The 56313-nt window shown below is 63.6% G+C and carries 55 protein-coding genes (2 of these 55 running past the window's edge); 33 read left to right on the top strand and 22 right to left on the bottom strand.

All coding sequences use genetic code 11. The annotated features are described in order from the left end of the window. The 3 genes in view from xdhB to uraH are tightly spaced (at most 1 nt apart) and all read right to left on the bottom strand, a layout consistent with a single transcriptional unit that may run on beyond the window. Positions 1–2325: the 5' portion of a xanthine dehydrogenase molybdopterin binding subunit gene (gene xdhB, locus NKJ32_RS03555; protein ID WP_352826808.1), read on the bottom strand. It extends 27 nt beyond the left edge of the window; the window shows 2325 of its 2352 coding nt (coding positions 1–2325); the start codon lies at positions 2323–2325; the stop codon falls past the left edge of the window. Then, positions 2325–3806 (bottom strand): xanthine dehydrogenase small subunit, encoded by a 1482-nt coding sequence (gene xdhA, locus NKJ32_RS03550; RefSeq protein WP_352634922.1) that lies wholly within the window; start codon positions 3804–3806, stop codon positions 2325–2327. The genes xdhB and xdhA overlap by 1 nt, the downstream gene beginning before the upstream one ends. Before the next feature lies 1 nt (position 3807). Continuing rightward, positions 3808–4182 carry a hydroxyisourate hydrolase gene (gene uraH / locus NKJ32_RS03545; protein WP_352620696.1) on the bottom strand — a complete coding sequence of 125 codons (375 nt, stop codon included), beginning with the start codon at positions 4180–4182 and terminating at the stop codon, positions 3808–3810. 172 nt (positions 4183–4354) lie between these two features. Between uraH and puuE the strand changes: the two genes are divergently transcribed. The 13 genes from puuE to NKJ32_RS03480 all read left to right on the top strand — a co-directional run bounded on the left by puuE (position 4355) and on the right by NKJ32_RS03480 (position 18825). Continuing rightward, positions 4355–5788: an allantoinase PuuE gene (gene puuE / locus NKJ32_RS03540; protein ID WP_352783854.1), complete on the top strand. Its 1434-nt coding sequence runs from the start codon at positions 4355–4357 to the stop codon at positions 5786–5788. 63 nt (positions 5789–5851) lie between these two features. Beyond that, the gene (locus NKJ32_RS03535; RefSeq protein WP_023676221.1) at positions 5852–6700 is read left to right on the top strand and encodes a bifunctional allantoicase/(S)-ureidoglycine aminohydrolase; all 849 of its coding nucleotides are present in this window, start codon (positions 5852–5854) and stop codon (positions 6698–6700) included. Then, positions 6697–7200, top strand: a complete 504-nt coding sequence (locus NKJ32_RS03530) for an ureidoglycolate lyase (RefSeq protein ID WP_023676220.1) — start codon at positions 6697–6699, stop codon at positions 7198–7200. The genes NKJ32_RS03535 and NKJ32_RS03530 overlap by 4 nt, the downstream gene beginning before the upstream one ends. Then, positions 7200–7793 carry a nucleoside deaminase gene (locus tag NKJ32_RS03525; RefSeq protein ID WP_031211650.1) on the top strand — a complete coding sequence of 198 codons (594 nt, stop codon included), beginning with the start codon at positions 7200–7202 and terminating at the stop codon, positions 7791–7793. Before NKJ32_RS03530 ends, NKJ32_RS03525 begins: the two co-directional genes overlap by 1 nt. Positions 7794–7878: 85 nt before the next feature. Then, positions 7879–9861 (top strand): CocE/NonD family hydrolase, encoded by a 1983-nt coding sequence (locus tag NKJ32_RS03520; RefSeq protein WP_352826796.1) that lies wholly within the window; start codon positions 7879–7881, stop codon positions 9859–9861. 154 nt (positions 9862–10015) lie between these two features. Further along, on the top strand, positions 10016–11602 hold the full coding sequence (locus tag NKJ32_RS03515) for an ABC transporter substrate-binding protein (protein WP_352701670.1): 1587 nt from the start codon (positions 10016–10018) through the stop codon (positions 11600–11602). A gap of 16 nt (positions 11603–11618) precedes the next feature. Then, positions 11619–12578: an ABC transporter permease gene (locus NKJ32_RS03510; protein WP_023676218.1), complete on the top strand. Its 960-nt coding sequence runs from the start codon at positions 11619–11621 to the stop codon at positions 12576–12578. Between the two features lie 11 nt (positions 12579–12589). Beyond that, positions 12590–13417, top strand: a complete 828-nt coding sequence (locus NKJ32_RS03505; protein ID WP_023676217.1) for an ABC transporter permease — start codon at positions 12590–12592, stop codon at positions 13415–13417. Continuing rightward, complete coding sequence (locus tag NKJ32_RS03500; protein WP_023676216.1) at positions 13417–15102, top strand: ABC transporter ATP-binding protein; 1686 nt, start codon at positions 13417–13419, stop codon at positions 15100–15102. Before NKJ32_RS03505 ends, NKJ32_RS03500 begins: the two co-directional genes overlap by 1 nt. Positions 15103–15194: 92 nt before the next feature. Then, positions 15195–16034, top strand: coding sequence for an alkaline phosphatase family protein (locus NKJ32_RS03495; RefSeq protein WP_084641081.1), 840 nt, complete (start codon positions 15195–15197; stop codon positions 16032–16034). A 133-nt stretch (positions 16035–16167) separates the two neighbouring features. After that, positions 16168–16731, top strand: a complete 564-nt coding sequence (locus NKJ32_RS03490) for a sigma-70 family RNA polymerase sigma factor (protein ID WP_352452243.1) — start codon at positions 16168–16170, stop codon at positions 16729–16731. Continuing rightward, positions 16728–17396: an anti-sigma factor gene (locus NKJ32_RS03485; protein ID WP_352826795.1), complete on the top strand. Its 669-nt coding sequence runs from the start codon at positions 16728–16730 to the stop codon at positions 17394–17396. The genes NKJ32_RS03490 and NKJ32_RS03485 overlap by 4 nt, the downstream gene beginning before the upstream one ends. Next, positions 17386–18825 carry a S8 family serine peptidase gene (locus NKJ32_RS03480; RefSeq protein WP_352826794.1) on the top strand — a complete coding sequence of 480 codons (1440 nt, stop codon included), beginning with the start codon at positions 17386–17388 and terminating at the stop codon, positions 18823–18825. The genes NKJ32_RS03485 and NKJ32_RS03480 overlap by 11 nt, the downstream gene beginning before the upstream one ends. Positions 18826–18830: 5 nt before the next feature. Here the strand turns inward: NKJ32_RS03480 and NKJ32_RS03475 are convergent, their stop codons facing one another. Next, positions 18831–19325, bottom strand: a complete 495-nt coding sequence (locus NKJ32_RS03475; RefSeq protein WP_352701673.1) for a DUF8737 domain-containing protein — start codon at positions 19323–19325, stop codon at positions 18831–18833. Between the two features lie 81 nt (positions 19326–19406). Between NKJ32_RS03475 and NKJ32_RS03470 the strand changes: the two genes are divergently transcribed. Beyond that, positions 19407–20315 carry a LysR family transcriptional regulator gene (locus tag NKJ32_RS03470; RefSeq protein WP_352826792.1) on the top strand — a complete coding sequence of 303 codons (909 nt, stop codon included), beginning with the start codon at positions 19407–19409 and terminating at the stop codon, positions 20313–20315. Between the two features lie 72 nt (positions 20316–20387). Here NKJ32_RS03470 and NKJ32_RS03465 read toward each other — a convergent pair whose 3' ends face one another. After that, positions 20388–21410, bottom strand: a complete 1023-nt coding sequence (locus NKJ32_RS03465) for a substrate-binding domain-containing protein (protein ID WP_031213013.1) — start codon at positions 21408–21410, stop codon at positions 20388–20390. 362 nt (positions 21411–21772) lie between these two features. Here NKJ32_RS03465 and NKJ32_RS03460 point away from each other — a divergent pair, with 362 nt between their 5' ends. The 5 genes from NKJ32_RS03460 (at position 21773) to NKJ32_RS03440 (ending at position 28334) form a co-directional block, all read left to right on the top strand. Further along, on the top strand, positions 21773–23128 hold the full coding sequence (locus NKJ32_RS03460) for an ABC transporter substrate-binding protein (RefSeq protein WP_352452249.1): 1356 nt from the start codon (positions 21773–21775) through the stop codon (positions 23126–23128). Positions 23129–23355: 227 nt separating this feature from the next. After that, entirely contained in the window at positions 23356–24369 is a 1014-nt protein-coding gene (locus tag NKJ32_RS03455) for a carbohydrate ABC transporter permease (protein WP_023680221.1), read from the top strand. 1 nt (position 24370) lies between these two features. After that, positions 24371–25525 carry a carbohydrate ABC transporter permease gene (locus NKJ32_RS03450; RefSeq protein ID WP_352701678.1) on the top strand — a complete coding sequence of 385 codons (1155 nt, stop codon included), beginning with the start codon at positions 24371–24373 and terminating at the stop codon, positions 25523–25525. A 4-nt stretch (positions 25526–25529) separates the two neighbouring features. Continuing rightward, positions 25530–27194 (top strand): beta-galactosidase BglA, encoded by a 1665-nt coding sequence (gene bglA / locus NKJ32_RS03445; RefSeq protein WP_352697178.1) that lies wholly within the window; start codon positions 25530–25532, stop codon positions 27192–27194. Positions 27195–27221: 27 nt separating this feature from the next. Further along, on the top strand, positions 27222–28334 hold the full coding sequence (locus tag NKJ32_RS03440; protein WP_023680224.1) for an ABC transporter ATP-binding protein: 1113 nt from the start codon (positions 27222–27224) through the stop codon (positions 28332–28334). Positions 28335–28514: 180 nt separating this feature from the next. On the opposite strand, the gene NKJ32_RS03435 is transcribed toward NKJ32_RS03440, so the two are convergent. From NKJ32_RS03435 to NKJ32_RS03390, 10 genes are all read right to left on the bottom strand, one after another. Beyond that, entirely contained in the window at positions 28515–28754 is a 240-nt protein-coding gene (locus NKJ32_RS03435; RefSeq protein WP_023680225.1) for a DUF680 domain-containing protein, read from the bottom strand. A gap of 68 nt (positions 28755–28822) precedes the next feature. Then, a complete protein-coding gene (locus tag NKJ32_RS03430; protein ID WP_023680226.1) occupies positions 28823–29029 on the bottom strand; it encodes a DUF680 domain-containing protein in 207 nt (68 codons plus the stop codon). Positions 29030–29100: 71 nt separating this feature from the next. Next, positions 29101–29304: a DUF680 domain-containing protein gene (locus NKJ32_RS03425; RefSeq protein ID WP_023680227.1), complete on the bottom strand. Its 204-nt coding sequence runs from the start codon at positions 29302–29304 to the stop codon at positions 29101–29103. Positions 29305–29746: 442 nt separating this feature from the next. Beyond that, on the bottom strand, positions 29747–30493 hold the full coding sequence (locus NKJ32_RS03420; protein WP_023680228.1) for an FAD-binding oxidoreductase: 747 nt from the start codon (positions 30491–30493) through the stop codon (positions 29747–29749). Then, positions 30490–31101, bottom strand: a complete 612-nt coding sequence (locus NKJ32_RS03415) for a molybdopterin-dependent oxidoreductase (protein ID WP_023680229.1) — start codon at positions 31099–31101, stop codon at positions 30490–30492. The genes NKJ32_RS03420 and NKJ32_RS03415 overlap by 4 nt, the downstream gene beginning before the upstream one ends. 133 nt (positions 31102–31234) lie before the next feature. Then, positions 31235–32773, bottom strand: a complete 1539-nt coding sequence (locus NKJ32_RS03410) for a DegQ family serine endoprotease (RefSeq protein WP_023680230.1) — start codon at positions 32771–32773, stop codon at positions 31235–31237. Between the two features lie 357 nt (positions 32774–33130). Beyond that, positions 33131–33856 (bottom strand): MBL fold metallo-hydrolase, encoded by a 726-nt coding sequence (locus tag NKJ32_RS03405; RefSeq protein WP_352590860.1) that lies wholly within the window; start codon positions 33854–33856, stop codon positions 33131–33133. 16 nt (positions 33857–33872) lie between these two features. Next, positions 33873–35039: a diphosphate--fructose-6-phosphate 1-phosphotransferase gene (locus NKJ32_RS03400; protein WP_023680232.1), complete on the bottom strand. Its 1167-nt coding sequence runs from the start codon at positions 35037–35039 to the stop codon at positions 33873–33875. Positions 35040–35118: 79 nt separating this feature from the next. Further along, complete coding sequence (locus NKJ32_RS03395; protein WP_023680233.1) at positions 35119–35439, bottom strand: putative quinol monooxygenase; 321 nt, start codon at positions 35437–35439, stop codon at positions 35119–35121. A 218-nt stretch (positions 35440–35657) separates the two neighbouring features. Then, positions 35658–36422 carry a L,D-transpeptidase gene (locus NKJ32_RS03390; RefSeq protein WP_352701680.1) on the bottom strand — a complete coding sequence of 255 codons (765 nt, stop codon included), beginning with the start codon at positions 36420–36422 and terminating at the stop codon, positions 35658–35660. Positions 36423–36609: 187 nt separating this feature from the next. On the opposite strand from NKJ32_RS03390, the gene NKJ32_RS03385 reads away from it, so the two are divergent. From NKJ32_RS03385 to xylB, 3 genes are all read left to right on the top strand, one after another. Beyond that, positions 36610–37233, top strand: a complete 624-nt coding sequence (locus NKJ32_RS03385) for a LysE family translocator (RefSeq protein ID WP_352568431.1) — start codon at positions 36610–36612, stop codon at positions 37231–37233. 9 nt (positions 37234–37242) lie between these two features. Beyond that, a complete protein-coding gene (locus NKJ32_RS03380) occupies positions 37243–38568 on the top strand; it encodes a tetratricopeptide repeat protein (protein ID WP_352568433.1) in 1326 nt (441 codons plus the stop codon). A gap of 191 nt (positions 38569–38759) precedes the next feature. Beyond that, a complete protein-coding gene (gene xylB, locus NKJ32_RS03375) occupies positions 38760–40214 on the top strand; it encodes a xylulokinase (RefSeq protein WP_352568569.1) in 1455 nt (484 codons plus the stop codon). A 38-nt stretch (positions 40215–40252) separates the two neighbouring features. On the opposite strand, the gene NKJ32_RS03370 is transcribed toward xylB, so the two are convergent. Next, on the bottom strand, positions 40253–40615 hold the full coding sequence (locus NKJ32_RS03370) for a nuclear transport factor 2 family protein (RefSeq protein ID WP_352568435.1): 363 nt from the start codon (positions 40613–40615) through the stop codon (positions 40253–40255). 110 nt (positions 40616–40725) lie between these two features. On the opposite strand from NKJ32_RS03370, the gene xylA reads away from it, so the two are divergent. After that, complete coding sequence (xylA, locus tag NKJ32_RS03365; protein ID WP_352826791.1) at positions 40726–42051, top strand: xylose isomerase; 1326 nt, start codon at positions 40726–40728, stop codon at positions 42049–42051. A 132-nt stretch (positions 42052–42183) separates the two neighbouring features. Here the strand turns inward: xylA and NKJ32_RS03360 are convergent, their stop codons facing one another. Beyond that, entirely contained in the window at positions 42184–42816 is a 633-nt protein-coding gene (locus NKJ32_RS03360) for a TetR/AcrR family transcriptional regulator (protein WP_352634890.1), read from the bottom strand. Between the two features lie 93 nt (positions 42817–42909). Between NKJ32_RS03360 and NKJ32_RS03355 the strand changes: the two genes are divergently transcribed. Both NKJ32_RS03355 and NKJ32_RS03350 read left to right on the top strand, forming a co-directional pair. Then, a complete protein-coding gene (locus tag NKJ32_RS03355; protein WP_352701686.1) occupies positions 42910–43566 on the top strand; it encodes an O-methyltransferase in 657 nt (218 codons plus the stop codon). A gap of 166 nt (positions 43567–43732) precedes the next feature. Continuing rightward, positions 43733–43942 carry a hypothetical protein gene (locus NKJ32_RS03350; RefSeq protein ID WP_023680243.1) on the top strand — a complete coding sequence of 70 codons (210 nt, stop codon included), beginning with the start codon at positions 43733–43735 and terminating at the stop codon, positions 43940–43942. Between the two features lie 62 nt (positions 43943–44004). On the opposite strand, the gene NKJ32_RS03345 is transcribed toward NKJ32_RS03350, so the two are convergent. Further along, positions 44005–44985: a GlxA family transcriptional regulator gene (locus NKJ32_RS03345; protein ID WP_352634886.1), complete on the bottom strand. Its 981-nt coding sequence runs from the start codon at positions 44983–44985 to the stop codon at positions 44005–44007. A 76-nt stretch (positions 44986–45061) separates the two neighbouring features. Between NKJ32_RS03345 and bcoG the strand changes: the two genes are divergently transcribed. From bcoG to NKJ32_RS03310, 7 genes are all read left to right on the top strand, one after another. Then, the gene (gene bcoG / locus NKJ32_RS03340) at positions 45062–45973 is read left to right on the top strand and encodes a 3-dehydrocarnitine:acetyl-CoA trimethylamine transferase BcoG (protein ID WP_352451615.1); all 912 of its coding nucleotides are present in this window, start codon (positions 45062–45064) and stop codon (positions 45971–45973) included. 31 nt (positions 45974–46004) lie between these two features. Then, positions 46005–46634 carry an HD domain-containing protein gene (locus NKJ32_RS03335; protein WP_352620667.1) on the top strand — a complete coding sequence of 210 codons (630 nt, stop codon included), beginning with the start codon at positions 46005–46007 and terminating at the stop codon, positions 46632–46634. Next, positions 46631–47704, top strand: coding sequence for a 3-hydroxyacyl-CoA dehydrogenase NAD-binding domain-containing protein (locus NKJ32_RS03330; RefSeq protein WP_352701688.1), 1074 nt, complete (start codon positions 46631–46633; stop codon positions 47702–47704). The genes NKJ32_RS03335 and NKJ32_RS03330 overlap by 4 nt, the downstream gene beginning before the upstream one ends. Positions 47705–47708: 4 nt before the next feature. Next, a complete protein-coding gene (locus tag NKJ32_RS03325; protein WP_352701691.1) occupies positions 47709–48872 on the top strand; it encodes an acyl-CoA dehydrogenase family protein in 1164 nt (387 codons plus the stop codon). Positions 48873–49073: 201 nt separating this feature from the next. After that, complete coding sequence (locus NKJ32_RS03320; RefSeq protein ID WP_352620661.1) at positions 49074–51152, top strand: acetate--CoA ligase family protein; 2079 nt, start codon at positions 49074–49076, stop codon at positions 51150–51152. Further along, on the top strand, positions 51145–51927 hold the full coding sequence (locus tag NKJ32_RS03315; protein WP_352451620.1) for a carnitinyl-CoA dehydratase: 783 nt from the start codon (positions 51145–51147) through the stop codon (positions 51925–51927). The genes NKJ32_RS03320 and NKJ32_RS03315 overlap by 8 nt, the downstream gene beginning before the upstream one ends. 216 nt (positions 51928–52143) lie before the next feature. Beyond that, on the top strand, positions 52144–53082 hold the full coding sequence (locus NKJ32_RS03310) for an alpha/beta hydrolase (RefSeq protein ID WP_352590827.1): 939 nt from the start codon (positions 52144–52146) through the stop codon (positions 53080–53082). A 46-nt stretch (positions 53083–53128) separates the two neighbouring features. Here the strand turns inward: NKJ32_RS03310 and NKJ32_RS03305 are convergent, their stop codons facing one another. From NKJ32_RS03305 to NKJ32_RS03295, 3 genes are all read right to left on the bottom strand, one after another. After that, positions 53129–53395 (bottom strand): hypothetical protein, encoded by a 267-nt coding sequence (locus tag NKJ32_RS03305; protein WP_352826789.1) that lies wholly within the window; start codon positions 53393–53395, stop codon positions 53129–53131. Positions 53396–53489: 94 nt separating this feature from the next. Then, positions 53490–54275 carry a DUF899 domain-containing protein gene (locus tag NKJ32_RS03300; protein ID WP_023677589.1) on the bottom strand — a complete coding sequence of 262 codons (786 nt, stop codon included), beginning with the start codon at positions 54273–54275 and terminating at the stop codon, positions 53490–53492. A gap of 159 nt (positions 54276–54434) precedes the next feature. Beyond that, complete coding sequence (locus NKJ32_RS03295) at positions 54435–54989, bottom strand: autotransporter (protein WP_352701696.1); 555 nt, start codon at positions 54987–54989, stop codon at positions 54435–54437. A 99-nt stretch (positions 54990–55088) separates the two neighbouring features. On the opposite strand from NKJ32_RS03295, the gene NKJ32_RS03290 reads away from it, so the two are divergent. After that, positions 55089–55835 carry a GntR family transcriptional regulator gene (locus NKJ32_RS03290; RefSeq protein WP_023677587.1) on the top strand — a complete coding sequence of 249 codons (747 nt, stop codon included), beginning with the start codon at positions 55089–55091 and terminating at the stop codon, positions 55833–55835. A gap of 164 nt (positions 55836–55999) precedes the next feature. On the opposite strand, the gene NKJ32_RS03285 is transcribed toward NKJ32_RS03290, so the two are convergent. Then, positions 56000–56313 carry the final stretch of an FAD-binding dehydrogenase gene (locus NKJ32_RS03285; protein WP_352634875.1) on the bottom strand. Its footprint extends 1345 nt past the window's final position, so only the last 314 of its 1659 coding nucleotides appear in the window; its start codon lies off the right edge, out of view; it ends in the stop codon at positions 56000–56002.

The raw sequence follows: 56313 nt of genomic DNA, 5'->3' as shown, positions 1-56313 counted from the left end.
CAGCCGTTCGATCGCCAGCAGCACACGCTCCGGCGTGGCCGGCGGGTCGAGGCGCGGGCAGATCTTGTGGCTGGCAACGCTCGCAACTGCGTCCGACAGCGCATGCAGCACCGACATTGCGAGCGGAAAGGGCGGCTCGCCGACCGCCTTGGAGCGGTGCACCGTCGGCTCGCCTGCTTGCGCCCAGTCGGCCAAAGTCACATTAAAAATCTTCGGCCGGTCCGACGCGAGCGGGATCTTGTAGGTCGATGGCGCATGGGTACGCAGCCGCCCCTTGTCGTCCCACCACAGTTCCTCCGTCGTCAGCCAGCCCATGCCCTGGATGAAGCCGCCCTCGATCTGGCCGAGGTCGATGGCGCGGTTCAGCGAGCGGCCGGTTTCGTGCAGGATGTCGGTGCGCTCGACGACATATTCGCCGGTCAGTGTATCGACCGAGACTTCCGAGCACGCGGCGCCATAGGCGAAATAGTAGAAGGGATGGCCCTCGCCCTTGTCGCGGTCCCAATGGATTTTCGGCGTCTTGTAGAAACCCGCCGCCGAAAGCTGGATGCGCGCCATATAGGCCTGCCTGACGAGATCGGCGAAGGCGATCTCCTGGTTGCCGATGCGCACGCGGTTGGGCAAGAACAGCACCTGGTCGCGCGGCACCTGGTATCTCTCGACGGCGAAATTGATCAACCGGTCCTTGATCTGGCGGGCGGCATTCTGCGCCGCCATGCCGTTGAGATCGGAGCCGGAAGACGCGGCGGTGGCCGAGGTGTTCGGCACCTTGCCGGTCGTCGTCGCGGTGATCTTGACCTGATCGAGGTCGATCTGGAACTCTTCCGCCACGACCTGCGCCACCTTGACATAGAGGCCCTGCCCCATCTCGGTGCCGCCGTGGTTCAGATGCACCGAACCATCGGTATAGACATGCACCAGCGCGCCGGCCTGGTTGTAATGGGTGGCGGTGAACGAGATGCCGAACTTGACCGGCGTCAGCGCCAGTCCGCGCTTGATGAAGCGGCTGTTGGCATTGAAAGCATCGATGGTGCGGCGGCGCCTCGCATAGTCGGAACTCGCCTCCAGCTCGGCGACGATGCGGTGGATGACGTTGTCCTCGACCGTCTGGTGATAGGGCGTGATGTTGCGGTCGCTGGTGCCGTAGAAATTCTTCTTGCGGATTTCGAGCGGGTCCTTGCCGACGGCAAACGCGACTTCGTCGATGACGCGCTCGGCGCCGACCATGCCTTGCGGGCCGCCGAAGCCGCGAAAGGCGGTGTTCGATACCGTGTTGGTGTAGAGCGGCGCCGATTGCGCGTGCACCGCCGGCCAGAAATAGGTGTTGTCGCAATGGAACAGCGCGCGGTCAGTGACCGGGCCGGAGAGGTCGGCCGAGAAGCCGCAGCGCGCCGCGAACATGAAATCTACGCCCAGAATATTGCCCTCGTCGTCGAAGCCGACCTCGTAGTCGACGAGGAAATCGTGGCGTTTGCCGGTGGCGATCATGTCGTCGTCGCGGTCGGGCCGGATTTTCACGGCCCGATGATGTTTCTTCGCGGCGATAGCGGCCAATGCCGCAAACTGATTGCCTTGCGTTTCCTTGCCGCCGAAAGCGCCGCCCATCCGGCGGATTTCCACCGTCACCGCGTGGCTCGGAACACCGAGCGCGTGGCTGACCATGTGCTGGATTTCGCTCGGGTGCTGGGTCGAGGAATAGATGGTGACGTCGTGGTCCTCGCCAGGAATGGCCAAGGCGATATGGCCTTCGAGATAGAAATGCTCCTGGCCGCCGATGCGCATCTTTCCCTTCAGCCGGCGCGGCGCCGCCTTGATCGCAGCCGCTGCATCACCGCGCTTCAGCGTCAGCGGCGGCGTGACCAGCTTATCCATCCGTGGATCGAGCTCACCGACATCGGCGACGAACGGCAATTCCTTGTATTCGACCTTGGCCAGCCTCGTTGCACGGCGCGCCTGCTCGCGGGTTTCGGCAATGACGCAGAAGATCGGCTGGCCAAAGAATTGTACCTTGCCGTCGGCCAGCACCGGCTCGTCGTGACGGCCGGTCGGCGAAATGTCGTTCTCGCCTGGCACGTCGCTCGCCGTCAGCACGTCGATGACGCCGGGTGCGGCGCGCACCGCCGACAGGTCCATGCTGGTGATGGTGGCATGCGTCGCCGTCGAAAGCCCAAGGCAGCCGTGCAGCGTGCCGGCCGGTTCCGGCATGTCGTCGATATAGACGGCCGTGCCACTGACATGCTTGTGCGCGGAATCATGGCGCTGGTCGGTGGCGACGCCGCCGGCGATTTTTTGCGCCTTCAGGTTTGGGGTGGCGTGCTTGTTCATCATGCCGCCTCGTGCCGTGATACCTGGATCGGCGCCCGGGTGCCGGTGGTTTCGGCAAAGAAGCGCAGCAGCAGGTTGCGCGCCGCCAGCGCCCGGTATTCGGCGCTTGCCCGCATGTCGGTCAGCGGCGTGAAATCGCCGGCGTACGCGGCCATCGCCGCCTCGACCGTCGCTTCCGTCCACGGCTTGCCAAGCAATGCCTTTTCCACGCCAAAGGCTCGCTTCGGCGTTGCCGCCATGCCGCCGTAGGCGATGCGCACATCCGCCACCGTGTCATCCGCGGCGAGCTTCAGGGTAAACGCCCCTAGCGCTGCTGTGATGTCTTCGTCGCGGCGCTTGGTGATCTTGTAGACGGCAAATTTCGTCTCGCTACCTGGCACCGGGACATGCACGGCCTCGACGAATTCGCCGGGCTGCCGGTCCTGTCGGCCATAGGCGATGAAAAACTCCTCGAGCGGGATCGTCCGCCGCTTGTCGCCGCGGCGCAGCGTCAGGCGGGCACCGAGTGCGATCAGCGGCGGCGGCGTGTCGCCGATCGGCGAACCGTTGGCGATATTGCCGCCGATGGTGCCCATGTTGCGCACCTGATCGCCGCCGATGCGATCGAACAGCGGGCCGAGCGCCGGGATGCGTTTCGCCAGCGTCGAGAAGGCTTCGCTATAGGTGACACCGGCGCCGATCGAGATGACGCCCTTGTTCTCGGAAATCCCGCACAGACCATCGAGATTGCCGATGAAAATCGCCGGCGCGATATCGCGCATGTGCTTGGTCACCCAAAGGCCGACATCGGTCGAACCCGCGACGATAGTGGCGCCCGGCTCCTTGACCAGCACGCTGGCCAGATCGTCGGCATTGGCCGGCACGATCAGCCGCTTGTTGCCGGAGCCGATCTCGATGCGCGAACCGTCCTTCATCGCTTCGAGCTTGGTCGTGACTGCCTTGCGCTCCGCCGCCAACGGATCCTTTGCCGCCGAGCCGTAGCTGGAGATGGCACGTGCGGCGCGCATGATCGCCTCGTAGCCGGTGCAGCGGCAGAGATTGCCTTGCAGCGCCTTTTCGATGGCGGCGTCCGACGGCTCCGGCGCCCGCATCCACAGAGCATAAAGCGACATGACGAAACCCGGTGTGCAGAAGCCGCATTGCGAGCCGTGGAAATCGACCATCGCCTGCTGCACGGGATGCAGTTTTCCTGCGTCGCCGCGCAGATGCTCGACGGTCACGACATGCGTGCCGTCTAGCGAGCCAAGGAAGCGGATGCAGGCATTGACGCTTTCATAGACCAGTGTTCCACCGGAGAGCCTGCCGACCAGCACCGTGCAGGCGCCACAGTCGCCCTCGGCGCAACCTTCCTTGGTGCCGCGCAGCGAGCGGTCGAGCCGCAGCCAGTCGAGCAGTGTCTGGTCGGGCGCGACCGTGCCGAGCGCGACGTCCTCGCCATTGAGGATGAACCGGATTTCGTTGCGTGTCTTGATCCCGGCCATCTCAGCTTCCCCGGTAAGTCGAATAGCCGTAAGGCGACATGAGCAGCGGCACATGATAGTGCACCGGCTCGGCCATACCGAAGCGGATCGGCACATGGTCGAGGAAGGCCGGTTCCGGCAGTTTTGTCCCTTGCCGGCGCAGATAATCGCCAGCCGCAAAGACCAGCTCGTATTCGCCGGTACGGAATTCCGCGCCGGCAAGCAGCGGAGCATCGCAACGGCCGTCATCATTGGTGACGACCGTTTTCAGATGCGTCCGGGCCTGACCGTCAAGATGATAGAGCTCGATCGACAGACCGGCCGCCGGTTTGCCGGCTGCAGTGTCGAGGACGTGGGTCGTCAGGCGCCCGCCTTCGGCTTTCGACGTTTCCGCCACTGGCTGCTCCATTCCCTGCACAGTCGAACACTATTCATGAATTGTGCGCCAATTAAAGGCGATGCATAAGTCCCGGTCGAGCGGAGCGCGACAAAAACACTTTCAAAAATTTCGGGGGAATGCGCAGGCACTCCTTTCGACTATCCTGATCACAATTCCGGCAGGAGCGAGAATGCGTTACGAACGAGACATGCGGGGCTATGGAGCCAATCCGCCGGATCCGAAATGGCCCGGCGGGGCGCATGTCGCCGTGCAGTTCGTCGTCAATTACGAAGAGGGCGGCGAGAATTGCGTCCTCCACGGCGACAAGGCTTCGGAGGCTTTCCTGTCGGAGATCGTCGGCGCCGCGCCCTGGCCCGGCCAGCGCCACTGGAACATGGAATCGATCTACGAATACGGCGCCCGTTCCGGCTTCTGGCGATTGCTGCGCCTGTTCAGCGCGGCGCAAGTGCCGGTCACCTGCTACGGCGTCGCCACGGCCCTGGCGCGTTCGCCCGATCAGGTTGCGGCGATGCAGGAGGCCGGCTGGGAGATCGCCTCGCACGGGCTGAAATGGATCGACTACCGCGACCATGCGCCAGAAGACGAGCGCCGCGACATGGAAGCGGCGATCCGGCTGCATTATGAGGTCACAGGCGCGCGGCCGACCGGCTGGTACACCGGGCGCACCTCGATCAACACGGTGCGGCTGGCGGCGGAAGAGGGCGGCTTCGACTATGTGTCGGACACCTATGACGACGAACTGCCCTACTGGTTCGAGCACGTGGCGCCGGATGGCACGGCGAAACCGCAGCTGATCATCCCCTACACGCTCGACGCCAACGACATGCGCTTTGCCACGCCGCAAGGCTTCAACTCGGGCGACCAGTTCTTTGCCTATCTCAGGGATAGTTTCGATACGCTCTATGCCGAGGGCAAGGCAGGACGGCCGCGCATGATGAACATCGGCCTGCACTGCCGCCTCGTCGGCCGGCCGGGCCGGGTCGCGGCACTGAAGCGCTTCATCGACTACGTCAAATCACACGACAAGGTCTGGCTGGCACGGCGCATCGACATCGCAAAACATTGGCAGGAGACGCATCCGTTCCGGTTGCCGGCGCTGCGCCCGTCGAAAATGGAATTCGAGGCCTTCGTCCATACATTTGGCGGCGTGTTCGAGCATTCGCCGTGGATTGCCGAGCGCGCTTATGAGCTGGAGCTCGGCCCGGCGCATGAAAGTGCCGGCGGCCTGCACAATGCGCTCTGCCGCGTCTTTCGCGCGGCAAGCGAGGCCGATCGGCTTTCCGTGCTCAATGCGCATCCCGACCTTGCCGGAAAACTGGCGCAGGCCAAGCGGCTGACGGCGGAATCGTCGAGGGAACAGGCTTCGGCCGGCCTCGACGCGCTCACCGACAAGGAGCGCGAGCTGTTCGCAAAACTCAATGCCGCCTACGTCACCAGTTTCGGTTTCCCCTTCATTATTGCGGTGAAAGGCAAGACCAAGGGGGAGATCCTGGCCGAGTTCGAGGCGCGTATTGGCAACAGCCACGATGTCGAATTCGAAACCGCCTGCAGACAGGTCGAGCGCATCGCGCTGCTTCGTCTCAAGGACATGCTTCCGCAATAGGCTTTGGCTGCCGCGATAGGCCTTGGCGTCCGCAACAGGCTTGAATTTATGGATATGATGAAAATGGCCGAGCGAACCTATTATGCGCCGCAGGGCGGACATCCCGGCCAGAGCGAATTGCTGACCGGCCGCGCTGTGTTCACACAGGCCTATGCCGTCATCCCCAAGGGCGTGATGCAGGACATCGTCACCAGCGCCTTGCCGTTCTGGGATGGGACACGCGTCTGGGTGCTGTCGCGGCCGCTGTCGGGTTTTGCCGAGACGTTTTCGCAATACATCGTCGAGCTCGCGCCTGGCGGCGGCAGCGACCACCCTGAGCTTGACGCCGCCGCCGAAGGTGCGCTGTTCGTGGTCGAAGGCGAGCTAAGCGTTTCGCTTGCCGGCAAGAAACATAGCTTAAGGCCGGGCGGCTTTGCCTTCCTGCCGCCGGCGAGTGGGTGGACGGTGCACAATGAAAGCGGCGCCGCCGTCCGCTTCCACTGGATCCGCAAGACTTATGATGCAGTCGACGGCATCGAGCCGCCGCAAGCGTTCTTTGTCAACGAACAGGACATCGCGCCGACGCCGATGCCGGGTACCGAAGGCCGATGGGCGACCACGCGCTTCGTCGATCCGGCCGACATGCGCCACGACATGCATGTCACCATCGTCACGCTCGAGCCGGGCGCGGTCATTCCTTTCGCCGAGACGCATGTCATGGAGCACGGGCTCTATGTGCTGGAGGGCAAGGCGGTCTATCGTCTCAACCAGGACTGGGTCGAGGTCGAGGCTGGCGATTATATGTGGCTGCGCGCCTTCTGCCCGCAGGCTTGTTATGCCGGCGGGCCAGGCAAATTCCGCTATCTCCTCTACAAGGACGTCAACCGCCACGCCAAGCTTGGCAGCGCCGGCGTCGCGAGACCTACACCATGACCCGCATCGTCGCGCGGCCGCTGACCCGCGAGAATTTCGCCGAATTCGGCGACGTCATCGATATGGGCGGCGACAACCATTATCCGATCAATGGCGGCAAGGCCGAGCGCTACCATGACCTCGCCACCGCGGAAGCACGAGGGCCGAATGCGCGCGTGCTGATCTCGATGGTGCGTGGCACGCACTATGAGCTGCCGTTGAAGCTTACCATGGTGGAGCGCCATCCGTTTGGCAGCCAGGCCTTCATCCCGCTGTCACCACGGCCGTTCCTGGTCGTCGTCTGCCATGACGGCGAGGAGGGCCCGGGCGAGCCGCATGCCTTCATCACCGCGCCCGGGCAAGGCATCAACTATCCGCGCAATTTGTGGCACGGCGTGCTGACGCCGATCGGCGAGCCGCAGGACTTCCTGGTCGTCGACCGTGGCGGCGACGACTCCAATCTCGAAGAGTGCCATTTCTCGCACGCCTACGAGATACATCTTCCCGATGGGAGCCGGTGATGACCGACATTTCGCTGATCGACCGCCTGCTCGATGTCATAGAGCACGACATCGTGCCGAAGACGGCCGAGGGCGTCGCGCATGGCAACAAGTTGTTCGGCGCGGCGATCCTGCGCAAGGACGACCGCTCGCTGGTGCTTGCCGAAACCAATAACGAGACCGAAAACCCGCTCTGGCACGGCGAGGTGCACTGCCTGAAGCGCTTCTACGAACTGCCGAAAGCCGAGCGCGTCGACACCAGGGAGGCTATCTTCCTCGCCACCCACGAGCCCTGCTCGCTCTGTCTGTCGGCGATCACCTGGACCGGCTTCGACAATTTCTTCTATCTGTTCAGCCACGAGGACTCGCGCGACAGCTTCGACATCCCGCACGATTTGAAGATCCTGAAAGAGGTCTTCACCCTCGATCCCGGCGGCTACAATGCCGAGAATGCCTATTGGAAGAGCTTTTCGATCCGCAAATTGGTGCGCTCGCTGCCGGACCCCGAGCGCGGTCGGCTGGAAGCGCGCATCCACACAATATCAACGCGCTATGACGAATTGTCCGGCGCCTATCAGGCCGGCAAGGACGAAAACGACATTCCGCTGAATTGACGCGGATTGACCAGCCGAATTCGTTGACTGGCCCATGACGCGCTCTCACGGGCTCCATCATCTGGCGCTCCTGGAGTTCGCCCGCATGAAAATCGTCACTGAATTCCCCCGAAAGATCGTCGAATTTCCGGATATGGGGATCATCATGCCGGACGGCTGCCGGCTGTCGGCGCGGGTGTGGATGCCGGCCGATGCTGCCGACGACCCAGTGCCGGCAATCCTCGAACACCTGCCCTATCGCAAGCGCGACGGCACGATCTATCGTGATCAGCTGACGCATCCCTATTTTGCCGGCCACGGCTACGCCTCGATCCGCGTCGACATGCGCGGCAATGGCGATTCCGAAGGGCTGATGGACGACGAATATTCCGAGCAGGAATTGCAGGACGCTTGCGACGTCATCGCCTGGGCGGCGGACCAGCCCTGGTGCAACGGCAATGTCGGCATGATGGGCATTTCGTGGGGCGGCTTCAACTGCCTGCAGGTGGCGTCTAAGCAGCCGCCGGCGCTGAAGGCGGTCATCAGTCTCTGTTCGACGGTCGACCGCTATGCCGACGACATCCACTACAAGGGCGGCTGCCTGCTGATCGAGAATTTCGGCTGGGCCTCGACCATGCTGTCCTATTCGTCAAGGCCGCCGGATCCGTTGCTGGCCGGCGACAACAGATGGCGCGACCTGTGGCTGACCAGGCTGGAGAACCAGCCCTTCCTGGCACCGCTGTGGCTGAAGCACCAGCATCGCGATGCCTATTGGAAGCGCGGCTCGATCGGCGAGGACTATTCCGCCATCCATGCCGCGGTGCTGTCGATCGGCGGCTGGCATGATGGCTATCGCAATACGATTTCCCATCTCGCCGTCAATATCGAGGCGCCGGTCAAGGGCATCGTCGGCCCGTGGATCCACAAATACCCGCATTACGCCGCGCCCGAACCGCGCATCGGCTTCCTGCAGGAGGCCTTGCGCTGGTGGGACCGCTGGCTGAAGGACATCGACACCGGCGTCGAGGCCGACCCCGCCTACCGCGCCTATGTCATGGACAGCGTGCGTCCGGCGCGCTGGCATCCCGAGCGGCCGGGCCGCTGGGTCGCTGAATCGGAATGGCCGTCACCTAACATCAAGACGCAAGAGGTTGAGCTTATCGCTGAAGGCAACCACGCTATCGTCGCTTCGCCGCAAAGCTGCGGCCTCGCCGGCGGCGAATATTTCCCCTTCACCTTCGGCCCGGAACTGCCGGGTGACCAGCGCCCCGACGATGCGCTGTCGGTGTGCTTCGACCAGCCGGTGCTGACCGAAACGGTCGACATTGTCGGTGCTCCCGAAGTTGTGGTCAGGGTCTCGTCGGACCGGCGCCAGGCGAACATCGCGGTCCGGCTGTGCGACGTCCATCCGGACGGAGCATCGGAGCTGATTTCCTACGGCGTGCTCAACCTGACGCATCGCAACTCGCACGAATTTCCCGAAGCGCTGGTGCCCGGCGAGACCGTCAGCGCCCGGGTGGTGCTCGACCAATGCGCCTATCGCGTGCCGGCCGGCCATCGCTTGCGCGTTGCCGTTTCGAACGCCTACTGGCCGATGATCTGGCCGTCGCCGGAGCCGGTCCGGCTGGAATTGTCGGCCGCGACATTGATGCTGCCGGTACGCCCGCCGGCGACAGGCGACGAGGTCACCTTCCCCGCTCCCGAAGGTGCTGCGCCCTGGGCAACGGAGACGCTTCGGCCCGCCAATTCCGAGCGTCATGTCGATCGCGACGAAAAGACCGGAATGATCACGCTTTCCATCGTGGACGATTTCGGTGAGGTGCGCGACCTGGAGCATGGCCTCGCCAATGGCAGCGTCGCCAGAGAGACATGGGCGATCCATCCCGACAATCCGCTGTCAGCCTCTGGCAAGACGCATTGGACCCAGACGCTGTCGCGAAATGGATGGTCGGTGCGCACCGAAACCTTCGCCGAAATGCGCTCCGACGCGCAAAGCTTCATAGTTAGCGCCAGAATTGAAGCCTATGAAGGCGAGAAACTGGTCTTCGGGCGCAACTTCGAGGAGAAAATCCCGCGCGCACTGCTTTGAGCGCTTATAGCGATTGGTCCAATTGCGACGCACGATTTACGCCACGGCATGTCGCATTCGGTCTTGCTTACCGCTTTCCCTTACGGTCATTATTCTCCCGATAGAAATGAGAAAAACGACCATAAGGTCAGACCAACAGAGTGAGGAACTCAACATGTCAAACGAACTGGAATTTCTCAGCCGGCGCGTTGCGTCCGGCAAGCTGAGCCGTCGCGATTTTCTCGGCCGGGCAGCAGCGCTTGGCGTCACCGCAACTTTCGCCAACTCGCTGCTATCCAGCGCTTCCCGCGCGGCGGGTCCGGTCAAGGGCGGCACGCTCAAGGCTGGCCTGGTCGGTGGCGAGTCCACCAACAGCCTCGATCCGGCGCTGTTTATGACGCAGGTGCCGTTCGCCTTCGGCAAGATGTGGGGCGAACTGATCGTCGAACTGTCTCCCGAAGGCAAGCTCGAGAACCGCATCGCCGAGGAGATCGGCTCGTCGGACGACGCCAAGACCTGGACGCTGAAGATCCGCGATGGCGTCGAGTTCCACAACGGCAAGAAGGTGACCGCAGAGGACGTGGCCGCCACCCTCGAACGCCATTCGGACGAGAAGTCAAAGTCCGGTGCGCTCGGTTATATGAAAGGCATCGAGAGCATCAAGGCCAGCGGCAAGGAAGTGGTGCTGACGCTGAAGGAGCCGAATGCCGACCTGCCCTACCTGCTTAGCGACTATCACCTGATCATTCAGCCGAATGGCGGCAAGGACAAGGCCGATGCCGGCATCTCGGCGGGTCCTTACAAGGTCACCACCAACGAGCCCGGCGTGCGCCATGGCGGCGAGCGCTTCGCCAATTATTGGCAGGGCGACAAGATGGGCCATGCCGACCAGATAGAGATCATCGTCATCAACGACGCCACGGCGCGCACGGCCGCCCTGCAGGGCGGCCAGGTCCACATGATCAACCGCGTCGAGCCGAAGATCGTCGATCTGATCAAGCGCGTGCCCGGCGTCACCATCCGCAACCATTCGGGACCCGGCCACTACGTCTTCATCATGCACTGCAACACCGCGCCGTTCGACAACAACGATTTGCGGATGGCGTTGAAGCTGGCGATCGACCGCGAGGAGATGCTGAACAAGGTGCTGCGTGGCTATGGCTCGCTCGGCAACGACTTCCCGATCAATGCATCGTACCCGCTATTCACCGAAATCGAGCAGCGCAAATACGATCCCGACAAGGCCAAGTTCCACTACAAGAAGTCGGGCCATGACGGTGCCGTCCTGCTCCGGACGTCGGACGTCGCCTTCCCCGGTGCCGTCGATGCTGCACAGCTGTTCCAGCAGAGTGCTGCCAAGGCCGGCATCACGCTGGAGATCAAGCGCGAACCGGGCGACGGCTATTGGTCGGAAGTCTGGAACAAGCAGCCCTTCTGCGCCTCCTACTGGGGCGGACGCTCGACGCAGGACCAGATGTACTCGACTGCCTATCTGTCGACGGCCGACTGGAACGACACACGGTTCAAGCGTCCGGATTTCGACAAGATGGTGCTGGCGGCTCGCGCCGAGCTCGACGAGGCCAAGCGCAAGGCAATGTACCACGACATGGCTGTGATGGTGCGCGACGAGGGCGGCCTAATCCTGCCGATGTTCAATCAGTTTATCGACGCGACGGGCGCCAAGGTTGCCGGGTGGGTGGATGATCCGCATCAGGAGTTGATGAACGGATATGCTCTGGCGAAGTGCTGGCTCGAAGCCTGAGCCCGGCCTTGCGGATATGTCCTCACCCATCGTGAAACTGGTGGCCCAGCGCATTGCGCTGGGCATTCTGCTGCTGTTGGCCGTTTCGGTCCTGATCTTCGCCGGCACCCAGATCCTGCCCGGCGACGTCGCGCAAGCCATCCTCGGACAATCGGCGACACCGGAGTCGCTCGCCAATCTGCGCGAGCAGCTCGGCCTCAATGATCCCGCTTACATCCGTTATTTTCGCTGGCTCGGCGGCATTCTGACCGGTGATCTCGGCACGGCTATGTCGAGCGGTCAGGATATCGCAACCTCTATCAAGGGAAGGCTGTGGAACACGCTGTTCCTCGCCTTCTGGGCGGCGGTCGTCGCGGTGCCGCTGGCGATCATCCTCGGGCTGATCGCGGTGCGCTACCGCAATGGCTGGGTCGACAAGCTGATCTCGGGACTGGCGCTGGCCTCGACGTCCTTCCCGGAATTCTTCGTCGGCTATGTGCTCGTCTTTTTCTTCGCGGTGCAACATCAATGGTTTCCCGCCATTTCCACTGTCTATGACGGGATGCCTTTCGGCGAACGCATTCAGGCCATCGCACTGCCGGCGGCGGCGCTGACCCTGGTGGTGCTAGCCCATATGATGCGCATGACGCGCGCCGCGATCCTCAATGTCATGCAGTCGGCCTATGTCGAAACCGCCGAACTCAAGGGGCTTTCGGCCTTCGCGGTCATCCGCAGGCATGCCTTCCCCAATGCCATTGCGCCGATCATCAACGTCGTGATGCTCAATCTCGCTTACCTGATCGTCGGCGTCGTCGTGGTCGAAGTTATCTTTGTCTATCCAGGCATGGGCCAATACCTCGTCGACCACGTCACCAAGCGTGACGTGCCGGTGGTGCAGGCGGTCGGGCTGATCTTCGCCGCCGTCTACATCAGCCTGAACATCATCGCGGACATAGCGGCGATCATCGCCAATCCGCGCCTCAGACATCCGAAATGAGGGGGGCGGGTATGCTCGTCATCAAACGCATCCCCATCCCGGCATTGGTCGGCATCGTGCTGACGGCGCTGTTCGTGCTGGCAGCAATTTTTGCGCCGTGGATCGCGCCGCATGGCAATGCCGAGATCGTCAGCGACGTCCCTTGGGAACCGATGTCGGCGGCGCATTGGCTGGGCACCGACAATCTCGGCCGCGATCTGTTGTCGCGCATGATCTACGGCGCCCGAATCACCCTGTTCATCGCGGTGCTGGCGACCGCGCTGTCGTTCTCGCTCGGTGCCATCCTCGGCTTCTCGGCCGCGGTGTTCGGCGGCTGGTTCGACACGCTTCTGTCGCGTCTCGTCGATCTCCTGATGTCGATCCCGACATTGATCATGGCCCTTGTCGTGCTGTCGGTGCTGCCATCCAATCTGGTGACGCTGATCCTGGTCATGGGCGTTCTGGATTCGACCCGCGTCTACCGCCTGTCGAGGGCGGTCGCCGTCGACATCAACGTCATGGATTATGTCGAGGCGGCCAAATTGCGCGGCGAAGGCAGCGGCTGGATCATCTTCCGCGAGATCCTGCCCAATGCGCTGTCGCCGCTGGTTTCGGAACTCGGCCTGCGCTTCATCTATGCCGTACTGTTCCTGTCGACGCTGTCCTTCCTCGGCCTTGGCGTGCAGCCGCCTAGCGCCGATTGGGGCGGCATGGTCAAGGAAAACAAGGACGGCATCGTCTTCGGCATAGGCGCCGCCCTCATTCCGGCGGCGGCGATCGCAGCGCTGGCGATTTCCGTCAATCTCGTCGCCGACTGGGTGCTCAACCGCACGACAAGCCTGAAGGGAGGACGCGGGTAATGGCTGACAAGCAACCGAAGCCCGGGCAACCGAAGCCCGGGCAACCGAAGTCCGGCGTGCTGCTCGACATTCGCAATCTGCGCATCGAGGCCACGGTATACCCGCCGGGTGAGGCGCCGAAGAACATCGTGCTGGTGCACGATGTCTCGCTGACGCTGGAGAAGGGCAAGGTGCTTGGCCTGATCGGCGAGTCCGGCGCCGGCAAATCGACCATCGGCCTGTCGTCGATGGGCTACGGCCGCGGCGGCGTGCGCATCACCGGCGGCGAGGTCATCCTCAATGGCCGCGACATCCTGAAGGGCGGCAACGAAGGATTTCGCAAATTGCGCGGCCGCGAGGTCTGCTATGTCGCGCAATCGGCGGCAGCCGCCTTCAATCCGGCGCACAGGCTGATGGACCAGGTGGTCGAGGCAGCACTCCTGCACGGCACGGCGACGCGGGCCGAAGCCGAAAAGCGCGCCGTGGCGCTGTTCAAGAAGCTCAGCCTGCCGAACCCCGAAAGCATCGGCGAGCGCTTCCCCCACCAGGTCTCGGGCGGTCAGCTGCAGCGCGTGATGACGGCAATGGCGCTGTGCTCGGAACCCGACCTGATCGTCTTCGACGAGCCGACCACGGCGCTCGACGTGACGACGCAGATCGACGTCTTGGCGGCGATCAAGGATGCCATCCGCGACACGCATGTCGCGGCGCTCTACATCACTCACGACCTTGCCGTCGTCGCCCAGGTCTCGGACGAGATCATGGTGCTGCGCCACGGCCGGCTGGTCGAATGGGGCGGCACCCGCCAGATCATCAAGGAGCCGCGCCAGGAATACACCAACGCGCTGGTTTCGGTGCATGAGATCGAACACCAGGAGCAGAAGCCTGGCACGAGCCCGTTCCTGTCGGTCAAGAACATCACCGCCGCCTATGGCCGCAGTCACATCAAGGTGCTGAAGAACGTCTCGATCGATATTTTCCCCGGCCAGACGCTGGCGGTGGTCGGCGAGTCCGGCTCCGGCAAATCGACACTGGCGCGCGCCATCACCGGCCTCTTGCCGCCCGAACAAGGCACCGTCACCTTCGACGGACGGCCGCTCGCCAACCGGCTTGCCGACCGGCCGAAAGAGGATCTTCGCCAACTGCAGATGATCTACCAGATGGCCGACGTGGCGATGAACCCGCGCCAGACGGTCGGCACCATCATCGGCCGGCCGCTGGAATTCTATTTCGGTCTGCGCGGAAGGCAACGTGATGCCCGTGTCGCGGAACTGCTCGACAAGATCGAAATGGGCAAAGGCTATGTCGACCGCTATCCGGCCGAGCTTTCGGGCGGCCAGAAGCAGCGCGTCTGCATCGCCCGCTCGCTCGCCGCAAAGCCGAAGCTGATCATCTGCGACGAGGTGACCTCGGCGCTCGATCCGCTGGTCGCCCACGGCATACTGGAGCTGCTCCTCGGGCTGCAGAAAGAGGAAAACGTCGCCTATCTGTTCATCACCCACGACCTGGCCACGGTCAAGTCGATCGCCGATTCAATCGCCGTGATGTATCGCGGCGAAGTGGTGCGCTACGGCGCCAAGAGCACCGTGCTGACGCCACCCTTCGATGCCTACACCGATCTTTTGCTATCGTCGGTGCCAGAAATGGAGATCGGCTGGCTAGAGAAAGCGATCAAGGGACGGCGCATGGCCAGCGCGGGGAACTAGCGGGCCGCCCTTTGCGCCCGACGATCCTGTCCGGGCGTGGATTGAACGGCAGGCCCGCCCTGACTTTCCGATCAAGCCGCATGGAGGCGCCCTTGGCGCTCAACACAAAACTATTGCTCATCATCCTCGACGGCGTGCCTTACCGGAACTGGCGACGGCTGATGGGCAATCTCGAAGGCTGGGTGCAATCAGGCGAAGCCCGCGTATGGAAAATGCGCTCCGTGCTGCCGTCGACCTCGGCATCCTGCTATGCCTCGATCCACACCGGCGTGCCGCCCCAAGTGCACGGTATCCTGTCGAACGAGAACCGGTTTCGCGTCGAACAGCCGGACATCTTTTCCGAAGTCAGCAGGGCCGGCGGCAAGACCGGTGCGGTCACCCACTCCTACTGGTCCGAATTCTTCCGGGCCTATCCGTTCGACCTGGTCGAGGACATGGAGTTCGACCAGCCGGGCAGGCCGATCAGCCATGGCCGGTTCCACACCATGACCGGCTACAATGCCAGGAACCAGATGACGCCGAGCGACGTCGACCTGTTCGCGACGTTGACCATGCTGACCAGGCGCTACGGCATCGACTACGGCATCCTGCACAGCTGTACTCTGGACTCGATGGGCCACCGCTTCGGCCATGACTGCCACGAGATGGATCATGCCGTCTATGCAATGGACGCCATGCTCGCCGGCTTTCTGCCGCGCTGGCGGGAGGCCGGCTACGAGGTGATCGTCACCGCCGATCATGGCCAGACCGATCGCGGCCATCATGGCGGCCACGACGAGGAGATGCAGGATTTCGCACTTTACTACTTCGGATCCGGCGAGGGTCCGGAAGCCAATACGCTGCTCGATCAGCTGCAGCTCGCGCCGACGGTGCTTGTGCGCCTCGGCGTGCCGGTGCCGGCGACGATGAAGGCCGAGCCGTTCCTGAGCTGAGCGCGCGCCCTCTTCTCCCTCTGGCAACGCTCCCGCTCTTCAGTTAGCCTCCGCAAATATACGGGCGGATGCGGTGAACCTTTTTGGGCCGATCAGCGACAGAGCAGGCAGGAGCCAGGCGGCTCGACCGGCGATGACGGCCGCGGAGACCGATCGCGCGCTTGTCGAGCGGGTCGCGAAAGGTGACCGTGCCGCCGTGCGGCTCCTGTTCATGCGCCACCACGCGCGGGTCTACCGCTTCGTGGCACGCCAGACGGGATCGGAACTGATGGCCGACGATATCGCGAACGAGGTGTTCCTCGAACTCTGGCGGCAGGCACCGGCCTTCGAGGGGCGCTCGGAGGTCTCGACATGGCTGCTCGGCATTGCCCGCTTCAAGGCGCTGTCCCTGCTGCGCAAGAAGAAGGAAGACTGGATCGACGACGATGACGCGGCCCAGGTCGCCGACGGCGCCGACACGCCGGAAGTCGTGACGATGAAGGAAGACAAGGCCGCCGCCTTGCGACGCTTTATCGATGCCATGCCGGAAGAGCACCGCACGGTGATCGACCTTGCCTATTATCACGGGCAATCGGTGAGCGAGATCGGCGAGGTACTCGGCATCCCGGTCGCAACGGTCAAGACCAGGATGTTCTACGCCCGCAAGAAACTCGGCGAAGCCCTCAAGGCCGCCGGTTACGACAGGGGGTGGCCATGAGCGCCGCTGAAAAAATGTCACGCCGCGACGAAATGGAAATGCTGCTGCCGTTTTATCTGAACGGCTCGCTGGAGGGCACCGAGCTCGAAGCCATCGAGGAATGGCTGGCGAGCGATCCGGCGGCGATGGCCGCACTAGGCGAGGCCGAGGCCGAATTCTCCGGCACCGCTGCCGCAAACGAGGCAATCCGCCCGCCGGCCGATGCGCTCAGCCGCTTTGCCAAGGCGCTCGACGCCGAGGCCGGCCCGTCCCGCGCGCCTGCGGCATCGTCCTGGCTGGCGCAAGCCTGGAGCCGCTTCATGGCGGTGCCCGCCGGCGTCGCCTGGGCCGCGGCCGCGGTGCTGCTGGCTCTGGTCGTCGTGCAGTCTTTTGTGCAGACCGGCAACAGAGGTGGCGATTTCGAGATTGCCGGATCGGAGGACGATCTGGCCAAAATGCCGTTTGCCCTTGTGAAGTTCAAACCGGATGCGAAGCTGTCCGACATCATCGCTTTTCTCGACCAGAACCAGTTGAAGATCGCCGGCGGGCCGACCGCCGACGGTGTCTTCCGCCTCGGCGTTCCGGCCAAGACCGCCGCCGACTATCAGAAGCTGCTTGGCCTTATTGCCGCCCAGCCTTTCACCGAAGCTGCGCTGGAGGGAAGGAAACCGACTGATGGCGGCTAAGGCGGTCATTCGATTGACGGCAGCGATGACAATCTTCGCCGCGTCCGCAATGGCGCAGACCAATGACCCGAACCTCACCCAGGCTGAGATCGACTGCCTGAACCGGGGAAATGCTGCCAACGCCGACTGCGCCAAGGATGGCGGCGCCGTGAAGGATGGCGGCAAAGCGCTGGCTCCTGGAATAACGGGCGCGGTGTTTCTTCCGGACTTGATTTTCGACCTGTTCCCCAATCTTGCCGTAGTCACCGAGGCGCCTATACCTCCTGGCAATACTGCAACCCCACCCGCCGTCGCGCCGGCAATACAGGCTGCCGCGCCGGGCGGTCCGGTCGTAGCACCCACCGATCTTGTCGCAACCGAGCCGCCGCGCGCCGTGATCGGCGATTTCGTGCCCGACGAGGTGCTGGTCACGGTCAATGGCGATGCCGGCGCGGTCCAGCAGATCGCGGCCTCGTTCGGCCTCGAGATACGCTCGCAGCGGCAGTCGCGGCTGCTCGGCAACACGCTGGTGCGCTTCGGCATTCCCGATGGCCGCCCGGTCGGCGTCGTGCTGGCGCAACTTGCCGCCGACGGCCGTACTTTGCGGCGTGAGGCCAACCATGTCTACTCGCTGCAGCAGGCGGCCAGCATCGTCAATTATGCGTTCGAGCGCATTGCGCTCGATGCCGACAAAGCCAGCGGCGAGAATGTGCGCGTCGGCGTCATCGACACCGGCATCGATGACGGCAATCCGGCGCTCTCCGGCGTCATCGCCGGGCAGTTCGATGCCATGCCCGACGTGCCGATCAAGGCGCGCGACCACGGCACTTCGGTCGATGGACTGATTGCCGGCACCGGCGCGTTCAAAGGCATGGCGCCGGGTGCCAGGATCTATCACGCCCGCGCCTTCGAGGGCGGCAAGTCGACCATGGACGTCATCCTTTCGGCGCTCGACTGGGCGGCGGAGCAGGATGTCCGCATCATCAATATGAGCTTCGTCGGTCCGAAGAACGACCTGCTCGGCATCGCCTGCCGCAATGCGCGCGCGTTTGGCATCGTGCTGGTTGCGGCCGCCGGCAATAACGGACCGAAGGCGCCCTATGGTTATCCGGCCGCCTTCGACGGCGTGATGGCGGTGACGGCCACCGATGCCAAGGACGGGCTGATGCCGCAGGCCAATCGCGGCGCCTATGTCTTCATCTCCGCTCCCGGCGTCGAGATGGTGGCGCCGAGCGGCGCCGGCTCGGACGTGGTGACCGGGACGTCCTTCGCCGCAGCGATCGTGACCGGCGCCGTCGCCAACCTGTTCCATGCCGCACCCGACCGTTCGGCCGACTGGGTCGAGAAAGCACTTGCCGTCACCGCAAGGGATCTCGGCGCGAAGGGGCGGGACAATGATTTCGGCTTTGGCCTGCTGAATACCAAGGCGGCCGAGGCGGCGAAGGAATAGCCCGCTCAAGTCGCGTTTTGCTGAGGACGTAGCAGAAAATAGAATGCGGCGATGTGCGTTATCATCAGCAGCGGTACGTAGATGATCGGGATCGCGTAGGTGGCGCCCAGTTCGCCTGCGCGTGCAGGAAGGCCGATCTGGACGGCATGGTAATAGTCGACGATGAGGTCGACCGTTCCGACGACGTTGAAGGCGACTACGAACGGCCAGAAGAGCGGGCGTATCCTCACCGTGAGCAGCGCCAGCATGGCCAGCACGCCAGTCGCGAAATCGCCGTAGGCGGCGAATACGGCGAAATCGGTGGGCAGATTGGGGCTTACGACACCTGGAACCATGAAGACGAGCCCGAAGAAGCGGAAGCTGTGCAGCGTAGCGATGGCGCGTTGCGCCGCGACCCGGTCCATCGACCTGAGCCACGGCAAACCGTACGCGCCGAAGCAAAGCAGCCACGCAACATAGCCGAGAACAAGATGGGTTTGGAACACCATTTCCGTGGACATTTGGCCTTCTCTCAACAGTTGATTCATGCGGCTTTAAGCCCGCTACCGCAATTCGACTATCCGGTGTAATCACAACAACCTATGAAGCAGAACTACACAGTCCGACATGGTGCGCTGGAGGGCGTCGAGGCGTTCCTGGCCGTCGCCAGGCGCCTCAGTTTCCGCCGTGCCGCCGCCGATCTCGGCGTGACGCCATCCGCCGTGAGCCAGACGGTGCGCGCGCTGGAAGCCCGCCTGGGCACAGCGCTGTTCGTCCGCACGACGCGGAGCGTTGGTTTAACCGAGCCTGGCCAGCGGTTCCTCGACCGTGCCGGCCCGGCATTCGAAGAGCTCGTCGCGGCCGGCGAGGCCGCCCGCGATATCGGCCAGCGGCCGACCGGTCTGCTGCGCCTGTCTGTGCCCCGCGCTATCGTGCCGCTGATGTTGGAGCCGCTGCTCGCGTCGTTCTGCCAAGCCTATCCTGAGATCGAACTGGAGATCGCCGTGAGCGACCAGATGGTCGATCTCGCGACCGGCGGGTTCGACGCCGGCATCCGCCTCGGGCAACTCATCGCCGCCGACATGGTCGCGGTGCGGCTGACCCCACCGTTCTCGTTCGTGGTCGTCGGCAGCCCTGACTATCTCGAGCGCTACGGCCGTCCCGAGCGTGTCGACGACTTGCGCCACCACGCCTGCTTACGCTTGCGCCGCTCGAATGGCAGCATCGCGCCCTGGTCCTTCATCGACGGCAACGGCGCAATCGAAGCGGTCGTCTCAGGCCCGCTGATTGCGCACGACTATTCGACATTGGTCGGGGCTGCGATGCGGGGCGTCGGGCTGGCGCAGACACCGCGACCACTCGCCGAAGGTCTGATAGCCGAAGGAAAACTCCAGTCGGTGCTGGACAGCGTCGCCACGACGACGCCGGGTGTCTTCCTTTATCATCCCGGCAAGCGCCAAGTCCTGCCGAAGCTGCGCGCCTTCATCGATCACCTCAAATCCGCGGCCTGAGACCAGGACGCACCCGCTGGTGCTGGCCAACAGCCGCCAAGAGTCGACCTCGGCCGTTCAGAGTGATTGCCTCTAGGCCGGCGCGCCGGCGACCGATCCCCTGACCACCAGGTCGACCGGCCAGACTTCGCCGCGAGCGCCCTCCTCCAGGCCGGAAATCCGCGCCGCCAGCCGTTCGGCGATGCGCGCGCCGGCGAGGCGGATCGACGAACGCGTCGTCGACAATGGCACCGAAAAATTTTCCGGCTTCAGCCAGGGAAAGACGTCGTCATGGGCGATCAGCGACAGGTCGCCCGGAATGGTCAGGCCGAGATCGCGCACCGCGCGCACCACGCCGAGCGCCATGATCAGGCTGGAGCAGGCGATCGCCGTCGGCGCGTCACTTTGTTCCAGCAAGCGCCGGGCGGCGCGGTAGCCGTTCTCCTCGGTCATGGTGAGCGAACAGACATGCTGATCACGAAGCACCAGGCCGCTCGCCGCAAGCGCGCGGCGCACGCCGCGCTCGCGATGGATGGCGAAGGTCTCGCGATCGTCGCCATTGATCAGCGCCAGACGCCTATGACCGAGCTGAACGAGTAGCCGCGCCGCCTCGTGGAAGGCGCCCTCATTGTCGATGTCGGTGAACGGATAGTCGAAATCGAAGCCTTCGCTGCGGCCATGGACGATGAAAGGAATGCCGAGCGTATTGACCAGCGCCACCCGCCGGTCGGCCGGCCTCGGCGACGAGATATAGACCGCGTCGACCTGCCGGTTGGCGACAATGCGGCGGTACGTCGTCTCCTGGTCGTCGGCATCGGCCGGTGACAGCACCAGGTCGAGCTCGTGCGAACGCGCATAGTCGCCGAGGCCGGACAGGAACTCGACGAAATGCGGGTCGATATCGACCGTCGTTCCCGTCGGCAGCACATAGCCGATCATGCCGGTCTTGCCGGTCGCCAGCCGACGGGCGCTCGGATTGGGGCGATAGCCGTGACGCTTGGCGGCATCGACCACCCGCCGGCGCGTTTCCTCGTTGACTTCCGGGTAGCCGTTCAATGCGCGGCTCACCGTAGTCTGCGAAAGCGCCAGCATGTGGGAGAGCTGCTTGAGGTTCACCGGAGGCCTCCAAACCTCAAAGCGCTTTTAATCTGAATCGATCTGGCCGCTACGAACTGCGCCGCCGAGTGCAATGACCTTACGCACGGTTCGGACCGGTTTGAAGCCGAATTTGCTGCTGCACCGCCAGAAAACTGTGCTGCAGCGCACTTTCGCCGGCACTCGACCGTAGAAATTAAATCGATTAATTTGGCTTTCTCTTGACTCCGGATCAATTCAGTGGCGAGATCAGAATCACCAAAGCGCTTTGGAAGACCCTACGAAAGGTTGCAGTTCCTTTCCGACTGAGTCACAGTCCTGCAGCGCCGGCGAACGGAATGGAGGTTTCGTTCGGTGTTTGTCACCACTGGGAGGGAATACCGATGAAGAAAATGCTTCTGCTGGGCGCTGCGTTTGCCACGCTTGCGCTCGCCATGCCGGCGCAAGCCGAACTGAAGTTCAAGCCGGGCGAAGATCCCCGTTTCAACTGGGCCAACTACGAGGAGCTCAAGAAGGTCGACCTCAAGGGCGAGACGCTGACGATCTTCGGGCCGTGGCGCGGCGAGGACGAAGGGCTTATCCGCACCGTCCTCGATTACTTCTCCGAAGCCACCGGCGCCGAGATCAAGTACTCCTCGTCGGAGAATTACGAACAGCAGATCGTCATCGACACGCAGGCCGGCAGCCCGCCCAACATTGCCGTGCTGCCGCAGCCGGGCCTGATCCAGGATCTGGCATCGAAGGGCCTTTTGACGCCGCTCGGCGACGACACGGCCAACTGGGTCAAGGACAATTACGGCGCCGGCCAATCCTGGGTCGACCTCGGCACGTTCAAGGACAAGGACGGCAAGCCCGGCTTCTTCGCCTTTCCGTATAAGGCCGACGTGAAGTCGCTGGTCTGGTACTCGCCGGACAATTTCGAGGAAGCGGGCTACAAGGTGCCGAAGACGCAGGAAGAGCTTGCCGAGCTCGAAAAGAAGATCATCGCCGACGGCGGCACGCCATGGTGCATCGGGCTTGGTTCGGGCGGCGCCACCGGCTGGCCGGCGACCGACTGGGTCGAAGACATCATGCTGCGCACCCAGACGCCCGAGACCTACGACAAATGGGTTAAGAACGAAATTCCGTTCAACGATCCGGCAGTGGTCAACGCCATCGACATTTTCGGCAAGATCGCGACCGACGACAAGATGGTCGAGGGCGGCGCCAAGGCGGTTGCGGCGACCGATTTCCGTGACAGCCCGAAGGGCCTCTTCTCGGTGCCGCCGAAATGCTATCTGCACCACCAGGCATCGTTCATCCCGACCTTCTTCCCGCAAGGCACCAAGATCGGCGAGGATGCCGACTTCTTCTATTACCCGCCCTACGCCTCCAAGCCCGAGCTCGGCACTCCGGTGCTCGGCGCCGGCACGCTGGCCATGATCACTAAAGATAGCAAGAGTGCCCGCGCGTTCATCGAATTCCTGAAGCTGCCGCTCGCTCATGAGATCTGGATGGCACAGGGCGGTTTCGTGACGCCGTTCAAGTCGGTCAACAAGGACGCCTATGCTAGCGACGCGCTGAAGAAGCAGGGCGAGATCCTGGCCAACGCCTCGACCTTCCGCTTCGACGGGTCCGACCTGATGCCGGGCAAGATCGGCGCCGGTGCGTTCTGGACCGGCATGATCGACCTGGTCGGCGGCAAGTCCGCCCAGGACGTCGCCACTGACATCCAGAAAAGCTGGGACGCGATCAAGTAAGCGGCCGGCTTGAGTTCCCAATGTGATGTGGTCCGGGCCTCAAACGGCCCGGACCTTATCCGGTGCTTGGCGTCGCGTCGATTGTCGTGAGCACAATGCATTCCGGCATGACGCGCGCCCAGTGACCTGCTTTCCGGCTGGTCGCGCTCCAGACAACTGAATCGGCGCATGATCCCGTCGCCAAAGCCATTCTCGACTGGCGGATCCGTGCGCAGGGGGAGGGACCCATGGCGGCTCAGATTTTTTCGGCGATATTCGTCATCATCATCGGCGTGGGCGGCTGCGTCGCCTATTTCTGGGGCGCCAACAAGGCACTCGACACGATCTTTCCGGCACGCGGCGTTTCCGGCAAGGCGGCGATCAACAATCTGCGCCGGCAGGGGGTGATCCGACCCTGGCTGTTCGTCGGCCCGGCGATGATTATCCTCACTATCTACCTGATCTACCCGGTGGTGGAGACGCTGAGGCTGTCGTTCCTCGATCGCGGCGGCGCCCATTTCGTCGGCTTGGCCAACTATCAATGGGCGTTCGGCGACCGCGAGTTCCGCAACTCGATCCTCAACAACATCATCTGGCTGGCGGTGGTGCCGGCCGCCTGCACCTTCCTCGGGCTGATCATCGCCGTGCTCACCGACAAGATCTGGTGGGGCACCATCGCCAAAAGCCTGATCTTCCTGCCGCTCGCCATCTCGTTCGTTGGCGCCAGCGTCATCTGGAAATTCATCTACGAATATCGCGGCGACGGGCAGACGCAGATCGGTCTGCTCAACGCCATCATCCAGTATTTCGGCGGCCAGCCGCAGGTCTGGATCTCGCTGCCGTTCTGGAACAACTTCTTCCTGATGGTCATCCTGATCTGGATCCAGACCGGCTTTGCCATGGTAATCCTGTCGTCGGCCTTGCGCGGCATTCCGGAAGAGACGCTGGAAGCCGCCGTCATCGACGGCGCCAACCCTTTCCAGATCTTCTGGAAGATCATGGTGCCGCAGATCTGGGGCACCATCGCCGTGGTCTGGACCACCATCACCATCCTGGTGCTGAAGGTTTTCGACATCGTGCTGACCATGACCAACGGCCAGTGGAACAGCCAGGTGTTGGCCAATCTGATGTTCGACTGGATGTTCCGCGGCGGCGGCGATTTCGGCCGCGGCGCCACCATCGCCATCATCATCATGATAGCGGTCATTCCGATCATGGTCTGGAACATCCGCCAGGCGAACAAAGAGACGGAAGGACATTGAGATGGCCGCGTCGACCGGAAAGTCCTTTGTCAGCCGTTTCGGCGTCCATATCGCCGTCTTCATCTTCGTTGCGATCTGGACGATTCCGACGCTCGGCATTCTGGTCTCGTCGCTGCGCGACAAGGATCAGATCATCGCTTCGGGCTGGTGGAACTCGTTCACCAGTTCCAGCCAGACGGAAGCCGGACGGCTGCCGCCCGCCTCGGCGCAAGTCGAGAAGGACGGCAAGTTCGTTCTGCAAGGCAATGTCTTCGGCGACGGTCCGGCCCGCAACATCAGCGCCTTCGGCGTCAAGTCGGCAGCGCCGACGCAATATCCCGCCGGCACGACAGCCGATCTCGGCGACGGCGTGATCCTGCAACTCAATGCCGACGGCAGTTTCGTCATGACCTCGCCGAAGGCTTTCGAAGGCGAACGCGGCCAGCGCGTCTATTACGCCTCGTCGGCGCCGCCGAAATTCACCACCGACAATTACGACTCGGTGCTGTTTTCGGAAGGCATCGGCCGCTCCTTCATGAACTCGCTGACCGTCACCATTCCGGCGACCGTCATTCCAATCCTGATCGCCGCGTTCGCCGCCTACGCGCTGGCCTGGATGCGCTTTCCCGGCCGGGCCCTGCTCATCGCCGTCATCATTGGCCTCCTGGTCGTGCCGCTGCAGATGTCGCTGATTCCGCTGTTGAAGCTCTATAACGGCGTCGGCAGCTTCTTCGGCGTGCCGTCGAAGACCTATCTCGGCATCTGGCTGGCGCATACCGGCTTCGGCCTGCCTTTCGCCATCTATCTTCTGAGGAGCTATATCGCCGGCCTGCCCCGCGAGATCATGGAGTCGGCGCGTATCGACGGCGCCAGCGATTTCGAGATCTTCGTCAAGATCGTGCTGCCATTGTCGTTCCCGGTGCTGGCCTCGTTCGCCATCTTCCAGTTTCTCTGGGTGTGGAACGATCTGCTGGTGGCGATGGTTTTCCTTGGTACCGAGGGCGACCAGATCGTGCTTACCGCCAAGCTCAATGCGTTGCTCGGCTCGCGCGGCGGCGACTGGGAGATCCTGACGACATCGGCCTTCGTCACCATCATCGTGCCGCTGATCGTGTTCTTCTCGCTGCAGCGCTATTTCGTCCGCGGGCTGCTTGCCGGCTCGGTGAAAGGAGGTTGAGATCATGCAATCCGCTTTGAAGGCCACCCCGAAGCCAGATCTCGCTATAGATCGCGACTGGTGGCGAGGTGCCGTGATCTACCAGATCTACCCGCGCAGCTATCAGGATTCGAACGGCGACGGCATCGGCGACCTCAGGGGCATGATCGGCCGGCTGGCCTACATCGCCTCGCTCGGTGTCGACGCCATCTGGATCTCGCCATTCTTCAAATCGCCGATGAAGGATTTTGGCTACGACGTGTCGGATTATTGCGACGTCGATCCGATGTTCGGCACGCTGGCCGACTTCGACGCGCTGACCGCAGAGGCGCATCGGCTTGGCCTCAAGGTGATGATCGACGAGGTGCTCTCGCACACCGCCGACATCCATCCCTGGTTCAAGGAGAGCCGCTCGAGCCGGAGCAATCCAAAAGCCGACTGGTATGTCTGGGCGGATGCCAAGCCGGACGGCACGCCACCCAATAACTGGCTGTCGATCTTCGGCGGCTCGGCCTGGCAGTGGGACACCAGCCGCCAGCAATATTACCTGCATAATTTCCTGGCCGAGCAGCCCGACCTCAATTTCCACAGCCGCGCGGTCCAGGACGCGCTGCTCGACGTCACCCGCTTCTGGCTGGAGCGCGGCGTCGACGGCTTCCGCCTCGATACCATCAATTTCTATTTCCACAGCCAAGGCCTGGAAGACAATCCGCCGCTGCCGCCCGAGCAGCGCAACGACCAGACGGCGCCGGCCGTCAACCCCTACAACTACCAGGACCATCTCTACGACAAGAGCCGGCCTGAAAACCTCGGCTTCCTCGAACGCTTCCGCGCCTTGCTCGACGAATACCCGGCGACGGCCGCGGTTGGCGAGGTCGGCGATTCGCAGCGTGGGCTGGAAGTGGTGGCGGCCTATACGGCCGGCGGCAAGCGCGTGCATATGTGTTACTCCTTCGACTTCCTGGCGCCGGAGAAGATCAGCGCGGCAAAGGTACGCTCGGTGCTGGAAACCTTCGGCAAGGTGGCCAGCGACGGCTGGTCGTGCTGGGCCTTCTCCAACCATGACGTGATGCGTCCCGCCTCTCGCTGGGCAGCCGGCGAGCCCGACCCGACCGCCTACCTCAAGGTCATCTCGGCGCTGCTGATGTCGTTGCGCGGCTCGGTCTGCATCTATCAAGGCGAGGAGCTCGGGCTCAGCGAGGCCGAGCTCAGCTTCGAGGATCTGCAGGACCCATACGGCATCCGCTTCTGGCCTGAATTCAAGGGACGCGACGGCTGCCGTACGCCGATGGTTTGGGACGGCGCCGCCCGCAATGGCGGCTTCTCGACGGCAAAGCCCTGGCTGCCGGTGCCCAGCAAGCACCTTGCGCAAGCCGTCAATGTGCAGCAAGGCGACGACGGCTCGCTGCTCGAGCACTACCGGCGCTTCCTGGCTTTCCGCCGCGCCCATCCGGCACTGGCCAAGGGTGATATCGAGTTCATCGAAAGCGAGGGCGACACCGTCGCCTTCACCCGCCGTGAAAGCAACGAGCAGATCGTCTGCGCCTTCAATCTCGGAGCAAAGCCGGCCGAAGTCGATCTTGGCGGCCGCTCATTGCAGCCCTTGCCGGGACACGGGTTTTCGGGACAGACTGGCGCCGGCACTATCCGCCTCGGCGGCTACGGCGCCTGGTTCGGGCGTATCGACTGAATTCAAGGAAGAACTGGAGGGTACACCATGGCCGATGTCACGCTAAGGCAAGTGAGGAAATCATATGGCAATCTCAACATTCTGCACGGCGTCGACCTCGACATAAAGTCGGGCGAATTCATCGTCTTCGTCGGCCCCTCGGGTTGCGGCAAGTCGACCTTGCTGCGCTGCATCGCCGGGCTGGAGGAGATCACCTCGGGCGAGCTCAAGATCGACGGCGAGATCGTCAACGACGTGCCGCCGTCAAAGCGCGGCATCGCCATGGTGTTCCAGTCCTATGCGCTTTATCCGCACATGACCGTCTACGACAACATGGCCTTCTCGATGAAGATCGGCAAGGAAAGCAAGGCCGAGATCGACAAGCGGGTGCGCCAGGCGGCCGAGATCCTGCAGCTGACCAAATATCTCGACCGTCTGCCCAAGGCGATGTCGGGCGGCCAGCGCCAGCGCGTCGCCATCGGTCGCGCCATCGTGCGCAATCCCAAGGTCTTCCTGTTCGACGAGCCGCTATCCAACCTCGACGCGGCGCTGCGTGTCGCCACCCGCATCGAGATCGCCAAGCTCAAGGAGTCGATGCCGGCCACAACGATGATCTACGTCACCCACGACCAGGTCGAGGCGATGACGCTGGCCGACCGCATCGTAGTGCTGAAGGAAGGCCATATCGAACAGGTCGGCACGCCGATGGAGCTCTACAAGCGGCCCGGCAATCTGTTCGTCGCCCAGTTCATCGGCTCGCCGGCGATGAACATCCTGCCGGCGACGATCGACAAGACCGGCAACCCGACGGTCGTCAGCCATGTCGGCGGCCGCAAGGCGACGGTGCCGATCGCAACGCCTGCCTCGGCGAAAGGCGCTGCGGTGAGCTTCGGGGTGCGGCCGGAGGATCTGATGATTGCCACCGGCGCCGACTATTTGTTCGAAGGGACGGTCGATTACGTCGAGCAGCTCGGCGAGGTCCAGCTCGTCTATGTCGACATCGGCCGCGCCGACCTGCCGCTGGTGACCAAGCTGCCGGGCAATGTCGAGGTCAAGCGCGGAGCGACGCTGCGGCTGACGGCGGACGCCGGCGACCTGCATATTTTCGACGCGGACGGGCGCTCTTTCGCGCTCCATGAAGCAGAAGCAAAGGCGGCTTGAAGCAGGCGTTCTTCCGCCATGCAAAAAACAAGAGCGGCGGGCATGGCCCGCCGCTCTTGTCTGGAATTCCAGTTCGGCCGTTAGAGCGATTCATCGTTTCACGGAACGCCGAACCGCTCTATCTCTTTGTTTGGAGCAATTCCGGACGGAAAACCGTTTCACACTTTTCCTGGAATTGCTCTAGTTGTTGCCGAAGAGGTTGCGGTCGGCGCCCTGAGGCGCGGACTTGGGCACATCGCCAGACGAGTTCAGCAGCTTGTAGATCGGCGAGTTGCTGTCACGTACCGAATACGTCTGCGTGTTGTCGACGTTGACGGTCGACTGCTTGTTGATGTCGGTCCCGCCAACATTGTCGTTGCGGGCATAAGCGCTGCCGGCGGCAATCAAGAGAGCGGCGGCAGTAAGAACAATCTTTTTCATTTTGGGTACTCCTGGATTTTCGAAATCAAGCGGCGGGCATGCCGCCGCCTTGATGGTGGGATCGGCTGTTAGTTGTTGCCGAAGAGGTTACGGTCGGCGCCCTGGACAACCGGCTGCTTTTCAGCCTGGTCCGACGTCTTGACGGAAGCCGTGTAGGAGCTGTCGACCGAGACAGCAGGCTGGTTGGCTCCGTTGGAACCAAAGTTGTCGCTGCCCGCGAAGGCGCTGCCGGTGATGGCCAAAACGGCGGCGGCAGCAAGAACGATCTTTTTCATCTTAATACTCCTGAATTTTTCAGATCCCCGGACGGCGGATATGCCCGCCGCCCTGATGCTGGGATCGACTGTTAGTTGTTGCCGAAGAGGTTACGGTCGGCGCCCTGGACAGGCTGCTGGTCAGCATGAGCCGGCTTCTGAATGGAAGCCGTATACGAGCTGTCGACCGAAGCGGCAGGCTGGTTCGCACCCTTGGAACCAAAGTTGTCGCTGCCAGAGAAGGCGCTGCCGGTGATGGCCAAAACGGCGACGGCGGCAAGAGCGATCTTTTTCATTTTAGTACTCCAGTATCTCAGTTTTTCCGTCCGTCCAGCGGCGTGTCTTGGGAGGAATTCGCGTCGTTCGGACAGCCCCGATGTGGGAAAGGCGATGGCCAGTTTCCAATCACGAAGTTGTTTGGTGTGGACCAAGAATCTACACCTTGAAATTGTGCAAGAGATTCCCTTCGCCACAATTTTATTGCTAAATATCAAGTAGATAGCCCATAGTATCGGTCTGGCTGCAAGGTGACTTGGGGAGGCAGCGTTCACAGCGTCCTGCACGCATTGTCAACAGAAACGAACCGTTCGGTTCGATTTTTTAAACCGACAAAAGTCGCAGCCGAGGCTCTTTGTCGAATCGTTAACCATTTCGGCCAAACGCGGCGTCGGCGTTGCGGCTGCTTTTGGCCTGCTTTATGCCGCCCAACAAAGGCAGCAACCGGGCAAGCAGAACCGGTCAGACCCCGTAGCGTTCGGTGCGGATGAGTGCCGCAGGCACCCCGGCATCGATCAGTGCCTCGGCGGCGGCCGTCACGAATGCGTTCGAGCCGCAGACAAAGGCGAGCTTCGGCGGCGCGGGCAGCCTCGTCATGGCTTGCACCATCATCGCGGCGTCGACCCGCCGCGCATGATCTGCCGGACGGCGGGCCGGCTCGCGCGTCAGCGTCAGCACCAGGTCGAAGCCATCCCGGCGCTCGGCGAGGTCGATCAACTCGTCGCGAAAGATCACCTCGTCCCAGACCCGCGCCGAAAACACCAAGGTGGCGGCGACCAGCGATCCCCGCATCGCCCGGTGACGGACCATCGACATCAGCGGCACCACGCCCGACCCGCCGCCGACGAGCAGGAGCGGTCCGCCATCGCCGTCGGACCAGACGAAATGGCCGCCGAGCGGCCCGCGCAATTCGACCTCGTCGCCCACCGCCGCGATCTCGTGAAAGAACGGCGAGACCTCGCCGTCCTCGAGTTTTTCAATCGCCAGTTCGATGGTCTCGCCGGTCTCCGGCGCCGAGGCGATGGAGTAGGAGCGGCGCGCCTGATAGCCGTCCGGCGCTGTCAACCTGACATCGACATGCTGTCCGGCATGGTAGACGAAGGGCCGCGACGGCTGCAGGAAAAAGCTGGTGACGCGCGGCGTGCGCTTTTGGATGCGGGTGATGGTGACCGTCTGCCAGGGCGACTGCGCCGCCGGTGCGTCGCTCATGGATCGTTCGTGTAGCGCTGCTCGCGCCACGGATCGCCGTAGATATGATAACCTCGCAATTCCCAGAAACCCGGCTCGTCACGCTCGGTGAACTGCAACCCGTTCAGCCATTTGGCCGATTTCCAGAAATAGAGGTGCGGAACGAGCAGCCGGGCCGGGCCGCCATGATCGGGGGTGATCGGCTTGCCCTCGTAAAGCAGTGCCACCATCGCCTTGCCGCCGGTGAGATCCTTCGTTGGCACATTGGTGGAATAGCCGTCGAAACCCAGCGCCAGCGTGAAGGCGGTGGGCGGCTCGATGCCGGCGTCGGCAAGGATGTCGTCGACCAGCACGCCCTGCCACGCGGTGTCGAACTTGGTCCATGCGGTGACGCAATGGATGTCGCGCGTCATCTTGGTCAAGGGCAGCGCGTTGAACTCGGCCCAGTTCCACTTCTTGATCGGCCGCGGCCCGTGCTTAAGCGTAAACGACCAATCCTCGGTGCGGACATGCGGCGTCGGGCCGGCCGACAGGACCGGGAAACCTTGCTCGAGATATTGCCCCGGCGGGATACGTGCATCCGTATCCGTCGGCGGCTTTCGTCCGGAAGAGAAGCCTCGGGTAACCATCGAGAATATCCGTTTGCGCAAGGTCCAATCGACCTTTGTCAGTTTTCTCGAAGACGCGTGCGCGGGCAACCGAAATCTTGGCTCCGGCCTGGCGGCAATGCTCTACATCGATCTTGGCAGCGCGGCGCCCGCTTCAGCCACTGGCGAAGGGGACGGCGACGAACATCTGGGCGTCGCCACGCTCGACAAGCAGCAGCACCGATTTCTTGCCAGATTTGGCAGCCTGCACAATCGCCTGGTTAGCCTGCCTGGCGTTCCTCACCGGATGCTGGTCGACGGCGACGATGATGTCGCCGGGCTGGATGCCGGAAGCCGATGCCGCCTTGTTCGGGTCGACGCGCTCGACCAGCGCGCCGTGCTGGTTGCCTGCCAGGTTCATTGCCTGGCGCACATCCGGGGTGACGTCCATCAGGCCGAGACCGAGCGCCGGTGCGCGAAGGCCCTGCTCCGTCGACGGCTGACGCCGATCGCTGGTCACCGATCCCGTTGCCATGTCGTCTTCGTTGCGCCCGACCTCGACGGAGATCTGCAGGCTTTGCCCCTGGCGCCAGACATTGAGGGTTTCCCTCGTGCCGGGCGCAACGTCGGCGACGGTGCGCGACAGATCCCTTGGATCCTTTATGTCGCGGCCGGCGAAACTGGTAATGACGTCGCCGGTCTCGATGCCGGCCTTGGCGGCCGGCGATCCGTCGCTGACCTGCGCGACCAGCACGCCGGCTGCGTGATCGAGGCCGATGGCGCTCGCCATGTCAGGCGTCACCGGCTGGATCTGGACGCCGAGATAACCGTACTGGATGGAGCCGCCCTTCATCAGCTTGGCGACGACCTTTTGCGCCTGGTCCGAGGGGATGGCGAAGCCGACGCCGACGCTGCCGCCATTCGGCGAAAAGATCGCCGTGTTGATGCCGACGACATTGCCGTTCACATCCGTTAGCGGGCCGCCGGAATTGCCCCGGTTGATCGGTGCGTCGATCTGGATGAAGTCGTCAAACGGCCCGCTATGCAGGTCGCGGCCGCGCGCCGAGACGATGCCGGCCGTGACCGTGGTGCCAAGGCCGAAAGGATTGCCGAACGCGAGCACCTGGTCGCCCGGCATGAGCTTGTCGGAATCGCCCCATTTGATGATCGGCAAGGGCTTGCCGGCTTTGACCATGAGCACGGCAAGATCGTTCTTGGCGTCATGACCGATCAATTTGGCGGGAAGCTCGGTGCCGTCGTCGAGCGTCACCTTGATCGACTGGGCGCCGTCGACGACGTGATTGTTGGTGACGATGGTGCCGTCGGCGCCGACGATGAAGCCTGAGCCGAGGGCCTCGGTGCGCGGCGCCTGTTCCGGCGGTGTCTTGGGGGCGGGCTGTCCCTGGTCATCGAAGAAATGGCGGAAATAGTCGTCGAAAGGCGAGGTTCCGCCAAAGGGAGAGGCGTCGCTCATGGTGTCCGGCTGTTGTACTTTCATGACCGTCGCGATGGTCACCACTGCCGGTTTGTCGGCCGCCACGACCGGAGCGAACGAACCGCTGGGCGCCGTCATTCCGGTGACAGGTGGGGTCACTGTTGCCGCCAGGACATCATTCAGCCTGGGAGCGAGGGGCAGGGCGAAGGGGCTGACGATCAGCGCGGCGCCCAGCAGAGCGGCGACGCGATGTCTGCGAAGGGTCTGGATTGGTGACATGGCCGTTGTCCGGGCGAGAGATTGATCGGGCGCCGCAGCGTTCCGTCACCGGAATGCTCTATCGGCGTGTCGGCCTTGCCTGTCTCGCCTGGCACGGCGGCCGACCGGATCGACAGCCCCGCATCTAGGGCGCCGATCGTGGTTTCCAGATAATATTACGAAGATTTAATTTCCGGCTGGCAGCCGCCTTGCCGGGCTGGCGCCGAAACCCGAAAACAAAAACCCGCCTTGCGGCGGGTCATTGGGGCGAATCAGCACCATACCCAGATTACTAGCATAGCTGCCGGCACAAAGCAAGAACAAAATAGCTGCGCAAGACAAATCGCTTCAGATTTGCGCCGCCTCAGCCGAGGCCTCCTATTCGCCTTTCCGGTCGGTCCGGCTGAGATAGGTGGTGGCGATCTCGCGCATCCGCCTGCCGTCGAAGCTCGGTCCATGACCGCCATGGCCGATGCGGATCGGCAGCTCGAGCAGGCGCTGCATCGTGCGGCGATAGGCGGCACGATCCGAATCCGGCAGGTCGTCGATCAGCATGGCGTCGTAGATGGCGTCGCCGGCGAAGAACAGGCCGTCAGCCTCGTCGAACAGCGCGATCGAATCCGGAGAGTGGCCGGGCAGATGCAGGACGCGGAATTGGCGGTCGCCGAGGTCGATCCTATCGCCCTCGTCCAGGGTCCGGGCCAGAGGCGCCGGCTGAATCCTGTAATCGGCCGCCTTCCAGCCCTTTGCCGGCAGCCTGGAGACGGCGCCTTCCAGATCATGGAACATGTAGGCGTAGGTCACCGCTTCATCCATGCTGTCGAACTGTGCGGCGCTGTGGCGCGGCCCTGCCCGCAACGGAAACTCGTGCAGCGAACCGACATGATCGAGATGGATATGCGTGGCGACGACGAGCAGCGGCTTGCCGGACGGCGTGTCGATCTGCGGCGCCAGCGGGCAGATCCCCATGCCGGTGTCGACCAGCAGGTCGACATCGCGGCCGCGCAGATGCCAGATGTTGGCGCGCACGAATTCGTGCACGAAGGGCTCGGTCAGCATCGTCGTCTTGGCGTCGACGATGGTTTTGCTGAACCAGCTGTCCATCAGATCAAGGCCGGCATCAGACGAACGGCTTGCCGACCTTGTACTTTTGCGGGACCAGCCGCTTCAGATAGGCCATCCCCGCATCGGACAGCCGGTTGACATCCGGCAGCATGAAATCATCCGGCATATGGCGCGTCTTGCCGGCGACGTTCTTCAGCGGCACCTTCTTCAGCACGGTTTTCTTGCCGTCATATTGCAGCGCCACCGAACCGCCCCCCTCGTCGGCCACCGTGACCGCGAAGGCACCGGCATCGAAGGCCTCCTGCGCGTCCACCGCGCTGATGGCGCCGACATAGCCGCGCGGCATATAGCCGAGCGCATCGACGCGCGCCCGCTTGCCCGGCAATCCTTCGGCGAGCGCGCGCTCCAAGGCTGCCGGCAGGTCGCTGCCCGACAGCTTGACGTTGCCGTGCTGGTCGCGCTCCAGCCTTTCCGGCGGCACCAGGCTTTCGACCAGCGCTTTGCCGTCGGCGGTGCTGACGCCTTCGGAGACGGCAACGATGCAGCGCTTGTGGCGGTCGAGCGTTGCACGAACGTCGTCGATGAAGCCCGCCGCGGAGAACGGCCGCTCCGGCACGTAGACGAGATGCGGGCCGCTGTCCTGATCGAGCTGCCAGGCCGCGGACGCGGCCGTCAGGAAACCGGCATGCCGCCCCATGACGATGCCGACATAGATGCCCGGCAGAGCGCGGAAATCGAGATCGACCGAAAGGAATGCTCCAGCGACGAACTCGGCCGCCGACATGAAGCCGGGCGTGTGATCGTTCTCCTCGAGATCGTTGTCGATGGTTTTCGGCGCGTGGACGAAGGCGATCTTGCCGCCGGCGGCGTCGGTGAGGATCTGCTGCGTGCCCGAGGTGTCGTTGCCGCCGATATAGATGAAGGCATCGGCGCCGGCGTTCTTCAAGCCGTTGAGGATGAGGTCGCAATAGGCGGCATCCGGCTTGTCGCGCGTCGAACCAAGCGCGGCGCTCGGTGTCGCCGCGATCAGCCGCAGGCGGTCCTCGGGGATGGCGGAAAGATCGACGTAATTGCCGTCACGAATTCCGCGCACGCCGTGGATGGAACCAAGCACCTTGGCGCCGGGATGCCGCTTGCGGATTTCGAGCGTGGCGCCCACCACGGTCTGGTTGATGACGGCGGTCGGGCCGCCGCCTTGCGCGATGACAAAAGTTCCGGCCATTGTTCACGTCTCCCGGGCGGTGAAAATCGCAGGCACATTCGCCTGTCTTGCGGCATCGCGCAACGGCAGAGGCAGTGGGTCAGTTTGAAATCGGGCCACTCTTCGCCTGCAGCGCGATAGGATCCGTTTCGATGAGCCGAAGTGACCTGACCATACTCGCCGTCTGCGCCTTGTATTTGAGAAAGTGCGACGTGGTCAGGTGGGCCTCATAGGCCGCCTGATCGGCGTAGCATTCGATCACGCGCACCTTTTCAGGCGTGCCTTTTACTGCCACCGCATGAAGGAAAAGCACGCCCGGCTCGACGCGTACAGAAGCCTCAATCTCTTCGGCAAGCAGGGCCCTGTAGCTGCCGATCTGCTTAGGATCGATTTCCAGTTCGGCTATCCTGACAATCGGCATCAATTGCTTTCTTGCTTCTTGCAGGGACCACGCATGGTCGGCTTCTCCGCTTCGCTCGCCTCGATCAGCGCAACGATGTCGCGATCTCCCAAAACTTGTCAGTCACGCGAGCGGACATGGCTGGGCAAGGCGAAGCGTCGCATGAATTCGCACAAAATTGTAGTACATGGGTGTGCAGCGCTAGCCGGCAGAGTAATCGCTCGAGCCTTGGCCGCCGGTCAGACGACGACGACCGGATTCTTCTTGGAGACGCGGCTGTAGAGATCGATGATGTCCTGGTTGATCAGCCGCACGCAGCCCGACGACATCGCCTGGCCGATGCTCCACCATTCGGGCGAGCCGTGGATGCGATAGCCGGTATCGCTGCCGTTCTGATAGATGTAGAGGGCACGCGCGCCGAGCGGATTGTCGAGGCCGCCCGGCTGTCCGCTTTGCCATTTCACCAGTTCCGGCCTGCGGGCGATCATCTCGGGCGGCGGGGTCCAGACCGGCCATTCCTTGCCGTACTGGATGTTGGCGCGGCCGGACCAGCGGAACCCGTCCTTGCCGATGCCGACGCCGTAACGGATCGCATCGCCGCCGGGCTGCACCAGATAGAGCAGCCGTTCCTGCGAGTGAACGACGATCGTGCCGGGTTGCTCGCCGGTCGGATCGACGACGATCTGGCGGCGGAACTCCGGCTTGACCTTGAGATAGGGCACTTCCGGCACATTGAAGCCACCGTCGGTGAGCGAAGCGTACATCACGTCGGGGCTGGTGATGTTCTTGTCGACGCTGATACTCGGACGGATGGGCCGGATCGAGCCGGTGGTGACGTCGTCGAGCTGGAGCGACGGCAGATCCAGCGTCTGGCTGCAGCCGGCGATGCCGAGCAGCGCCAGCGCACCGGCGCCGGACAGCACCGTGCGACGGGAAAGCTGTATTTCGGTTTCGATTGCGTCGCCATTGTGCGGCAGCGACAGACCTTGCGGCAACTCACGCATTTACCCAAACCCTACGCTGTCGACGGGAAACACGGTCCGGCCGAATAGCAGGCATTTTCGCCAATCATGGTTGAAAAAGCGTGAAGGCCGGCCGCCTGGCATTAACGAGGGGCTTTTTCGATTTTGCCTCTTTACATCTGCGCGAGGCCAAGGATTTATCCTCTTCTTTGAGCTCAAGGAGAAGAAAATGTCCTTCGAAAACTGGGCCGCTTTTGCCGCCGCCTCGGCAGTCCTTCTGGTCATTCCAGGTCCGACCATCCTGCTGGTGGTGTCCTATGCGCTCGGCCAGGGCTGGCGCACCGCGCTGCCGATGGCAGTCGGCGTGGCGCTCGGCGACTTCACCGCGATGACATTGTCGATGCTGGGCATCGGCGCGCTGCTGGCGGCGTCGGCCACCGTGTTTACCGTGCTGAAGGTGATCGGCGCCGGCTATCTGATCTATCTCGGCATCAAGCTGTTTCGCGCCGGCGGCGCGCTCCGGGCCGAACCGCGCACCGATGCGGTGTCGTCGGCGAAAATGATGGCGCATGCCTGGCTGGTTACCGCGCTCAATCCGAAAAGCATCACCTTTTTTGTCGCCTTCCTGCCGCAGTTCCTCGACCGGCATGCGGATTTCTGGACACAGATGCTGATCTTCGAGACGACCTTCCTGGCGCTCGCCTTCGCCAATGCCTTCGGTTATGCGCTGATCGCGGCAAGGGCGCGCAACGTGGTGCGCAACCCAAAGGCGATCCGCATCTTCAACCGCACCGGCGGCACGCTGCTGGTCGGCGCCGGCATCGCGACAGTGGCGATGCGCTCGGGCAACTGAGAACAGACCATGGCGGTGAGCGACGCATTTGGCCTGACGCTGTCTGGCGCGACGGAGGCCGGGCTCTCGTCCTACAGCCGGGCTGTTCGCGAATTGCAGTGCTTCATCGGCGATCCGGTCGGTTCCATTGACCGGGCAATCGCCGAAGATCCCGGCTTCGTCATGGCGCATGTGTTCAAGGGTTATCTCTTTGGCCTTGCCACCGAGCGCGAAGCGACGGCGGTGGCCAAGGCATGTCACGAGGCGGCGCTGCCGCTTGCCGCGACGACGCGCGAGCAGGCGCATGTCGCCGCCCTTGGCTACCTTGCGGATGGACGCTGGCACGAGGCCGCCCGCGTGCTGGAGGATATCGCCATCGAGTTTCCGCTCGATGCGCTGGCGCTGCAGACCGGCCACCAGATCGACTTCTTCACCGGCAATGCGCGCATGCTGCGCGACCGCATCGGCCGCGCGCTGCCGTCCTGGCAGAGCGGCATGCCGGGCTATCACGCCATACTCGGGATGCAGGCCTTTGGCCTGGAGGAAATGGGCGACTACGCGCGCGCCGAAAAACTTGGCCGCACGGCGGTGGATCTCGAGCCGCGCGACGGCTGGGCCCAGCATGCGGTGGCCCATGTCATGGAGATGCAGAGCCGGCAGAAGGACGGCATTCTGTGGATGCGCGCCAATCCCGAAGCGTGGACGCGGGAAAGCTTCCTGCAGGTGCATAATTGGTGGCATCTGGCGCTGTTCCATTATGATCTCGGCGAGACCGACGAGGTGCTGGCGCTCTACGACGGGCCGATCTATGGCGAGCGCTCGAAGCTGGCGCTCAACATGGTCGATGCCTCGGCGATCCTGTGGCGGCTGCATCTCGGCGGCGTCGATGTCGGCGAGCGCTGGACGGCACTCGCCGCCAACTGGTTGCCCAAGGCGAGCGCCGGCCATTATGCCTTCAACGACGCCCACGCGATGATGGCGTTTGTCGGCGCCGGCCTCGAAGCGCCGGCCCGCGGCTTGCTCGAGGCGCAGCGCGAGGCGATCCGCGGCAAGGACGACAACGCTGCTTTCACCAGGGATGTCGGCCAGCCCCTGACGCTCGCCATCAAGGCATTCGGCGAGGGCAATTATGCCGGGACGATACGCCTGATCCGGCCGATCCGGGCAATCGCCCATCGCTTCGGCGGCAGCCACGCACAACGCGACGTCATCGACCTGACGCTGATCGAGGCGGCATTGCGTTCCGGTGATGGCGCGCTGGCGAGGGCGCTTGCGGCGGAACGCGCGCTGGCACGGCCGGACAGCCCGTTGTCGGCACTGTTTTCACGGCGTGCAACCGCTCTCGCGGCGAATTGACCAAGGCCACATCTTGCCTTAAAAACTGCCCCGGCCAGATTTTTTCGAGCGTCGAAAAAATCTTCGCGTGTTGACCGGGGTGCGTTTCCGGCGGCACGATTGCCGGGATATCTTCGCCGCCCGTGTCACAGGACTGGGCAGGGAAGCAAGAAAGACCGTCGCCGCCAGGCATGACGGACATGGGAGGAAACATGTATCTCGGCCTCGATCTCGGCACGTCGGGCGTCAAGGCGCTGCTGATCGATGCAAGGCAGAGCATCGTCGGTTCCGGCCATGCACCGCTCGACGTGTCGCGCCCGCATCCCGGCTGGTCCGAGCAGAACCCGGCCGACTGGATCCGCGCCTGCGAAGCGGCGGTCGGCGAGCTGCGGTCAATGCATGCGAAGGAACTCGCGGCGGTCAAAGGCATCGGCCTTTCCGGCCATATGCATGGCGCCACTCTGCTCGATGCCGCCGATCAGGTGCTGCGCCCCTGCATCCTATGGAACGATACACGCAGCCACGCCGAGGCGGCCGCGCTCGACGCCGACCCGCGCTTTCGCAAGCTAACCGGCAACATCGTCTTTCCCGGTTTCACCGCGCCAAAGCTGGCCTGGGTCAAGAACAACGAACCGGCTGTTTTCGCCAAGGTGGCAAAGGTCCTGCTGCCGAAGGACTTTTTGCGGCTCTGGCTCGCCGGCGAGCATATTTCGGAAATGTCGGATTCGGCTGGCACGTCGTGGCTCGATGTCGGCAAACGAGCCTGGTCCGCCGAACTGCTCGCCGCCACATCGCTCGACGAAAGCCAGATGCCGTCGCTGGTCGAAGGCACGGCCAAGGCCGGTGCCTTGCGCGCCGAACTGGCCGCGAAATGGGGCATGCAGGCGGGCATCCCGATCGCCGGCGGTGCCGGCGACAATGCGGCTTCGGCCTGCGGCATGGGCACGGTCGGCGCCGGGCAGGCGTTCGTCTCGCTCGGCACGTCCGGCGTGCTTTTCGCCGCCAACGCGTCGTATCTGCCCAACCCGGAAAGCGCCGTGCACACATTCTGCCACGCACTGCCCGGCACCTGGCACCAGATGGGCGTCATCCTGTCGGCAACCGATTCGCTCAACTGGCTGTCGGGGATCGCTGGAAAAAGCGCCGGCGAGTTGACCGCCGAACTCGGCGATGCGCTGCAGGCGCCGGCCGGTGTCTCCTTCCTGCCGTACCTGTCAGGCGAGCGGACGCCTCACAATGATTCCGTCATTCGGGGCGCGTTTACCGGGCTTGCCCACGAATCCGGCCGCGCGGCGCTGACCCAGGCCGTGCTCGAAGGCGTCGCTTTCGCTTTCCGCGACAGCCTCGAAGCTCTGGCCAAAGCCGGCACGACGCTGACCCGGGTGACGGCGATCGGCGGCGGCTCGCGCTCGCGCTATTGGCTGAAGGCCATCGCCACAGCGCTTGGCCTGCCAGTCGATATTCCAGCCGACGGCGATTTCGGCGCTGCCTTTGGCGCGGCCCGACTTGGCCTGATCGCGGCGACCGGTGCCGATCCGCGCGCCGTCTGCGCGGCGCCGGCGACCGACGCCACGGTCGAGCCGGTCGCCGCCCTCGGTGACGCCTATGCGCAAGCCTATCAGCGCTATCGCCAGCTTTATCCGGCGATCAGAGGCGCCACGGCGTGAACGGTTTCCCGCCCACGCCGCGGCCTGCCGAGAAGGCCTCATTGTGCCGGCACTTTGTCGAGAAAGCCGGTGACGCTTTTCAGCCGGCCATTTTCGATGACGCCGATATCCGTGCCTTCGATGACGGATTCGATGCCGTCCGGCCCAAGATTCCACGAAAAGCGGATGGTATCGGCGAAGCCGTCCGGCTTGCCTTTCAGCGAGAACCTAAAGCCGGCAAAGCGCTGCTGCACGCCGTCGATCAGCGCCGCGATGCCGTCATGGCCGTCGCCCCGCATGATCGGATCGCGATAGCCGACGTCCTCGGTGAAGGTTGCCTCGAGCAAGGCTTTTCTGCGCGCGTCGTCGCTCTCGTTCCAGGCGGCGATGTAGTTTTCGGCAATGGTGTTGAGGTCGGTCATGGTCTGTCTCCTTCGTTGGGTGGCTTTGACATGAGCCTTTTCGACCAGCTTCAGCGCGAAACCAATTACGCCTGAGGTAATCAGGCCGAACCATGCGAGAGGAAAAGAACATGAGCAGCGGTTTTTTCGGCGACATCCAACAGATCAAATACGAGGGACCGGATTCGACCAATCCGCTGGCCTACCGGTTCTACAATCCCGACGAGATCGTCGCCGGCAAGCGGCTGGAAGACCATCTGCGCTTTGCCGTCGCTTATTGGCATTCCTTCGCCTGGCCGGGCGGCGATCCGTTCGGCGGCCAGACGTTCGACCGGCCATGGTTCCCCAAGGCCGGCGGCACCGACACCATGGAGCTGGCCAAACTCAAGGCCGACGTCGCCTTCGAGATGTTTTCGCTGCTGGGCGCGCCTTATTTCTGCTTCCACGATGCCGACGTGCGGCCGGAGGGCCGGGACTTTTCCGAAAGTGCGGCGCGGCTCGACGAGATCGCCGATTACTTCTCGGGAAAGATGAAGCAGACCGGCGTCAAGCTGCTGTGGGGCACGGCCAACCTGTTCTCCAACCGCCGCTTCATGTCAGGCGCCGCCACCAATCCCGATCCGGACGTCTTTGCCTATTCGGCGGCGACGGTGAAACACTGCATCGACGTCACCAAGCGGCTGAACGGCGAGAACTACGTGCTGTGGGGCGGCCGCGAGGGCTATGAGACGCTGCTCAACACCGACCTTGCCCGCGAACAGGAACAGGCCGGCCGTTTCCTCAACCTGGTCGTCGATTACAAGCACAGGATCGGCTTCGAAGGCACCATCCTGATCGAGCCGAAGCCGCAGGAGCCGACCAAGCACCAGTATGATTACGACGTCGCCACCGTCTATGGCTTCCTCAAGCGTTTCGGACTGGAGAACGAGGTCAAGCTCAACATCGAGCAGGGCCACGCCATCCTGGCCGGCCATTCGTTCGAACATGAGTTGGCGCTGGCCAATGCGCTCGGCATTTTCGGCTCGATCGATATGAACCGCAACGACTACCAGTCGGGCTGGGATACCGACCAGTTCCCGAACAATGTACCGGAGATGGCACTCGCCTATTATCAGGTGCTGCAGGCCGGCGGCTTCAAGACCGGCGGCACCAATTTCGATGCCAAGCTCAGGCGCCAGTCGCTCGATCCGCAGGACCTGCTGATTGGCCACATCGGCGGCATGGATTGTTGCGCCCGCGGCCTCAAGGCAGCGGCACGCATGGTCGAGGACAAGGCGCTGTCCGCCCCGCTCGCCGAGCGCTATGCCGGCTGGGATTCGGCCGAGGCCAAGGCGATGCTTGCCGGCAAGCGCACGCTGGAGGAAATCGCCGAGCGCGTCGTCAAGGAGAAGATCGAGCCGCAGCCCAGATCCGGCCGCCAGGAATTGCTCGAAACCATCGTCAACCGGTACGTCTGAGGCGTACCGTTTTCACGGCCACATTGTTCAGCGGCCGCCGGCTAAAGACGGCTTTCCGCGGGGCTGAACCGACGAAGGTTTTGCCCCGTGTGAAACTCGCGTGGCCTGTTCGCTGACCGGGTTTGGCGCGTCTTAGCCGTGATCGAGGCCTCTCAGGTAGGCGCAGAACATGTCGGCCATGGCGTCGGCGTAGGCTTCAATCTCCGCGGGGGTTCGGGGCAACTCCGAGAACTGCTTCCCCACCGTGCTGAGCGTCGTCATGACCAGATCGCCGGCCAATTCGCGAGTCGCTTGCGCGGCGTTGGGCAACGCTTCCTGCATGAAGAGCTGGATGGTGCGGTCTCCGGACGCCCTTGCCGTCTGCGCCTCGGGCGCGTCGCGGTAAAGCGGTGCGGCGTCGTCGAGCGCCACACGCACCGCGGCCTCCTCACACTCCGAGCGGAGGAAGGCGTGGACCAGGTCGCGCAGCCGGTCAAGTGGCGGTTTCCTCACGTCCTCGAGGATGTCGCGCAGCAAATCGGTCGTCTGCCGCCATTCGTCGCTCTGGAGCCGGAACAGGATCGCCGCCTTGTTCGGAAAATACTGATACAGCGATCCGACACTGACACCGGCCTTCTCGGCCACCCGCGCCGTGGTGAAGCGCTGCGCGCCTTCCCTCGCCAAAACCTGAACAGCAGCCTGCAAAATCGCAGCGACGAGCTCCGCCGAGCGGGCCTGCTTCGGCTGTTTTCGCGAGGAAATCCGCGGACTTCGGTGATCGCTCATTGAGAGCCGCGCCAATGCGATTAGTGAATGCGAATGATTAGTCGTATTTTGAATGCCGCACAAGAACGCATTCAATTCCGACTGGAGACCGATATGACCACACTGACGACAACGCCGCTCGCGCCCCTGCTGGACCGCCTGTTCGAGGAAGCCGCCGCCGCAACGAGCCCCGCGGTGGCGGAACTCTCCGCCGAGGAGCGGATGCGCCTCGTTCGGAGCAAGACCGAATACCTCGATTTCTATGGGCGGCTAAAGGACCTCTGGCTTCCCGTCTCGCGAGAGACTGGCACGCTGCTCTACATGCTGGCACGAGGCAGCGATGCACGGACGATCGTTGAATTTGGAACCTCGTTCGGCATCTCGACCCTGCACCTTGCCGCAGCCTTGCGGGACAATGGCGGCGGCCGCCTGATCACCAGCGAGTTCGAGCCATCCAAGGTCGCGCGCGCGAGGAGTAATCTGACAGCAGGTGGTCTCATCGACATGGTGGAAATCCGCGAAGGAGACGCGCTGCAAACATTAAGCGTCGATCTTCCCGAAACGGTCGACCTGCTTCTGCTCGACGGCGCCAAAGCGCTCTATCCCGAGATCTTGAGTCTGGTTGAAAGCCGCCTCAGGCCGGGCGCCTTCGTCGTTGCCGACAACGCAGATCTTTGCCCCGAATACCTCGAGCGGGTGCGCTCGACCGGGAGTGGCTACATGTCCACGCCGTTCGGCGAGGATGTTGAACTGTCGATGCGGCTTGGCTGAAGCACTGCCTGACCTGCCGGAACGATCGTGCCCAAGATGGGCGGCGGCGGACAAAACTTTGCCCGGCATCGCCCATCAATCGCCTCGCTCTTGCCTTCAAACAGCCGTCACGAACCTCCTATAGTGTGGTTCGTGGCGGGATTCAGAAAGAAGGAGGCGAAACGATATGCAGCACGAACGCGAAATCGACGCCCTGCTCTCATCTGGCGAGGCTGGATCGATCATCGACCGGCTGATGGCGCTGCCGCACCCGAAACAAGGTGCGCTGAGTGCAAACGAATGGGATCGCGCGGTCGCCAGCCGCTTCGAGACCCATCTTGCGAGACAGATGCGCTCGCAGATCGACGGCAGCAGCGACCGCCAGGACGCTGCCTGATCTACCTTTGTCTATGCATGTCGTTATCCCAAAACCGCTCCGCACTTTTGGGGCGACATGCATTATCCCCGACGCAGCCTGACCGGCGCTTCGCCGAACGCTCTTGAAAACGCTCTGGAAAATGCCGCGGCGGACGAAAACCCCGTTCGCCCGGCAATGTCCGCCATGGCGATGCGCGTGTCGACCACCAGCCGGCGCGCGGCGCCGAGGCGCAGCCTGAGGTAATAAGCGCCGGGCGTTTCGCCGATCGACTTGCGAAAGATGCTTTCCAGCGTCCGTGCCGTCACCCCGGCGCGCTTTGCCACGGCGGCGACAGTCAGCGGCTGGTCGACATGCGCTTCCATCAGCCGGATGGCTTGCGCCAGCCTGGGATCGTAGCCGTCGAGACGGCCGAGCGAGACCAGCGGTTGCGCGTCCGTCGCGGCGCGCGCCTGGTCGTAGATGAAGACGCTCGCGACATCGAGCGCCACGGCCATGCCGAGCCGCGTGCGGATCAGATGCAGCATCAGGTCGAAGGTCGGCGAGGCGCCGCCGGTGGTGAACACCGGGCCATCGATGACGTAGCGGTCGGGGCGCACGTCGACGCCGGGAAAGGCCGACGAGAAATCCTCCATGTCCTCCCAGTGGGTGGTGGCGCTGCGCCCCTCCAGCAGACCCGCGCGGGCAACCAGCCAGGTGCCGGCCTCGACGCCGCCGCAGGCGCGTGCCGCGCGCGCCGCCCGGCGCAGTCCGGACAGCAGGGCCGATGTGGCGTAGTTCTGCGTGCCGAAGCCGGCGACGACGACCAGCATATCGGTTGTGTCAGCCGCATCGAAGCGGCCGCTGACCACCACCGGCAGGCCGCATGTGGTGACCGGCGCCTCGCCTGTCACCGAGACCAGCCTGAAATCGAACAGCGTCTCACCGGCAATGCGGTTGGCGGCGCGCAACGGATCGACGGCCGACGCGACGCACATGATCGACGAGCCGGAGAATACCAGCAGCGTTACCTTGAGCGGCAAACGCTCGGCCCGAAAGATCGTCGGTTTTTCGTTTTTGGTCACACGATCTTCGTAAAACGCAAAACAGTTTCCGGCAAGTCAGGCATTCTTGCCCTACGTTCTATTGGGAGAGAGTCCGATGCCGTTAGCGATGAACCGTGAGGTTTTCATTACCTGTGCCGTGACCGGGTCCGGCGGTTCGCAGGACCGCAGCCCGCATGTGCCGCGCTCGCCCAGAGAGATCGCCGATTCGGCCATCGAGGCGGCAAAGGCAGGTGCTGCAATCGTGCACTGCCATGTGCGCGATCCCGAGACCGGCAAGCCTAGGCGCGACGTGCATCTCTATCGCGAAGTAACCGAGCGCATCCGCGCGGCAGACGTCGACGTGGTGCTGAACCTGACCGCCGGCATGGGGGGTGACATGGTATTCGGCCCGCCGGAGAAGCCGCTGCCGCTGAACGAAAAAGGCACGGACATGGGCGGCGCGAGCAACCGCATGGAACATGTGCGCCAGTGCCTGCCGGAAATCTGCACGCTCGATTGCGGCACGATGAATTTCGCCGAGGCCGATTATGTCATGACCAATACGCCCGGCATGCTGCGTGCCATGGGCGGCATGATGACGGCGCTCGGCGTCAAGCCGGAGATCGAGGCCTTCGACACCGGGCATCTGTGGTTCGCCAAGCAATTGGTCGAGGAAGAAGTGCTGAAGCCGGACGCGCTGGTGCAATTGTGCATGGGCGTGCCGTGGGGCGCGCCGGACGACCTCAACACCTTCATGGCCATGGTCAACAATGTACCGTCGACCTGGAACTGGTCGGCCTTTGCCATTGGCCGCAACCAGATGGCCTATGTCGCGGCCGCGGTGCTGGCCGGCGGCAATGTCCGCGTCGGACTGGAGGATAATCTCTGGCTCGACAAGGGCGTGCTGGCGACCAATGCGCAGCTGGTCGAGCGGGCGGTCAGCATCGTGTCGAATATGGGCGCCAGGGTCATCGGCCCGGACGAAGTCCGCAAGAAGCTGAACCTGACGAAGCGCGCACCGCTTTGAAAAGCCGGTAGCCGGTTGGGAGGAGCCGCCGATGAAGACCGTGAAATTCACCGCCATGAAGGACGGCGACCGCGAGGACTATGCGTTCCTCACCGAGCACGAGATCGACTATGCGGTAAAGACCGGCGAGCGGCTGCTCGACGCGCTCGTCCAGCTTGATGCGGGCCTCTCGGGCTACAAGATCACCCGGCTCGGCCATTCACTGCAAGCGGCAACACGGGCCTGGCGCGACGGCGCCGACACCGACTGGATTGCCTGCGCCTTGCTGCACGATATCGGCGACATCTACGCGCCCTATAACCACGACGAGTATGCGGCGTCGATCCTGAAGCCTTTTGTGCGCGAGCAATGCACCTGGGTGGTGGAGAAGCACGGCGATTTCCAGCGCCTCTATTACGCCCACCACCTCGGCGGTAATCCACACGCCCGCGACCGTTTCGCCGGGCACATCTACTTCGACGATTGCGATGAGTTTTGCGAACGCTGGGATCAGTCGAGCTTCGATCCCGACTACGAGACATTGCCGATCGATTTCTTCCGGCCCTTCGTGCTCGAAGTGTTCGCGCGCAAGGCCTATGACGCATCCGTGATCCGTGCCGGCGAGCGTGTCGCCCTCACCGACCCCGCAACAGCCCGCACAAGAACCGGAGCTTCCGCATGAGCATCATCAACAAGGCGGCCGCCATCGGCGGCGGCGTCATCGGCGCCGGCTGGGTGGCGCGGCTGCTGCTCAACGGCATCGACGTGTCGATCTTCGATCCCGACCCCGAGGCGTCACGCAAGGTCGGCGAGGTGATGAAGGGAGCGCGACGCGCCTACAAGCAGATGCTGCCCGGCGGCCTGCCGAAGGAGGGCAAGCTTACCTTCGCCAAGACGATCGCCGAGGCGGTGGCCGACGCCGACTTCATCCAGGAAAGCGTGCCGGAGCGGCTCGACTTGAAGCACCGCGTGCTGGCCGAGATCGACCTTTATGCGCCGGCCAACGCCATTATCGGCTCCTCCACCTCCGGCATCAAGCCGACCGACATGCAGGTGGCGATGAAGAAGCACCCGGAGCGGCTGGTCGTCGGCCATCCGTTCAACCCCGTCTATCTGCTGCCGCTGGTCGAAATCGTCGGCGGCGAACAGACCTTTCCCGAGGCGATCGAAGTCGCCAAGGAGATGTATGCCTCGATCGGCATGAAGCCGGTGGTGATCCGCAAGGAGATCGAAGCGTTCGTCGGCGACCGGCTGCTCGAAGCGGCCTGGCGCGAGGCGCTGTGGCTGGTCAAGGACGGCATCTGCACGGTCGAGGAGCTCGACGACATCATGCGCTACGGCTTCGGCCTGCGCTGGGCGCAGATGGGCATGTTCCAGGTCTATCGCGTCGCCGGCGGCGAGGCCGGCATGCGCCACTTCATGGCGCAGTTCGGCCCGTGCCTGAAATGGCCGTGGACCAAGCTGATGGACGTGCCGGAGTTCAACGATGAGCTGGTCGAGCTGATCGCCACGCAGTCGGACGACCAGGCGCACGGTCTGTCGATCCGCGAGCTCGAAAAGATCCGCGACGACAATCTGGTCGCCATCATGGAGGCACTGTCGAAGCAGAACAAAGCCAAAGGCTGGGGTGCCGGCGCCCTGCATAAGGACTACACCAGGCAGCTGGCCAAGCTCGCGGCCAAGAAGCCCACCGCCTCCAAGGCGGCCGAAAAGGCAAAGGCTGAAAAGCCGAAGAAAAGGAAGAAAGGCTGAGACCATGGATTTTGGTCTTTCGGAGGAGCAGAAGCTCATCGTCGAGACGACGCGGGCCTTCGTCGAGAACGAGCTTTACCCACATGAGCGCGAAGTGGAGCGTACCGGCGTGCTGCGCCGCGAGCTGATCGAGGAGATCAAGGCCAAGGCGATCGAAGCCGGCCTCTATGCCGCCAACATGCCGGCCGATGTCGGCGGCGCCGGGCTCGATACGGTGACCTGGCTGCTCTATGAAAAGGAACTCGGCCGCGCCAATTACGCGCTGCATTGGACCTGCGTGGCGCGGCCTTCGAACATCCTTCTCGCCGGCACGCCGGAGCAGCGCGAAAAATATCTGTTTCCCTGCATTCGCGGCGAGAAATGGGATTGCCTGGCAATGACCGAGCCGGGCGCCGGCTCCGATCTGCGCGGCATGAAGGCAACCGCCGTGCAAGACGGCGACGACTGGGTGCTGAACGGCACCAAGCATTTCATCAGCCATGCGGACCTCGCCGATTTCGCCATCGTCTTCATGGCCTCGGGTGAGGAAGGGTCTTCGCGTGGAAAACGCAAGAAGATCACCGCCTTCTTTGTCGATAAGGGCACCAAGGGTTTTACGGTGCGCGACGGCTACCGCAACGTCTCGCATCGCGGCTACACCAATGCCATCCTCGAATTCGACGATTGCCGGTTGCCGGCCAGTCAGGTTCTGGGCGAGGTCCACAAAGGCTTCGACGTCGCCAATTCGTGGCTTGGCGCAACGCGCCTGCAGGTCGGCGCCACCTGCCTCGGCCGCGCCGAGCGGGCGCTTGGCCACGCCGTCGAATACGCCGCGCAGCGCCAGCAGTTCGGCCAGCCGATCGGCAAGTTCCAGGGCGTGTCGTTCAAGCTCGCCGACATGGCGACCGAGCTGAAGGCCGCCGACCTGATGGTGTTCGAAGCCGGCTGGAAGTACGATCAGGGTACCGTCACCGACCAGGACATGGCCATGGCCAAACTGAAGGCCACCGAGATGCTCGCCTTTGTCGCCGACGAGGCGATCCAGATCCATGGCGGCATGGGGCTGATGGACGATTTGCCGCTCGAGCGCATCTGGCGCGACGCCCGCGTCGAGCGCATCTGGGAAGGCACCTCGGAAATCCAGCGCCACATCATCTCGCGGGCGCTGCTGCGCCCGTTCGGGGGCTGAACAGCGCAATGTTTGCATTCCTTCGCGCCCCCCTCTGTCCTATCGGACATCTCCCCCTCAAGGGGGGAGATCGGCCGCCATTCCTGATTTCGCCAGTTATTGCCGTTGCATGCCTGGGGCCGGCGGCCCAACTGCCAATCTCCCCCCTTGAGGGGGAGATGCCAAGTTTTGGCAAAGAGGGCAGGGCAGAGGAGGGTGTTCATGCACAAACTTGAGCGCCTTTTGCGCCCGCGGACAATCGCGGTCTTCGGTGGCGCGCAGGCTGCCGCCGTCGTCGCGCAATCGATCAAGATGGGCTTTGCCGGCGAGATCTGGCCGGTGCATCCGAGCAAGGCCGAGGTCGCCGGCCGCAAGGCCTATCGCTCGGTGGCCGAATTGCCCGGTGCGCCGGATGCCGCTTTCGTCGGCGTCAACCGGCACTTGACCATCGAAGTGGTCAAGGCACTGGCCGAGCGCGGCGCCGGCGGTGCGGTCTGCTTCGCCGCCGGCTTCCTCGAAACCGAGGCCTATGACGAGGACGGCGAGCGGCTGCAGGCCGAGCTGGTCGCGGCGGCGGGCCAAATGCCAATCATCGGGCCGAACTGCTACGGGCTCATCAACTATGCCGACGGCGCGCTTTTGTGGCCCGACCAGCATGGCGGCATCAGGCTGCCAGAAGGCGGTCGCGGCGTTGCCATCATCACCCAGTCGTCGAACATCGCCATCAATATGACGATGCAGAAGCGCGGCCTGCCGATCGCCTTTCTGATGACCGCCGGCAACCAGGCGCAGACCGGGCTTTCCGAAATGGCGCTCGGCCTGATCGAGGACGACCGTGTCACCGCGCTCGGCTTGCATATCGAGGCTTTCGATTCGGTAGCCGGCTTCGAAAGGCTGGCGGCACGGGCGCGCGAGCTGAAAAAGCCTGTCATCGCCATGAAGGTCGGCCGCTCCGAGCAGGCGCGGCAGGCGACCGTTTCCCATACCGCGTCGCTGGCCGGCTCGGACGCAGCGTCCGGCGCCTTCCTGAAGCGGCTCGGCATCGCCCGCATCGATTCGATCCCGGCCTTCATCGAGGCGCTCAAGCTGCTGCACGTCACCGGCCCCCTGCCCGGCTACCGGCTGTCGTCGATGAGCTGTTCGGGCGGCGAGGCGTCGGTGATGGCCGACAGCGCCGAAGGCCGCTGGGTGACGTTTCCGCCACTCACCCCCGAGCACCGCGCGCATGTCAAATCGACGCTCGGGCCGCTGGTCGCGGTGGCCAACCCGCTCGACTACCACACCTTCATCTGGAACAACGAGCCGGCGATGACCGCCACCTTCACCGCGATGGTGTCGGGCGGCTTCGACCTCAACATGCTGGTGCTCGATTTCCCGCGCCCCGACCGCTGCTCGGACACCGACTGGTGGGCGACGCTGCGCGCCTTCGAAGTGGCGCTGAAGACCAACAGCGCGCAAGGCGCGATCGTCTCCTCGCTGCCGGAGAACCTGCCCGAGGAATACACTGCCGGCCTGATGGCGCGGGGCATGGTGCCGCTGTTCGGCATCTCCGAAGCCATGGACGCCGCCCAGGCGGCGGCCTTCATCGGCTGGGCCTGGCGCGAGCCGCAGGCGCAGCCGATCGACACTTCGGCGTCCGGCGCGCCGGTCGGCGACCATGTCACGCCGGACGAGGCCGAGGCGAAGGCGCGGCTCATTGAGGCCGGGCTCCCCGTGCCGAAGGGCGAGCGCGCCGGCAACGCGGTCGAAGCTGTCATCTCCTCGATGGCGCTCGGCTTCCCGGTGGCGCTGAAGGCCCTTGGTGTCATCCACAAGTCCGAGCTCGACGCGGTCCGGCTCAATTTGAGGGATGCCGAATCCGTCAGCACCGCCGCCCACGATCTCGGCCCGCTCGGCACGGGCCTTTATGTCGAGCGCATGGTGCGCGACGGCGTCGCCGAGCTGCTCGTCGGCTTCACCCGCGACCCGATGTTCGGCGCGGTGATGACGCTCGGCACCGGCGGCGTGCTGGTCGAGCTGTTGCGCGACAGCGTCACGCTGATGCTGCCGGCGACCCGCGACGATATCGAGGCCGCTTTGCGCGGGCTGAAACTGTTCCCGCTGCTCGACGGCTATCGCGGTCGGCCGAAGGCCGATGTCGCAGCGGCAATCGATGCGATATCGGGCATTGCCGCTTTCGTGCAGCAAAACGCCGGCGAGATCGAGGAACTCGACATCAATCCGCTGATCGTCTGCACCGAAGGCAAGGGCGCCTGGATCGCCGATGCGCTGCTGGTGCTTGGAGACAAGAAGAATGTCTGAAATCATTTCGACCCGCCGCGAAGGCGCTGTCCTCGAAGTCACGCTCGACCGGCCCAAGGCCAATGCCATCGACCTGAAGACGTCGCGGCTGATGGGCGAGACTTTCAAGGCGTTTCGCGACGATCCCGACTTGCGCGTCGCCATCGTCAAGACCGCCGGTGACAAGTTCTTCTGCGCCGGCTGGGACCTGAAGGCCGCGGCCGGCGGCGACGCGGTCGACGGCGACTACGGCGTCGGCGGCTTCGGCGGGCTGCAGGAACTGCGCGATCTCAACAAGCCGGTGATCGCCTGCGTCAACGGCATGGCGGTCGGCGGCGGCTTCGAACTGGCGCTATCCTGCGACCTCATCTATGCATCGGATCACTCCTCCTTCGCGCTGCCCGAAATCCGCGCCGGCACGCTTGCCGATGCGGCGACGATCAAGCTGCCGAAGCGCATCCCCTACCATGTCGCCATGGACCTTCTGCTCACCGGCCGCTGGATGGATGTCGCCGAGGCGCATCGATGGGGCCTGGTCAACGAGGTGCTGCCCAAGGAAAGACTGGAGGACCGCGTCTGGGAGATCGCGCGGCTGCTCGCCAGCGGCCCGCCGCTGGTCTTCGCCGCGATCAAGGAGACGGCCCGGGTCGCAGAATCGCTGACTTTCCAGGACGCGATGAACCGGGTGACGCGCCGGCAACTGTCGACGGTTGACGCACTCTACGGCTCGGAGGACAATCTCGAGGGCTTTCGCGCCTTTGCCGAGAAGCGCGATCCGGTGTGGAAGGGGAAGTAGTGGTATTGCAGGAATGATGGCGCTCACCCCCCTCTGTCCTGCCGGACATCTCCCCCTCAAGGGGGGAGATTGGATGTCATCATCGCTTTCGCCAATTGTCGACGCCGGAGAAAAGGCGGTTTCGCCGAAGCTGCCGATCTCCCCACTTGAGGGGAAGATGGCCGGCAGGCCAGAGGAGGGTGTTCAGGCGGATTCATTGCGATCCATTCAGCGCCCATGACCGACTACAAAACCCTCATCGACGCCGAGACCTGGGCCTTCATCGAGCGGACCAATTCTTATTATCCGCCCGATACGATCGACTACACCATCGCCGAGCAGCGCGAGATCTACAACCGGATGTGCCGCGAGTTCTTTGCCGGCTATCCCCAAGGCGTCACGGCGGAAACCACCGCCATTGCCACACCCTGGCACATTCCGATCCGCGTCTACCGCGCCCCGGCGCCGGAAGCTTCGGCGATGGTGCTTTATTTCCATGGCGGCGGTTTTATCCTCGGCGGGCTCGACAGCCACGACGACCTCTGCGCCGAGCTTTGCGGCCGCACCGGCTATGAAGTGGTTTCGGTCGACTACCGGCTGGCGCCTGAGCACCTTCATCCGGCCGCCTTCGACGACGCCATCAGCGCCTTCGAATGGGCGGCGGCGACTTACGAGCGTCCTGTCCTGCTCTGCGGCGACAGTGCCGGCGGCAATCTCGCCGCCGCTGTCAGTCACGCAACGCGCGGCCATGCGCGCAAGCCGATCGGCCAGATTCTGGTCTATCCCGGCCTTGGCGGCGACAGCTCCGCCGGTTCCTACGTCACCCACGCGGAGGCGCCGATGCTTACCGCGCGCGACCTCGTTTTCTACAGGGACATCAGGACCGGTGGCGACGATCGCACCGGCGATCTCACTCTGTGGCCGCTCGCCGACGCCGAGTTCGCCAATCTTCCGCCCACCGTCGTGATCACCGCTGAATGCGACCCGCTGTCGTCGGACGGCGAAGCCTATCGCGACCGCATCGTTGCCGCGGGCGGGCGCGCCTGGTGGCTCGAGGAGCCGGGGCTGGTGCATGGCTATTTGCGCGCCAGGCACACGGCCGGCCGCGCCCGCTCGAGCTTTACCCGGATTGTCGATGCGGTAGCGGTTTTGGGAAGGGGCGAGTGGATCTGGTGAGGGATGTCTTCCCGACCAGAACGGGCCTTTGTCGGCCGGTACAGCTCTATTTGCGGCGGCGTCGCCGGCCGGAAACCTGCTTCAGCCAAGGTCCTAAATGAAAGCCGCTCATCAGCAGGTACATCGGGACCATGCCGCCCAGCGGTGACGCCTCTTGCCCGGTCGAGCACATCATGTCCGGCACGCCGCCGAGAAGCGTCAGCAGCGCCATGGTTGCGAAGGTCGGCGCGGCCGCAAAGGACAGCCAATCGGCTGCACTATGGCCGGCCGGGCTCGCATCGCCGGTGGATCCGCCTGCATGAATCTCGCTCATGTCCGTTGTCCTGCATAGCGAGCGGGATGCGGTCGAACCGTGCATCCCGCTCCTCCAATTGTCCTGGCCGCATTTGCGCGACGCCAAAGACGTTCTATTCAGTGCGGTTCCGGAACGCGGCCTCTCCGGCGTCCGACACCTCGACCCACTTTTTGTCGGGAACGGCTTCGGCGCCGTAATTGTCGTGCCAGTTCCACCACTTGTACGTCGGCGTCTGCGGATAGCCCTCGGGCGAATCCTCCCAAACCTCCTGGCGGCCGAGCGGCGACAGGTCGAGATAGCTCCATACGGTCCCCATCGCCTCGTCGCCGCGGTTGTTAATGAAGTAGGTACGGAACACGCGATCACCGTCGCGGATGAACACGTTGTGGCCGTGCCATTCGTCAACGCCGAAATCGGCATCGAAGCTGTCGGTGATGGTGTACCAGGGCATCTTCCAGTCCATCCGCGCCTTCAGCCGCGCAATGTCGGCCTGCGGTGCGCGCGAGGCGTAGGCAAGCGTGGTGTCGCGGGCGTTCAGATGGGCAAGATTGCCGACCTGGTCCGCCCCCAGCGAGCAGCCGCGGCAAGCGTGGTCGGGCCAGCCGAATACGCCGGGCTCGAAGAAGGCGCGGTAGACGATCAGCTGACGGCGGCCCTCGAACAGGTCGAGCAGGCTCACCTTTCCGTCGGGGCCCTCGAACGTATAGGTCTTCTCCACCGCCATCCACGGCATCCGCCGGCGCTCGGCGGCCAGTGCGTCGCGAGCCCGGGTCACAGTCTTCTCCTTCACGAGCAACTGCTGGCGCGCGGCCTCCCACGCGTCAGGCGAAACGACCGGTGGTGTCTTCATCGCGAGCCGCGTCGTCTGCTCGCCTGTGCCATTCTGATGTGCCGTCATTGTGCATCTCCCTTGCTGGTTTGTCGCCGCACCGGCGCGACGTGTTGGGTCGTGAGCCAGGATAGGGGCGATAGCGGATTGGCGAGAGTGACAAGTGTGACGCGATTCCGACGGGTCCGCTGATCACGGCCAATTTCGCCGCCCGCGACGCCCCTGCGCTCATTCGTGCCCGGACTGCTGAATGGGCCGAGCGCCGGCCAGATAGCGGTCATTGTCAAACGGCTCGGCGTGGTTGCTGTCCGGACTCCACAGCTGCCGGTGGGTTCGTGTGAGATCGCCGAGGTAGACATGCAGCGCACCCGATCGCGCACCGCCCGTATTCGCAACCGCATGCACGGTATTTGACGCCATGTGCACCACGGCAGGCGCTGCGATGTCCTGCCTTTCGGGAACATCGAGTTCGCTGCCGGCAACGGGATAGATGAAGTTCGTCTCGCTGCCCTTGTAGATGCCGATCAAGGCATCCATCAGGTGGTTGTGAGGCGGGTACTGCAGGCCGGGCGACAGAGTGATGTGATAGATCGTCAGGTTCGGACTCGCATGCAGAAGCACCTCGTCGTCGTCTTCTTCGTGAGCGAGTGTTCCCGATGCGTGAAAGCGGTTGGTGTAGTCGCCCAGGACCGTCCTTACCGCTTCGAGGGGACCTGGCCCCTTCGCGGCATTGACGATATCATCGGCAGCGGCGTAGAGAGGCGAGTTGGCGGGTAAAGGCATATCAGTTATCCTCCCTGAGATGCTCAGATTATCAATCTGAGATGCTCACGCTAGCGAATGCTGATGCCAGCGTCAACCGGACAGCCAGACGGACAGAATATGAAAACGACGAAGTTGACCGCCGAACCGGCAAGGCCGGCCACGGTCGAGGCGACAGCACTGTCAGCCGCCGACGTCCTTCGCAGGGAACAGGCATATGAGCAGCTGAGGAACGACATCATTGCCTGCGTGTTGCGCCCCGGCGAAGCGCTGACGGAGAAACAGATCGGTGATCGATACCAGATCAAAAAGGCGACCATCCGCGCGGCGCTGGCCCGACTGATGCAGGAAGGACTGGTCAGGAGCGAGCCGCGCCGCGGCTACGTCGTTGCTACGCTCAGCCTGCGGGATGTCAACGAGATCTTCGATGTCCGCAGCTTGATCGAGCCGGAAGTGTTCAGGGTGGCGGCATCGAACATGACCGAGCGCGGGCTCGAGGATGTCAGGCTGGCAGCGCAAAAAGTGCTGAAGCCGGAGACGCTACGCAGCCACGTTGCCTTTCTTGCGGCCGACCGTGCCTTTCGTCTGGCCCTTGCGGAGCTCTCGGGAAATTTACGACTGGCGCATCTCCTGGACCAGATACTCGACCAGTCGGCGCGGGTTCTCCACCTCGGCTTCAAGTCCCGCGACTTCACCCAGTTGATCATCGCCCAGCAAAAGGAGCTGGTCCTTGCCTGCGAGGCAGGCGAGGTTTCCGCCATCGTCAAACTTGCCCGTTCGCAGTGCCTGTCTCTCAAGAAGCAGGTGCTCGAGGCTTTGCTTGCCGGTTCCAAGCTTCAAGACGTCAATTTGCAGCCCTTCGCCTAGAGCGGTTCCGGTTCTCCTGGAACCGGTAACCCGCTCTAACCATCTGTTTTGCCGCATTTATGCGGACGCCAAATGATTCCATTTTGGCTGCAAAATGCTCTAAGGGAAGTTGGCCATTCGGTGCAATCGCCACCTTGGCGCAACGGCCGCCGGCGGGCCTTGTTTCACCCCACCGCGCGTGCCGCCGCCCGTCCGGCACTGCGGCCGGAAAAGATGCAGCCGCCGAGAAACGTGCCTTCGAGCGCCGCATAGCCGTGCATGCCGCCGCCGCCGAAACCGGCGGCCTCGCCCGCCGCGTACAGCCCCTCGACTGGTTGGCCGCCGGCGCCCAGCACGCGGCTGTCGAGGTCAGTCTCCAGCCCACCGAGCGTCTTGCGGGTCAAGATGCTGAGCCTGACGGCAATCAGCGGGCCATTGGCGGGATCGAGCAGCTTGTGCGGCCTAGCCGTGCGGATCAGCCGGTCGCCGAGATAGGCTC

The sequence above is a fragment of the Mesorhizobium sp. M0159 genome (genome assembly GCF_040322295.1).
Lineage (GTDB): Bacteria > Pseudomonadota > Alphaproteobacteria > Rhizobiales > Rhizobiaceae > Mesorhizobium.
The sequence above is the reverse complement of the archived record's forward strand: the minus strand, read 5'-3'. Positions and strand labels throughout refer to the sequence as shown.

Bases quoted from the DNA above. Each gene is read 5' to 3' on its own strand.
- xdhA (WP_352634922.1), bottom strand. From the start codon at position 3,806: ATGGCCGGGATCAAGACACGCAACGAAATCCGGTTCATCCTCAATGGC.
- puuE (WP_352783854.1), top strand. From the start codon at position 4,355: ATGCGTTACGAACGAGACATGCGGGGCTATGGAGCCAATCCGCCGGAT.
- NKJ32_RS03535 (WP_023676221.1), top strand. From the start codon at position 5,852: ATGGCCGAGCGAACCTATTATGCGCCGCAGGGCGGACATCCCGGCCAG.
- NKJ32_RS03530 (WP_023676220.1), top strand. From the start codon at position 6,697: ATGACCCGCATCGTCGCGCGGCCGCTGACCCGCGAGAATTTCGCCGAA.
- NKJ32_RS03525 (WP_031211650.1), top strand. From the start codon at position 7,200: ATGACCGACATTTCGCTGATCGACCGCCTGCTCGATGTCATAGAGCAC.
- NKJ32_RS03520 (WP_352826796.1), top strand. From the start codon at position 7,879: ATGAAAATCGTCACTGAATTCCCCCGAAAGATCGTCGAATTTCCGGAT.
- NKJ32_RS03515 (WP_352701670.1), top strand. From the start codon at position 10,016: ATGTCAAACGAACTGGAATTTCTCAGCCGGCGCGTTGCGTCCGGCAAG.
- NKJ32_RS03510 (WP_023676218.1), top strand. From the start codon at position 11,619: ATGTCCTCACCCATCGTGAAACTGGTGGCCCAGCGCATTGCGCTGGGC.
- NKJ32_RS03505 (WP_023676217.1), top strand. From the start codon at position 12,590: ATGCTCGTCATCAAACGCATCCCCATCCCGGCATTGGTCGGCATCGTG.
- NKJ32_RS03500 (WP_023676216.1), top strand. From the start codon at position 13,417: ATGGCTGACAAGCAACCGAAGCCCGGGCAACCGAAGCCCGGGCAACCG.
- NKJ32_RS03490 (WP_352452243.1), top strand. From the start codon at position 16,168: ATGACGGCCGCGGAGACCGATCGCGCGCTTGTCGAGCGGGTCGCGAAA.
- NKJ32_RS03485 (WP_352826795.1), top strand. From the start codon at position 16,728: ATGAGCGCCGCTGAAAAAATGTCACGCCGCGACGAAATGGAAATGCTG.
- NKJ32_RS03480 (WP_352826794.1), top strand. From the start codon at position 17,386: ATGGCGGCTAAGGCGGTCATTCGATTGACGGCAGCGATGACAATCTTC.
- NKJ32_RS03475 (WP_352701673.1), bottom strand. From the start codon at position 19,325: ATGTCCACGGAAATGGTGTTCCAAACCCATCTTGTTCTCGGCTATGTT.
- NKJ32_RS03470 (WP_352826792.1), top strand. From the start codon at position 19,407: ATGAAGCAGAACTACACAGTCCGACATGGTGCGCTGGAGGGCGTCGAG.
- NKJ32_RS03460 (WP_352452249.1), top strand. From the start codon at position 21,773: ATGAAGAAAATGCTTCTGCTGGGCGCTGCGTTTGCCACGCTTGCGCTC.
- NKJ32_RS03455 (WP_023680221.1), top strand. From the start codon at position 23,356: ATGGCGGCTCAGATTTTTTCGGCGATATTCGTCATCATCATCGGCGTG.
- NKJ32_RS03450 (WP_352701678.1), top strand. From the start codon at position 24,371: ATGGCCGCGTCGACCGGAAAGTCCTTTGTCAGCCGTTTCGGCGTCCAT.
- bglA (WP_352697178.1), top strand. From the start codon at position 25,530: ATGCAATCCGCTTTGAAGGCCACCCCGAAGCCAGATCTCGCTATAGAT.
- NKJ32_RS03440 (WP_023680224.1), top strand. From the start codon at position 27,222: ATGGCCGATGTCACGCTAAGGCAAGTGAGGAAATCATATGGCAATCTC.
- NKJ32_RS03435 (WP_023680225.1), bottom strand. From the start codon at position 28,754: ATGAAAAAGATTGTTCTTACTGCCGCCGCTCTCTTGATTGCCGCCGGC.
- NKJ32_RS03430 (WP_023680226.1), bottom strand. From the start codon at position 29,029: ATGAAAAAGATCGTTCTTGCTGCCGCCGCCGTTTTGGCCATCACCGGC.
- NKJ32_RS03425 (WP_023680227.1), bottom strand. From the start codon at position 29,304: ATGAAAAAGATCGCTCTTGCCGCCGTCGCCGTTTTGGCCATCACCGGC.
- NKJ32_RS03420 (WP_023680228.1), bottom strand. From the start codon at position 30,493: ATGAGCGACGCACCGGCGGCGCAGTCGCCCTGGCAGACGGTCACCATC.
- NKJ32_RS03415 (WP_023680229.1), bottom strand. From the start codon at position 31,101: ATGGTTACCCGAGGCTTCTCTTCCGGACGAAAGCCGCCGACGGATACG.
- NKJ32_RS03410 (WP_023680230.1), bottom strand. From the start codon at position 32,773: ATGTCACCAATCCAGACCCTTCGCAGACATCGCGTCGCCGCTCTGCTG.
- NKJ32_RS03405 (WP_352590860.1), bottom strand. From the start codon at position 33,856: ATGGACAGCTGGTTCAGCAAAACCATCGTCGACGCCAAGACGACGATG.
- NKJ32_RS03400 (WP_023680232.1), bottom strand. From the start codon at position 35,039: ATGGCCGGAACTTTTGTCATCGCGCAAGGCGGCGGCCCGACCGCCGTC.
- NKJ32_RS03395 (WP_023680233.1), bottom strand. From the start codon at position 35,439: ATGCCGATTGTCAGGATAGCCGAACTGGAAATCGATCCTAAGCAGATC.
- NKJ32_RS03390 (WP_352701680.1), bottom strand. From the start codon at position 36,422: ATGCGTGAGTTGCCGCAAGGTCTGTCGCTGCCGCACAATGGCGACGCA.
- NKJ32_RS03385 (WP_352568431.1), top strand. From the start codon at position 36,610: ATGTCCTTCGAAAACTGGGCCGCTTTTGCCGCCGCCTCGGCAGTCCTT.
- NKJ32_RS03380 (WP_352568433.1), top strand. From the start codon at position 37,243: ATGGCGGTGAGCGACGCATTTGGCCTGACGCTGTCTGGCGCGACGGAG.
- xylB (WP_352568569.1), top strand. From the start codon at position 38,760: ATGTATCTCGGCCTCGATCTCGGCACGTCGGGCGTCAAGGCGCTGCTG.
- NKJ32_RS03370 (WP_352568435.1), bottom strand. From the start codon at position 40,615: ATGACCGACCTCAACACCATTGCCGAAAACTACATCGCCGCCTGGAAC.
- xylA (WP_352826791.1), top strand. From the start codon at position 40,726: ATGAGCAGCGGTTTTTTCGGCGACATCCAACAGATCAAATACGAGGGA.
- NKJ32_RS03360 (WP_352634890.1), bottom strand. From the start codon at position 42,816: ATGAGCGATCACCGAAGTCCGCGGATTTCCTCGCGAAAACAGCCGAAG.
- NKJ32_RS03355 (WP_352701686.1), top strand. From the start codon at position 42,910: ATGACCACACTGACGACAACGCCGCTCGCGCCCCTGCTGGACCGCCTG.
- NKJ32_RS03350 (WP_023680243.1), top strand. From the start codon at position 43,733: ATGCAGCACGAACGCGAAATCGACGCCCTGCTCTCATCTGGCGAGGCT.
- bcoG (WP_352451615.1), top strand. From the start codon at position 45,062: ATGCCGTTAGCGATGAACCGTGAGGTTTTCATTACCTGTGCCGTGACC.
- NKJ32_RS03335 (WP_352620667.1), top strand. From the start codon at position 46,005: ATGAAGACCGTGAAATTCACCGCCATGAAGGACGGCGACCGCGAGGAC.
- NKJ32_RS03330 (WP_352701688.1), top strand. From the start codon at position 46,631: ATGAGCATCATCAACAAGGCGGCCGCCATCGGCGGCGGCGTCATCGGC.
- NKJ32_RS03325 (WP_352701691.1), top strand. From the start codon at position 47,709: ATGGATTTTGGTCTTTCGGAGGAGCAGAAGCTCATCGTCGAGACGACG.
- NKJ32_RS03320 (WP_352620661.1), top strand. From the start codon at position 49,074: ATGCACAAACTTGAGCGCCTTTTGCGCCCGCGGACAATCGCGGTCTTC.
- NKJ32_RS03315 (WP_352451620.1), top strand. From the start codon at position 51,145: ATGTCTGAAATCATTTCGACCCGCCGCGAAGGCGCTGTCCTCGAAGTC.
- NKJ32_RS03310 (WP_352590827.1), top strand. From the start codon at position 52,144: ATGACCGACTACAAAACCCTCATCGACGCCGAGACCTGGGCCTTCATC.
- NKJ32_RS03305 (WP_352826789.1), bottom strand. From the start codon at position 53,395: ATGAGCGAGATTCATGCAGGCGGATCCACCGGCGATGCGAGCCCGGCC.
- NKJ32_RS03300 (WP_023677589.1), bottom strand. From the start codon at position 54,275: ATGACGGCACATCAGAATGGCACAGGCGAGCAGACGACGCGGCTCGCG.
- NKJ32_RS03295 (WP_352701696.1), bottom strand. From the start codon at position 54,989: ATGCCTTTACCCGCCAACTCGCCTCTCTACGCCGCTGCCGATGATATC.
- NKJ32_RS03290 (WP_023677587.1), top strand. From the start codon at position 55,089: ATGAAAACGACGAAGTTGACCGCCGAACCGGCAAGGCCGGCCACGGTC.